The organism is Nocardioides sp. 31GB23 (genome assembly GCF_040012395.1).
Taxonomy (GTDB): domain Bacteria; phylum Actinomycetota; class Actinomycetes; order Propionibacteriales; family Nocardioidaceae; genus Nocardioides; species Nocardioides salarius.
This window is the reverse complement of sequence record NZ_JBDYKJ010000001.1, coordinates 1-55,733: the sequence shown is the minus strand read 5'-3', so window position 1 is coordinate 55,733 and position 55,733 is coordinate 1. Positions and strand designations below refer to the sequence as shown.

Annotated in this window: 54 protein-coding genes and 1 tRNA gene (1 of these 55 running past the window's edge); 30 read left to right on the top strand and 25 right to left on the bottom strand. The window is 74.0% G+C overall.

Translation table 11 applies throughout. The features are described from left to right. Together cphA and ABKW28_RS00270 are read right to left on the bottom strand one after the other, a co-directional pair. On the bottom strand, positions 1-1,448 hold the 5' portion of the coding sequence (gene cphA, locus ABKW28_RS00275; RefSeq protein ID WP_348605541.1) for a cyanophycin synthetase. It extends 1,327 nt beyond the left edge of the window; the window shows 1,448 of its 2,775 coding nt (coding positions 1-1,448); the start codon lies at positions 1,446-1,448; the stop codon falls past the left edge of the window. Next, positions 1,445-2,500: a cyanophycinase gene (locus tag ABKW28_RS00270; protein ID WP_193668877.1), complete on the bottom strand. Its 1,056-nt coding sequence runs from the start codon at positions 2,498-2,500 to the stop codon at positions 1,445-1,447. Before ABKW28_RS00270 ends, cphA begins: the two co-directional genes overlap by 4 nt. Positions 2,501-2,593: 93 nt before the next feature. Between ABKW28_RS00270 and ABKW28_RS00265 the strand changes: the two genes are divergently transcribed. Next, positions 2,594-3,115: a histidine phosphatase family protein gene (locus ABKW28_RS00265; RefSeq protein WP_348605540.1), complete on the top strand. Its 522-nt coding sequence runs from the start codon at positions 2,594-2,596 to the stop codon at positions 3,113-3,115. 18 nt (positions 3,116-3,133) lie between these two features. On the opposite strand, the gene serB is transcribed toward ABKW28_RS00265, so the two are convergent. Continuing rightward, entirely contained in the window at positions 3,134-4,369 is a 1,236-nt protein-coding gene (serB, locus tag ABKW28_RS00260) for a phosphoserine phosphatase SerB (protein ID WP_193668875.1), read from the bottom strand. Positions 4,370-4,476: 107 nt separating this feature from the next. Here serB and ABKW28_RS00255 point away from each other — a divergent pair, with 107 nt between their 5' ends. Beyond that, positions 4,477-6,924, top strand: a complete 2,448-nt coding sequence (locus ABKW28_RS00255) for a zinc ribbon domain-containing protein (protein WP_348605539.1) — start codon at positions 4,477-4,479, stop codon at positions 6,922-6,924. Positions 6,925-6,937: 13 nt separating this feature from the next. Here the strand turns inward: ABKW28_RS00255 and secD are convergent, their stop codons facing one another. Both secD and ABKW28_RS00245 read right to left on the bottom strand, forming a co-directional pair. Next, a complete protein-coding gene (secD, locus tag ABKW28_RS00250; RefSeq protein ID WP_193668873.1) occupies positions 6,938-9,268 on the bottom strand; it encodes a protein translocase subunit SecD in 2,331 nt (776 codons plus the stop codon). 68 nt (positions 9,269-9,336) lie between these two features. Then, a complete protein-coding gene (locus ABKW28_RS00245; protein WP_193668872.1) occupies positions 9,337-10,113 on the bottom strand; it encodes a hypothetical protein in 777 nt (258 codons plus the stop codon). A gap of 36 nt (positions 10,114-10,149) precedes the next feature. On the opposite strand from ABKW28_RS00245, the gene ABKW28_RS00240 reads away from it, so the two are divergent. The 4 genes from ABKW28_RS00240 (at position 10,150) to ABKW28_RS00225 (ending at position 13,427) form a co-directional block, all read left to right on the top strand. Then, positions 10,150-10,944 carry an ABC transporter ATP-binding protein gene (locus ABKW28_RS00240; RefSeq protein WP_193668871.1) on the top strand — a complete coding sequence of 265 codons (795 nt, stop codon included), beginning with the start codon at positions 10,150-10,152 and terminating at the stop codon, positions 10,942-10,944. A gap of 67 nt (positions 10,945-11,011) precedes the next feature. Continuing rightward, positions 11,012-11,473, top strand: a complete 462-nt coding sequence (locus ABKW28_RS00235) for an NfeD family protein (RefSeq protein ID WP_193668870.1) — start codon at positions 11,012-11,014, stop codon at positions 11,471-11,473. A gap of 60 nt (positions 11,474-11,533) precedes the next feature. Next, complete coding sequence (locus ABKW28_RS00230; RefSeq protein WP_348605537.1) at positions 11,534-12,646, top strand: SPFH domain-containing protein; 1,113 nt, start codon at positions 11,534-11,536, stop codon at positions 12,644-12,646. A 10-nt stretch (positions 12,647-12,656) separates the two neighbouring features. Beyond that, complete coding sequence (locus ABKW28_RS00225; protein ID WP_193668868.1) at positions 12,657-13,427, top strand: sulfite exporter TauE/SafE family protein; 771 nt, start codon at positions 12,657-12,659, stop codon at positions 13,425-13,427. Here ABKW28_RS00225 and ABKW28_RS00220 read toward each other — a convergent pair whose 3' ends face one another. The 4 genes from ABKW28_RS00220 to ABKW28_RS00205 are packed head-to-tail and all read right to left on the bottom strand — an operon-like array spanning position 13,428 to position 17,231. Further along, positions 13,428-13,817: a DUF4267 domain-containing protein gene (locus ABKW28_RS00220; protein ID WP_193668867.1), complete on the bottom strand. Its 390-nt coding sequence runs from the start codon at positions 13,815-13,817 to the stop codon at positions 13,428-13,430. It lies immediately after the preceding gene. A gap of 22 nt (positions 13,818-13,839) precedes the next feature. Beyond that, the gene (locus ABKW28_RS00215) at positions 13,840-14,820 is read right to left on the bottom strand and encodes an alpha/beta hydrolase (RefSeq protein ID WP_193668866.1); all 981 of its coding nucleotides are present in this window, start codon (positions 14,818-14,820) and stop codon (positions 13,840-13,842) included. A 12-nt stretch (positions 14,821-14,832) separates the two neighbouring features. After that, positions 14,833-15,684, bottom strand: a complete 852-nt coding sequence (locus tag ABKW28_RS00210) for a glycerophosphodiester phosphodiesterase (protein ID WP_193668865.1) — start codon at positions 15,682-15,684, stop codon at positions 14,833-14,835. Between the two features lie 47 nt (positions 15,685-15,731). Further along, a complete protein-coding gene (locus ABKW28_RS00205; RefSeq protein WP_348605536.1) occupies positions 15,732-17,231 on the bottom strand; it encodes a catalase in 1,500 nt (499 codons plus the stop codon). A gap of 124 nt (positions 17,232-17,355) precedes the next feature. On the opposite strand from ABKW28_RS00205, the gene ABKW28_RS00200 reads away from it, so the two are divergent. The 4 genes from ABKW28_RS00200 to ABKW28_RS00185 all read left to right on the top strand — a co-directional run bounded on the left by ABKW28_RS00200 (position 17,356) and on the right by ABKW28_RS00185 (position 21,060). Further along, on the top strand, positions 17,356-18,507 hold the full coding sequence (locus ABKW28_RS00200) for a PP2C family protein-serine/threonine phosphatase (RefSeq protein ID WP_348605534.1): 1,152 nt from the start codon (positions 17,356-17,358) through the stop codon (positions 18,505-18,507). Between the two features lie 95 nt (positions 18,508-18,602). Further along, a complete protein-coding gene (locus ABKW28_RS00195) occupies positions 18,603-19,268 on the top strand; it encodes a class F sortase (RefSeq protein ID WP_348605533.1) in 666 nt (221 codons plus the stop codon). Positions 19,269-19,345: 77 nt separating this feature from the next. Next, complete coding sequence (locus tag ABKW28_RS00190; RefSeq protein WP_341230656.1) at positions 19,346-20,434, top strand: LLM class flavin-dependent oxidoreductase; 1,089 nt, start codon at positions 19,346-19,348, stop codon at positions 20,432-20,434. After that, positions 20,431-21,060 (top strand): CE1759 family FMN reductase, encoded by a 630-nt coding sequence (locus ABKW28_RS00185; protein ID WP_348605532.1) that lies wholly within the window; start codon positions 20,431-20,433, stop codon positions 21,058-21,060. The genes ABKW28_RS00190 and ABKW28_RS00185 overlap by 4 nt, the downstream gene beginning before the upstream one ends. A 30-nt stretch (positions 21,061-21,090) precedes the next feature. Here ABKW28_RS00185 and ABKW28_RS00180 read toward each other — a convergent pair whose 3' ends face one another. Then, positions 21,091-21,621 carry a YbhB/YbcL family Raf kinase inhibitor-like protein gene (locus ABKW28_RS00180; protein WP_341230654.1) on the bottom strand — a complete coding sequence of 177 codons (531 nt, stop codon included), beginning with the start codon at positions 21,619-21,621 and terminating at the stop codon, positions 21,091-21,093. Positions 21,622-21,707: 86 nt separating this feature from the next. Here ABKW28_RS00180 and cobA point away from each other — a divergent pair, with 86 nt between their 5' ends. Further along, positions 21,708-23,012: a uroporphyrinogen-III C-methyltransferase gene (gene cobA, locus ABKW28_RS00175; protein ID WP_348605531.1), complete on the top strand. Its 1,305-nt coding sequence runs from the start codon at positions 21,708-21,710 to the stop codon at positions 23,010-23,012. Position 23,013: 1 nt separating this feature from the next. Continuing rightward, positions 23,014-23,817, top strand: coding sequence for an RNA methyltransferase (locus tag ABKW28_RS00170; RefSeq protein ID WP_348605528.1), 804 nt, complete (start codon positions 23,014-23,016; stop codon positions 23,815-23,817). A 3-nt stretch (positions 23,818-23,820) separates the two neighbouring features. Here ABKW28_RS00170 and ABKW28_RS00165 read toward each other — a convergent pair whose 3' ends face one another. Further along, on the bottom strand, positions 23,821-24,462 hold the full coding sequence (locus tag ABKW28_RS00165) for a hypothetical protein (RefSeq protein ID WP_348605526.1): 642 nt from the start codon (positions 24,460-24,462) through the stop codon (positions 23,821-23,823). A gap of 29 nt (positions 24,463-24,491) precedes the next feature. On the opposite strand from ABKW28_RS00165, the gene ABKW28_RS00160 reads away from it, so the two are divergent. Continuing rightward, entirely contained in the window at positions 24,492-25,100 is a 609-nt protein-coding gene (locus ABKW28_RS00160; protein ID WP_348605524.1) for a hypothetical protein, read from the top strand. 53 nt (positions 25,101-25,153) lie between these two features. On the opposite strand, the gene def is transcribed toward ABKW28_RS00160, so the two are convergent. After that, a complete protein-coding gene (def, locus tag ABKW28_RS00155; protein WP_193668856.1) occupies positions 25,154-25,741 on the bottom strand; it encodes a peptide deformylase in 588 nt (195 codons plus the stop codon). A 113-nt stretch (positions 25,742-25,854) separates the two neighbouring features. On the opposite strand from def, the gene ABKW28_RS00150 reads away from it, so the two are divergent. Both ABKW28_RS00150 and ABKW28_RS00145 read left to right on the top strand, forming a co-directional pair. Then, entirely contained in the window at positions 25,855-27,231 is a 1,377-nt protein-coding gene (locus ABKW28_RS00150) for an acyl-CoA dehydrogenase family protein (RefSeq protein WP_193668855.1), read from the top strand. Positions 27,232-27,244: 13 nt separating this feature from the next. Continuing rightward, complete coding sequence (locus ABKW28_RS00145; protein ID WP_348605522.1) at positions 27,245-28,474, top strand: acyl-CoA dehydrogenase family protein; 1,230 nt, start codon at positions 27,245-27,247, stop codon at positions 28,472-28,474. Positions 28,475-28,558: 84 nt separating this feature from the next. Here the strand turns inward: ABKW28_RS00145 and ABKW28_RS00140 are convergent, their stop codons facing one another. The 3 genes from ABKW28_RS00140 to ABKW28_RS00130 form a co-directional block, all read right to left on the bottom strand. Beyond that, a complete protein-coding gene (locus ABKW28_RS00140) occupies positions 28,559-29,221 on the bottom strand; it encodes a hypothetical protein (protein WP_348605521.1) in 663 nt (220 codons plus the stop codon). Between the two features lie 122 nt (positions 29,222-29,343). After that, positions 29,344-29,766, bottom strand: coding sequence for a hypothetical protein (locus tag ABKW28_RS00135; protein WP_193668853.1), 423 nt, complete (start codon positions 29,764-29,766; stop codon positions 29,344-29,346). A 77-nt stretch (positions 29,767-29,843) separates the two neighbouring features. After that, the gene (locus tag ABKW28_RS00130) at positions 29,844-30,131 is read right to left on the bottom strand and encodes a YiaA/YiaB family inner membrane protein (RefSeq protein WP_193668852.1); all 288 of its coding nucleotides are present in this window, start codon (positions 30,129-30,131) and stop codon (positions 29,844-29,846) included. A gap of 117 nt (positions 30,132-30,248) precedes the next feature. Here ABKW28_RS00130 and ABKW28_RS00125 point away from each other — a divergent pair, with 117 nt between their 5' ends. After that, on the top strand, positions 30,249-31,592 hold the full coding sequence (locus ABKW28_RS00125; protein WP_348605519.1) for a DUF2252 domain-containing protein: 1,344 nt from the start codon (positions 30,249-30,251) through the stop codon (positions 31,590-31,592). A gap of 7 nt (positions 31,593-31,599) precedes the next feature. Here ABKW28_RS00125 and galK read toward each other — a convergent pair whose 3' ends face one another. Beyond that, positions 31,600-32,799 (bottom strand): galactokinase, encoded by a 1,200-nt coding sequence (gene galK / locus ABKW28_RS00120; RefSeq protein ID WP_348605518.1) that lies wholly within the window; start codon positions 32,797-32,799, stop codon positions 31,600-31,602. Positions 32,800-32,852: 53 nt separating this feature from the next. On the opposite strand from galK, the gene ABKW28_RS00115 reads away from it, so the two are divergent. Together ABKW28_RS00115 and ABKW28_RS00110 are read left to right on the top strand one after the other, a co-directional pair. Further along, entirely contained in the window at positions 32,853-33,248 is a 396-nt protein-coding gene (locus ABKW28_RS00115; RefSeq protein ID WP_348605517.1) for an ankyrin repeat domain-containing protein, read from the top strand. A 31-nt stretch (positions 33,249-33,279) separates the two neighbouring features. Further along, positions 33,280-34,713 (top strand): GuaB1 family IMP dehydrogenase-related protein, encoded by a 1,434-nt coding sequence (locus ABKW28_RS00110; RefSeq protein WP_193668848.1) that lies wholly within the window; start codon positions 33,280-33,282, stop codon positions 34,711-34,713. Positions 34,714-34,729: 16 nt separating this feature from the next. Here ABKW28_RS00110 and ABKW28_RS00105 read toward each other — a convergent pair whose 3' ends face one another. Together ABKW28_RS00105 and ABKW28_RS00100 are read right to left on the bottom strand one after the other, a co-directional pair. Further along, complete coding sequence (locus ABKW28_RS00105) at positions 34,730-35,317, bottom strand: LysR family substrate-binding domain-containing protein (protein WP_348605515.1); 588 nt, start codon at positions 35,315-35,317, stop codon at positions 34,730-34,732. A 62-nt stretch (positions 35,318-35,379) separates the two neighbouring features. Further along, complete coding sequence (locus ABKW28_RS00100; RefSeq protein ID WP_348605513.1) at positions 35,380-36,513, bottom strand: hypothetical protein; 1,134 nt, start codon at positions 36,511-36,513, stop codon at positions 35,380-35,382. Positions 36,514-36,623: 110 nt separating this feature from the next. Here ABKW28_RS00100 and ABKW28_RS00095 point away from each other — a divergent pair, with 110 nt between their 5' ends. After that, the gene (locus tag ABKW28_RS00095; RefSeq protein ID WP_348605511.1) at positions 36,624-37,868 is read left to right on the top strand and encodes a bifunctional PIG-L family deacetylase/class I SAM-dependent methyltransferase; all 1,245 of its coding nucleotides are present in this window, start codon (positions 36,624-36,626) and stop codon (positions 37,866-37,868) included. Continuing rightward, on the top strand, positions 37,865-38,578 hold the full coding sequence (locus ABKW28_RS00090; protein WP_193668844.1) for a glycosyltransferase: 714 nt from the start codon (positions 37,865-37,867) through the stop codon (positions 38,576-38,578). Before ABKW28_RS00095 ends, ABKW28_RS00090 begins: the two co-directional genes overlap by 4 nt. 24 nt (positions 38,579-38,602) lie before the next feature. Here ABKW28_RS00090 and ABKW28_RS00085 read toward each other — a convergent pair whose 3' ends face one another. From ABKW28_RS00085 to ABKW28_RS00070, 4 genes are all read right to left on the bottom strand, one after another. After that, the gene (locus ABKW28_RS00085) at positions 38,603-40,150 is read right to left on the bottom strand and encodes an alpha/beta hydrolase (RefSeq protein WP_348605510.1); all 1,548 of its coding nucleotides are present in this window, start codon (positions 40,148-40,150) and stop codon (positions 38,603-38,605) included. Positions 40,151-40,222: 72 nt separating this feature from the next. Further along, positions 40,223-41,251, bottom strand: a complete 1,029-nt coding sequence (locus ABKW28_RS00080; protein WP_348605507.1) for a hypothetical protein — start codon at positions 41,249-41,251, stop codon at positions 40,223-40,225. Positions 41,252-41,360: 109 nt separating this feature from the next. Further along, positions 41,361-41,738 (bottom strand): hypothetical protein, encoded by a 378-nt coding sequence (locus ABKW28_RS00075; RefSeq protein ID WP_348605506.1) that lies wholly within the window; start codon positions 41,736-41,738, stop codon positions 41,361-41,363. Between the two features lie 89 nt (positions 41,739-41,827). Then, positions 41,828-41,913: transfer RNA gene (locus ABKW28_RS00070), tRNA-Leu, on the bottom strand. 148 nt (positions 41,914-42,061) lie between these two features. Here ABKW28_RS00070 and ABKW28_RS00065 point away from each other — a divergent pair. Beyond that, positions 42,062-43,414 carry a M20/M25/M40 family metallo-hydrolase gene (locus ABKW28_RS00065; RefSeq protein WP_348605505.1) on the top strand — a complete coding sequence of 451 codons (1,353 nt, stop codon included), beginning with the start codon at positions 42,062-42,064 and terminating at the stop codon, positions 43,412-43,414. Between the two features lie 22 nt (positions 43,415-43,436). Here ABKW28_RS00065 and ABKW28_RS00060 read toward each other — a convergent pair whose 3' ends face one another. Continuing rightward, positions 43,437-44,261, bottom strand: coding sequence for an undecaprenyl-diphosphate phosphatase (locus tag ABKW28_RS00060; RefSeq protein WP_348605503.1), 825 nt, complete (start codon positions 44,259-44,261; stop codon positions 43,437-43,439). A gap of 73 nt (positions 44,262-44,334) precedes the next feature. Between ABKW28_RS00060 and ABKW28_RS00055 the strand changes: the two genes are divergently transcribed. Then, positions 44,335-45,282 (top strand): aldo/keto reductase, encoded by a 948-nt coding sequence (locus ABKW28_RS00055; protein WP_348605500.1) that lies wholly within the window; start codon positions 44,335-44,337, stop codon positions 45,280-45,282. 90 nt (positions 45,283-45,372) lie between these two features. Further along, positions 45,373-45,591, top strand: coding sequence for a DUF5703 family protein (locus tag ABKW28_RS00050; RefSeq protein WP_227491662.1), 219 nt, complete (start codon positions 45,373-45,375; stop codon positions 45,589-45,591). A 6-nt stretch (positions 45,592-45,597) separates the two neighbouring features. Here the strand turns inward: ABKW28_RS00050 and ABKW28_RS00045 are convergent, their stop codons facing one another. Beyond that, on the bottom strand, positions 45,598-46,578 hold the full coding sequence (locus ABKW28_RS00045; protein WP_348605498.1) for a magnesium and cobalt transport protein CorA: 981 nt from the start codon (positions 46,576-46,578) through the stop codon (positions 45,598-45,600). 54 nt (positions 46,579-46,632) lie between these two features. Between ABKW28_RS00045 and ABKW28_RS00040 the strand changes: the two genes are divergently transcribed. The 4 genes from ABKW28_RS00040 to mshC are packed head-to-tail and all read left to right on the top strand — an operon-like array spanning position 46,633 to position 50,066. Further along, complete coding sequence (locus tag ABKW28_RS00040) at positions 46,633-47,391, top strand: histidine phosphatase family protein (RefSeq protein ID WP_348605496.1); 759 nt, start codon at positions 46,633-46,635, stop codon at positions 47,389-47,391. Positions 47,392-47,396: 5 nt separating this feature from the next. Further along, complete coding sequence (locus tag ABKW28_RS00035; protein ID WP_193668838.1) at positions 47,397-47,972, top strand: DUF3090 domain-containing protein; 576 nt, start codon at positions 47,397-47,399, stop codon at positions 47,970-47,972. Then, complete coding sequence (locus ABKW28_RS00030; protein WP_348605493.1) at positions 47,962-48,771, top strand: SCO1664 family protein; 810 nt, start codon at positions 47,962-47,964, stop codon at positions 48,769-48,771. The genes ABKW28_RS00035 and ABKW28_RS00030 overlap by 11 nt, the downstream gene beginning before the upstream one ends. Positions 48,772-48,827: 56 nt before the next feature. Next, positions 48,828-50,066: a cysteine--1-D-myo-inosityl 2-amino-2-deoxy-alpha-D-glucopyranoside ligase gene (gene mshC / locus ABKW28_RS00025; protein WP_348605491.1), complete on the top strand. Its 1,239-nt coding sequence runs from the start codon at positions 48,828-48,830 to the stop codon at positions 50,064-50,066. A gap of 19 nt (positions 50,067-50,085) precedes the next feature. Here the strand turns inward: mshC and ABKW28_RS00020 are convergent, their stop codons facing one another. Beyond that, a complete protein-coding gene (locus ABKW28_RS00020) occupies positions 50,086-50,934 on the bottom strand; it encodes a PAC2 family protein (protein ID WP_193668835.1) in 849 nt (282 codons plus the stop codon). Between the two features lie 186 nt (positions 50,935-51,120). Between ABKW28_RS00020 and metH the strand changes: the two genes are divergently transcribed. From metH to ABKW28_RS00005, 3 genes are read left to right on the top strand one after another with little or no spacing between them, the layout of a single operon-like run. Continuing rightward, a complete protein-coding gene (gene metH / locus ABKW28_RS00015; protein WP_348605621.1) occupies positions 51,121-54,858 on the top strand; it encodes a methionine synthase in 3,738 nt (1,245 codons plus the stop codon). Positions 54,859-54,861: 3 nt separating this feature from the next. Next, on the top strand, positions 54,862-55,533 hold the full coding sequence (locus ABKW28_RS00010) for an HAD family phosphatase (protein ID WP_348605489.1): 672 nt from the start codon (positions 54,862-54,864) through the stop codon (positions 55,531-55,533). A 36-nt stretch (positions 55,534-55,569) separates the two neighbouring features. After that, positions 55,570-55,716, top strand: coding sequence for a hypothetical protein (locus ABKW28_RS00005; protein WP_193668834.1), 147 nt, complete (start codon positions 55,570-55,572; stop codon positions 55,714-55,716). The last annotated feature ends 17 nt before the right edge of the window (positions 55,717-55,733 follow it).

Genomic DNA, 55,733 nt, shown 5'->3' with positions numbered 1-55,733 from the left:
AGCATGTCGACGACCGGCTTGGCGATGAACTGCGGCTCGCCGATGGTCGGGTGGGTGTGCATCCGGAAGCCGGGGGCGGCGTTGACCTCGCAGATCGCGCCGCCGGTCTCACGCACCGGCTCGGTGATGTCGGGGCAGATGAAGTCGATGCCGGCGATGTCGAGGCCGACCATCCGCGCGGCCTCCTCGGCGATCTCGACGTTCTCGGGGTGCGCCTCGAAGGTGCGGTCGATGGAGATGCCGCCGGTCGACATGTTGCCGGTCAGCGCCAGGCGCACCGTGGTGCCCTCGGGCGGTACGTCGGACATCGCGAAGCCCTGCTCGCGCACCAGCTCGACGGCCGCGTCGTCGACCTTGATGCGGGTCAGCACCTTCTCGTGGCCCACGCCGCGGCGCGGGTCGGCGTTGGCGGTGTCGACGAGCTGCTCGACGCTCGAGGAGCCGTCGCCGACCACCGAGGCGGGCACCCGCTCGGCGATGGCGGCGACCTTGCCGTCGATGATCAGGCAGCGGTAGTCCTTGCCGACCACGAACGACTCGACGATGACGTAGCCGCGCCGCGACTGCTCGCGGGCGACCTCGAAGGCCTCGCGGACCTCCTTCTCGTCCTGCAGGTCCAGGCAGACGCCACGACCGTGGTTGCCGTCGAGCGGCTTGACCACGACCGGGAAGCCGATCCGCTCGGCGGCGCGCACGCAGCCCTCCACGGTGCGCACCGACTCCTGCTTGGGCACCGGCAGCCCGGCCGCCGAGAGCAGCGAGGTGGTGAGGTCCTTGTCGGAGGCGATGTCGACGGCGATCGAGGAGGTCTGCGAGGTCATCGTGGCCCGGATGCGCTGGGCGTGGACGCCCTGGCCGAGCTGGACCAGCGAGTGCTGGTTGAGCCGGATCCAGGGGATGTCGCGGGAGACGGCCTCGTCGATGATGGCCTGGGTGGAGGGGCCGAACGCGGTGCGCTGCGCGCGGCGGATGAACTCCTCGAGCTCGACGTCCCAATCGAACTCGGGGTCGGCCTCGACCAGGTGGTTGACCAGCCGCACGGCCAGCCGGCCCGCGGCCAGGCCGACCTGCTCGTCGGCGTAGCCGAAGATGACGTTGTAGACGCCCTCGCGACCCTTGACCTGCCGGGTCTTGCCGCGCCGCACGTCGTGGCCCACGACCTGCTGCAGCGCCAGCGCGCAGTGCTCGGCCACGTGGCCCAGCCAGGTGCCCTCGTGGAGGCGCTCGACGAAGCCACCGCGCTTGCCGCGCGAGCAGGAGTGCTCGCGCAGGCCCGGCAGCATCGCGACCAGGTGGTCGGTGAAGCCCGGGAGCGTGCTGGTGGGGAACTTCTCGAGCACGCCGAGGTCGACGACCAGGTGGATCGCCCGGTCGTAGGACCAGATGTTGGCGCCGCGGTAGACGCGCGTCTCGATGATGCTGAGGTCGGGGGTGGGCCGTTCGGTCATCGCATGGCTCCGTTCTCAGGGGTGCCGGCGGACCCCGAGGGGGCCGTGGCGTGGCTGTCGGACTGGTCCTCGAGCGGTGACTGCTCCGCCGAGCGCAGCTTGCGCAGCCGCGCCATCCGGCGCTTGAGCACGGTGGGGGAGGCGTCGGAGGCGGCGATGTCTCGCGCCATCCGGCGCAGGTCCTTGCCCACCGCCTCGAGCTCGGCGGCGTCCTCGGGGTCGACCTCGGTCTCGCCCGGCAGCAGCTCGCGCGCCGTCAGGTCGTACGTCGCACCCGCGGGCAGCACGTGCAGCACGACCCCGCTCGCCAGCAGCGGCGCGGAGCGCTTGGCCTCGTAGGCGTTGGTGATCATCCGGGACCCGTCCATGACGGTCACGGCGCCGCGGCCGCTGACCCGCAGCAGCTCGCGCTCCTCGCCGGTCTCCTCGTCGACCTCGTGGGTGACGGTGGCCGCGGTGTCCTCGTCGACGCCGATGCCGAGCAGCTGGGGGCTCTGCGCCACGATCATCAGCAGCCGGCCGTAGCGGTTGCGCTGCTCGAAGTGCTGGTCGATGACCGAGGAGCCGAGCAGGCCCAGGCCGCCGGCGACCTGGGTCATCCGCTGCTTGGGGGTGGCACCGCCGGAGCCGAAGGCGACCATGTGGCTGGACTGGATGCTGGCGCCCGCCGACGTGCCGGCCACGACCGCCCCGCGGTGGTGGGCGCGCACGATGGCGTCGCCGACGGGGGTGCCGTTGAGGATGCCTGAGAGCTTGAGCTGGTTGCCGCCGGTCATGAACACGCCGGTGGCCTCGTCGAGCTGCTTGACCAGCGTCTCGTCGTGCGCCTCGTCTCGCGAGGCCGGGTCGACGCCGGACACGTCGGTGGCGCCGAGCCTGCGGAACAGGGCGTCGTAGACCGCCATGATCTCCTCGCCGATCGAGGAGGCGGTGGGGATGACGACGATGCGGGCCTCTCGATCACCGCTGGCGGTGACGAAGTCCTGCAGGACGGTGCGGCGGCGCAGCTTGTCCTCCGCGCCGCCGATGATCATCAGGGGACCTCTGGGCATGGCGACACGCTAGGGCATGAGCCACCTCACCCCGCAGGTGACGCGGGCGCGGTGGTGCTGGATCGGCGCCCGCGCGGCTGAGAGAGTGTGCCGGTGAGCAGCGAGACGGCCCCCCGACGCCTGGTCCTGGCCCGGCACGCCCAGGCCGTCGACGCGGCCGCGACCGATGCCGTGCGCGAGCTGAGCGCCCGCGGGCGCCGCGACGCCGAGGCCGCCGGGCGGTGGCTGGCCGAGCTGGGCGTGACTCCCGACCACGCCCTCGTCTCCGCGGCGGTGCGCACCAGCCAGACCTGGGACCAGATGTGCGCCGGCGCCGGCTGGGAGCTGGCCGCCGACCTCGACCGGGGTCTCTACGAGGCCGGCACCGACGCGGCGCTCGACCTGGTGCGGCTGGTGCCCGCGCAGGTGCGCACCCTGGTGGTCGTGGGCCACAACCCCACCGTCGGCTCGCTGGCGCACGTCCTCGACGACGGCGACGGGGACCCCGAGGCGGTGACGGCGCTGCTCGGGGGCTACCCGACCAGCGCGCTCACCGTCTTCGCGGTCAGCACCGCGTGGGCCGACCTCGCCGAGGAGTCGGCGACCGTGCTGGCCCACCACGTCGCCCGCGGCTGAGAGCCACAGCGGCGGACCTCAGAGGGGCGGCGCGGGGGTGGTGATGCCCACCGCGCGGTCGGCGGCCTCGACCTCCTCGCGGCTGATCCCGAGCAGGTAGATGATCGCGTCGAGGTAGGGCACGTTGACCGAGGTGTCGGCGGCGTCGCGGACCATGGGCTTGGCGTTGTAGGCGATGCCCAGCCCGGCGGCGGCGAGCATGTCGAGGTCGTTGGCGCCGTCGCCGATGGCGATGGTGGAGGCGACGTCGACACCGATCTCGTCGGCGAACTCCCGCAGCGCCCGGGCCTTGCCGGCCCGGTCGACGACCTCGCCGACGATGCGCCCGGTCAGGTGGCCGTCGACGATCTCGAGCTCGTTGGCCCGGGCGAAGTGGATGCCGAGCTCGGTGGCGAGCCGGTCGGTGATCTGGGTGAAGCCGCCCGAGACGATCGCGAACCGGTAGCCCAGGCGACGCAGCGTGCGCACCATGGTGCGCGCCCCCGGCGCGAGCTGGATGGCGTCGTAGACCTCGTGCAGCGCGCGGGCCGGCACGCCCTCGAGCAGCGCCACCCGCGAGCGCAGCGACTCCTCGAAGTCGAGCTCGCCGCGCATCGCGCGCTCGGTGACCTCGGCGACCTCGGCCTCGCAGCCGGCGTGGGCGGCGATCATCTCGATCACCTCGCCCTGGATGAGCGTGGAGTCGACGTCCATCACGATCAGCCGCATGCCGCGGCGCAGCAGGTTGGCGGGCTGGACCGCCACGTCGATGCCCTGGCTGGCGGCCTCGAGGGCCAACAGCTCGCGCAGCCGCTCCGGCTCGGCGCCCGAGACGTGCAGGTCGAAGGCGGTCACGGGGTAGCGCGCCATCCGCTCGATGCGGTCGATGTTGGCCCCCGCCTCGGCGATCCGCCCGGCCACCGCGGCCATCGCCGAGGCCGTGAGGGGCGTGCCGAGCACGGTCACGTGGGAGCCGCCCCGGGCCGGGGGCCGCGTGTCGCCCGTGCCGGCCTCGATCTCGACGCTCATGTCGAGCGAGCCCGCGGTCTCCTCCACGGCCCGCTGCAGACCGGCGGCGTCCTGGGGCACGGTGACCAGCACGCCGAGGATCAGGCGGCGCCGCAACCGGATCTGCTCGAGGTCGACGACCTCCACCCCGGCCCGCGCCAGGGTCGCGAAGACCGAGGACGTCACGCCCGGGCGGTCGCGACCGGTCAGGGTGATCAGGAGCGTCTCGGGGCGTACGCCGTCCGGCGGCGGGAGTGGCTGGTTCATCGCAGGCACGAGGCTAGCGCCGCCGGCACGGGAGATGAGCACCCGTACCCAGGCGGTTGAGCCCTTCGACCGTGGCGGCGACGCCCCGGGCGCGGTGTGCTGGACCCATGCCCAGCTATGCGCGCCCCGACCTGTGCCCCGACTGCGGGGCGGTGTTGCCGCCGGAGCCCGACGCGTGCCCGCGCTGCGGGCTGCCGCTGCGTGACCCGCTCGCCGACGAGCTGCTGGCCACGCTGCGCCACGCCGACGAGCTGGTGGTCCGGCTGCGGGCCCGTGCCGACGCACCCACCCGGGCGCCGGCGACCGGGACCGTGCCCCGGACCCGCCGAGGACCGGTGCCTCGACGACTGGTGCCTCGACGTCTGGGCCAGGCCACGGTGCCGCAGCTGCTGCTGGCCCTGGGCGCCGCCTGCCTGCTGGTCGCGGCCGTGGTGTTCCTGGCGGTCGCCTGGTCGTGGCTCGGCGTTGCCGGGCGCACCGCCGTGCTGCTGGTGCTGACGGTGTCGGCCGGCGGCGCCTCGGTGCTGCTGTCGCGTCGAGACCTGGTCGCGGCCGCGGAGGCGCTCTGCGCGGTCACCCTCGGCTTCGTCGTGCTCGACGTGCTGGGCGCCGGCCAGTCGGGCTGGGCGCCCGAGCCCGGCACCAGCGGGTCGGGGCTCGTCCTCGGTGCGGTGGTCGTCGCGGCCGGGCTCGCGCTGTCCACCCTGCACCTGCGCCTCGCCGGGGCACGGCCCGTGGTCGCCCAGCTGGTCATCGCAGCGGCGCTCCTCGGCCTCGCCGGCTCCCTGGCGGCCGTGGTCGAGGAGCGCACCGCCGACGGCGGGGCCGCCAGCGCGTCAGGTGTCTGGGCGGGCTGCGTGGTGGCCGCCGCGGCCCTCGTCGTGCTCGCCGCGCGCACGCGGCTGGGGGTGCTGCGTGTCGCCGCGGGCGTGGTGGGCTGCGTGGCCTGGCTGGTGCTGCTCGCGATCTCCCTGGCCGACAACGGCGCCGACCTGAGCCTGCGCGGCCTCTGGGCGGAGGGCGGGGTCACCTGGTTGCTGGTGGCCGCCGCGCTCGCGCTGCTGCCGCTGCTCGACCCCCTCGTGCGCCGCGGCGCGGTGGCCGTGCTGCCCGAGGTGGTGGCGATGACGCTGGGCAGCCTGGTGCTCGTGCTGCCGGCCCTCGACGAGGGTGCCGACGCCGTGCTGGTCGCGACCGGTGCCCTCGTCGCGGTGTGGGGCCTGGCGGCCGCGGGAACCGCGCGCGTCCTGCCTCGACGACGGGTCGTCCCGGTCGGGGTCGCCCTGGCGTTCGTGCTGCCGGTGCTGGTCGCGGTCGTGTCGCTGCACGCCGTCGCGCTGGAGGCGCTGCTCGACGTCGCCGCGGTGTACGACGCCACGGTGGGCGTGCGCGTCGACGCGCCCGCCACCGCCTGGGACGCCCGCCTGCTGGTGCCGGCCGTGCTCGCCCTGGGCGTCGCGGCGCTGGGCGCGGCGCCGGCGGCCCGGCAGCGGCGCACGGGCGTCACCGTGGGCGCCGCGCTCGCCGTCGCGGCGCTGGCCACGGCCGCCCTGCTCGAGGCGCCCCTGGCGGCGGTGGTGCTGCCGCTCGCGCTCGCCGCGACGGGCCTGGTGGCGCTCGGGAGCCGGCGTGCGGTCTGGTCGGGCCTCGTGGTCGGGGCCGCCGGCGGCGTGGTGGCCCTGCCCAGCGCGGCCCTGGCCGCCGTCGCGGCGGGTCTCGTGGTGCTCGCCTGCGGCTACCGGGCCCTCGCGGGCCGTCCGGGTGGGGCGGAGGCCTGGGCGGCGCTGCCCGTCGCGGGGGCGGCGGCCCTGTGGGCGGTCGGCGAGCTGGCCGGCGTCGACGTGGCCTCCCGGGGCGCGGCGACGGTGCTGGTCGTGGGCGTCCTGGCCCTGGTGGCGCGACGTACCGAGGTCGACCTGGCGACCGTGCTGGTGGTGCCCTGGCCGGCGGTGGCCGGGGTGCTGGCGGCGGGGGACCGGTCGGTCTCCTCGGCGCTGCACCTGACCCTGCTGGGCGCGCTGCTGGTGGCCCGGGCGCTCACCGACGACCGCCGTCGACGGCTCGCCTGGGCCGGTGGCCTGCTGCTCGCGGCCGCCACCTGGGTGCGCCTGGCCGCCATCGGTGTCGAGGCCCCGGAGGCCTACACCGCACCCACCGCGCTCGCGCTGCTCGTCGTCGGGCTGCGTGCCCTGCGCCGCGCCCCCGAGCGGGGCTCGGTGGCCACCCTGCTGCCCGGGCTGGTGCTGGCCGTGCTGCCGAGCCTGCTGTGGGTGCTGGCCCAGGACCCCGTCTCGTGGCGCGCCCTGCTGCTGGGCCTGGGCTGCCTGGTCCTGGTGCTGGGTGGCGCCCGGCTGGGCTGGCAGGCGCCGCTGCTGGTCGGGGCGGTCGCCGGCGGGCTCCTGGTGCTGCGCGAGCTGGCGCCGTACGCCGCAGCGACGCCGCAGTGGGTCCTGCTGGCGGCGGCCGGCGCGCTGCTGCTCGGGGTCGGCACCACCTGGGAGCGCCGCGTGCGCGACCTGCGCCACGCCGGGCACTACCTGGCCCGGCTCAGGTGAGCCGCGGGGAGGCTCAGATGACGGCGCCGCTGTCGTCGGGGGCCCGCTCGACCCTCTTGGAGCGCGGCTCGCGGGGCTCCACGGGCCAGACCCGGTGCATCAGCACCGCCAGCGGGGTCGCGGTGAAGACCGAGGAGTAGGTGCCGACGACCAGGCCGATGAGCAGGGCGAGCGCGAAGTCGGTCAGCGAGTCGCCACCGAGCACGAAGAGCGCGCCCAGGATGAACATCGTGCCCAGGCCGGTGTTGATCGTGCGGGGCACCGTGGCCAGCACGGCCTCGTTGCAGGACTCCGCGAAGGTGACGGCGCCCTCGCGGGTGCCGCGCCACTTCTCACGCACGCGGTCGAAGACGACGACGGTGTCGTTGACGCTGAGGCCGATGACGGTCAGCACGGCGGCGAGGAACACCCCGTCGACCGGGCGGCCGAGCCAGGCGAAGACACCGATCACGATCGAGACGTCGTGGAGCATCGCGATCGCCGCCGACGCGCCGAAGACCCAGCGGAAGCGCAGCGCCAGGTAGAGCATCTGGGCGGCCAGGGCGATGCCCAGCGCGATCAGCGCCTTGTTGCGCAGCTCGTCGCCCAGCGACGGCCCGATCAGCGAGTCGGACTCGAGGTCGGAGCCCGGCACCGCGGCGGCGACGGTGTCGCGGATGACCTGCGCCTGGTCGTTGTCGACGTCGCCGACCTTGACCACCAGGTCGCCGTCACCGGAGGTCTGCACCACGGCGTCGTCGAAGCCGGCGTCGTCGAGGTCGGCGCGCACGGTCTCGACGTCGCCGGCGTCGGCGGCCTGCGAGGTGGTGAAGTCGAGGACGCGGCCGCCGGTGAACTCCACGCCGAGGTTGAGCCCGTTGAGCCCGATGCCGGCCAGCGCGGCGACCACGACGGCCGCGGACGTGGCCAGCCAGATCCGCGAGCGGCCCATGATGTCGGGGTTGCGCTCGAGCAGGACGTCGTGGACCTTGCCGGTCTTCGCGAAGCCGGTCAGCGCCGGGCGGCGGCGCACGGCCTTGCGCGAGGTGGCGAACTCGACCAGCACCCGGCTGATGACCATCGCCGAGAACATCGAGGCCACGACGCCGATCGTCAGCGTGACGCCGAAGCCGCGCACGGGGCCGGTGGCGAGGAAGAAGAGCAGGCCACCGGCCAGCAGGGTGGTGACGTTGGAGTCGAGGATGGCCGACCAGGCCTTCGAGAAGCCGGTGGAGATCGCCTTCGCCGGGGGCGCGTTCTCCTCGGAGCTCTCCTCCTTGGCCCGCTCGAAGACGAGCACGTTGGCGTCGATCGCCATGCCGATGGCCAGCACGAAGCCCGCGAGGCCCGGCAGCGTCAGGGTCGCGCCGAGCGCGACCAGCACGGCGTACGAGATGAGGGCGTAGCAGCCCAGTGCCACCACGGCCAGGAAGCCGGAGAGGCGGTAGGCGAAGGTGATGAAGAGGCCGGTGAGCAGCAGGCCGATGAGGCCGGCCTGGAAGGAGGCGTCGATGGCCTCGTCGCCGAGCGTGGGGCCGACGACCTGCTGGGAGATGATCTCGACGGGCAGCGGCAGCGCGCCGCCCTCGATCAGCAGCGCCAGGTTCTGCGCGGAGGACTCGGTGAAGCTGCCGCTGATCTGGGTGCGCCCGCCGAGCTGGCCGACGTCGCAGGTGGAGTCCTGGACCTGCGGGGAGCTGATCACCTCGCTGTCGAGGACGATCGCGATGCGGCGCTGGGGGTCGCCCTGCTGGAAGCAGGCGGCGTCGCCGGTCAGGGAGGCCCAGGCGTCCTGGCCCTTGCTGGCGAACTCGACGTCGACGACCCACTGGACGCCCTGCTCCTGGATGCCGGCGGTGGCGCTGGAGACGTCGTCGCCCTCGAGCTGGGCCGGGCCGAGCACCAGTGGGGAGCCGTCCTCGTCGGTGGTGGCGAAGCGGCCCTGCTTGTCGGTGTCGGGCTGCTGCGAGCCCTCCTCGGGCTCCTCGCCGGTGTTGCCGACGATGCTGGGGTCGGTGCCGAGCACCGGGTGGAAGGTCAGGCGCGCGGTGCGGCCGATGACCTCCGCCGCCTCGCGGGGGTCCTCGACGCCGGGCAGCTCGATCAGGATCCGGTTCTCGCCCGAGCGCACCAGCGTGGGCTCGGTGACGCCCAGGGCGTCGACGCGACCGCGCAGCACCTCCACCGCACGGTCGGTGTTCTCGGCGTTGGCCTCGACGGTGTCGGTCGAGCTCGCCTCCAGGGTGATCTGGGTGCCTCCGGAGAGGTCCAGGCCCAGCTTGGGCGAGGAGCCCAGGGTGAGCAGGGCGGCACCGACCAGGACCAGGACGGCGACGAGGAAACGCCACCACGAGCTCTTGCGCATGCGCACATGGTCCGTCATCGGTCCTTTACGTCACACACCGGGCTCCGCGCACCACCCCGCGGGGCCGGTCAGGCCGGCGGCCACACCTCTGGCGAGCAGGCCGCCACCAGCGCCCGGCGCCCGGCCCGGGCGAGCGGACGCAGCGCCTGCGCACGCGCCTGGGCCTCGGCGGCGGTGATGGCGCCGCCGTCGTCCTCGAGCGCCAGGTCGGCGATCTCGAGGGCCTGCAGCCCCCGGGCGGCGAGCTCCACGCAGCGTGCCGGCACTCCCGGGGGAGCGTCGAGGCCGTCGCGGTGGCGCAGGTCCATCAGCCGGTCGGCCACCTCGGGGCGCCAGCGCGCCACCTCGAGGGCGGCCAGGAGGTCGGCGGTCTGCGGCAGGGCGGCGCGCAGGGCCCGGTCGGCCTCGCCCACGTCGGGCAGCTGGCGGCGCCCGGCCGGCTCGGCGACCCACGTGGTCGCGGCACCCACGACCCAGGGCACCAGGCCCACGGATGCCGGAGCACCCGGCAGGGCGCGCATGGCGGCGCCGGTGACCACCACCGCCTCGCCCGCCTCCAGCGCGGCGGCGTTGAAGGCGGGCGGACCGCCCAGCCCGACGGGGTCGCCCTCCACGCCGAAGGCGGCGCCGATCGTGTCGGCGCCCTCGACCCGCAGCCGCGCCAGACCGCCCACCAGGGTCTCGGTGCCGTCCCCGCCGAGGCCCATCGCGCCCAGCCCGGCCACGGCGTGCGTGGCCTGGTCGTCGATGACCGCGTCGACCACCAGGTCGGCGGCGACGTGCCCGCGCAGCCACGACGTGCCCCACCAGGCGAGGCGGGCGGCGGCGGGCAGGGGTGAGGTCACGGCGGGTGAGGGTACGCCGGTGGTTAGGGTGACGCCATGGCAGCAGTCCTCGAGTTCGCCGACGTCTCCGTCCGCCGGGGCCAGGCCACCCTGCTCGACCGGGTCAGCTGGACCGTCGAGGAGGACGAGCGCTGGGTCGTGCTCGGCCCCAACGGGGCGGGCAAGACCACGCTGCTGCAGCTGGCCTCCGCCCAGATCCACCCCTCCGACGGGGTGGCGGGCGTGCTCGAGGAGGTGCTGGGCACCGTCGACGTCTTCGAGCTGCGCCCCCGCATCGGCCTGACCAGCGCCGCGCTCGCCGAGCGGATCCCCCGCGGTGAGAAGGTGCGCGACCTCGTCGTCTCCGCGTCGTACGCCGTCGTGGGCCGCTGGCGCGAGGCCTACGACGAGCTCGACCACGAGCGGGCCGAGTCGCTGCTGCGCGAGCTGGGTGCGCTGCACCTGGCCGACCGGACCTTCGGCACCCTCTCGGAGGGGGAGCGCAAGCGGGTGCAGATCTGCCGCTCCCTGATGAGCGACCCCGAGCTGCTGCTGCTCGACGAGCCGGCCGCCGGTCTCGACCTGGGCGGTCGCGAGGACCTGGTCGCGACGCTGTCGATGCTGGCCTACGACCCCGACTCGCCGGCCACGGTGCTGGTCTCCCACCACGTCGAGGAGATCCCGCCCGGCTTCACCCACGCGCTGCTGCTGCGCGAGGGTCGCGTGGTCGAGGCCGGGCTGCTCGACCAGGTGCTCACCGAGGCGGCGCTCTCGGCGACCTTCGGGATGCCGCTGCACGTCACCCACGAGGACGAGCGCTGGACCGCCCGGCGCCGCACCCGCGCCCACTGATCCCCCGCTCGTCCCCAGCTGCCGCGTCAGGTAAAGACCCGCCCCGGCGTCTGGGTAGGGTGAGGTCATGGAGTGGTGGAGCGACAACAGCTGGGTCGCCTGGCTCGGCCTCGCGGCCGCCCTGGGCGTCGTCGAGATGTTCAGCCTCGACCTGATCTTCATGATGCTCGCCGTCGGGGCGCTGACCGGCGCCGTGGCCGGCGCCTTCGACCTGCCGCTGGCCCTGCAGCTGCTCGCCGCCGCCGCGGCCTCCCTGGCGACGCTGACGCTGCTGCGCCCCCGCCTGATCACCCGGCTGCACGGCGGGCCCGAGCTCACCCTGGGCCACGACCGCCTCCTGGGCACCCAGGGCCAGGTCACCGTGCGCATCAGCGCCACCGACGTCGGCCGGGTCCGCCTGGCGGGCGAGGAGTGGAGCGCCGCGCCGTACGACACCATGACCACCATCGAGCCGGGCGAGACCGTCGAGGTGCTGCAGATCCGCGGCGCCACGGCCTACGTGCACCCCGTCCCGCGCCTCGAGTCCTGACCCACCCGCCAGAACCACCCGCTCGACCACCCCGCACGTCCCAACACCCGAGGAGAACTCATGGGTCTCGCCATCCTCATCGTGGCCGCGGTGCTGTTCCTGTTCGTCGCCGTCGTGCTGGCCAAGACGATCCGGATCGTGCCGCAGGCGCGCGCCGCGATCGTCGAGCGCTTCGGCAAGTACAAGACCACCCTCTCGCCCGGCCTCAACATCGTGGTCCCGTTCATCGACAAGGTGCGCTACGTCATCGACATGCGCGAGCAGGTCGTGAGCTTCCCGCCGCAGCCGGTGATCACCGAGGACAACCTGGTGGTCTCGATCGACACCGTCATCTACTTCCAGGTCACCGACTCGGTGGCCGCGACCTACGAGATCGCCAACTACATCCAGGCCGTCGAGCAGCTGACGATGACCACGCTGCGCAACATCGTCGGTGGCATGGACCTCGAGGAGACGCTGACCAGCCGCGACGAGATCAACACGCGGCTGCGCGGGGTGCTCGACGAGGCCACCGGCAAGTGGGGCATCCGGGTCAACCGGGTCGAGCTCAAGGGCATCGACCCACCGCCCTCCATCAAGGACTCGATGGAGAAGCAGATGCGCGCCGACCGCGACAAGCGCGCGCTGATCCTCACCGCCGAGGGCGAGCGCCAGTCGGCGATCCTGACCGCCGAGGGCCAGAAGCAGTCGGCGATCCTGACCGCCGAGGGTGACCGGGAGTCGCAGATCCTGCGCGCCCAGGCCGACCGGGAGTCGCAGATCCTGCGCGCCCAGGGTGAGGGCCAGGCCATCCAGACCGTCTTCCAGGCCATCCACGACGGCCGTCCCGACCAGTCGCTGCTGGCCTACCAGTACCTGCAGATGATGCCCAAGATCGCCGAGGGCGACGCCAACAAGGTCTGGATCGTGCCCAGCGAGATCGGCAAGGCCCTCGAGGGGCTCGGCTCGACGATGAACGACCTCAAGGGCATCCCCCAGGAGGTCGAGGGCCCGCTCAAGCGCGTCGACATGGGCCCCAGCGAGCCCAAGGTCCCCGAGACCGCCGGCAGCAGCGGCTCGAGCAACGCCGCGGTGCAGGCCGCCATCGAGGAGGCCGCGCGCGCCGCCAACCCGGGCCGGGCCCGCAGCGAGTCCGCGCAGAGCGACCCCGCGCCGGGCGGCGGCTCGGAGTGACCGGCCGCTGGTGAGCCTGCTCGAGACGGCCGCGATCCTGCTCGCCGGGGTCGCGGCCGGTTCCATCAACGCCGTCGTGGGCTCCGGCACGCTGATCACGTTCCCGACCCTGCTCGCCTTCGGTGTGCCACCGGTGACGGCGAACGTCTCCAACAACGTGGGCCTGGTCCCGGGGTCGTTGTCCGCGGCCTGGGGATACCGCCGAGAGCTCGCGGGCCAGCGCGCCCGGGTGCTGCGCCTGGGACTGGCCTCGCTGCTGGGCGGCCTGCTCGGCGCGGTGCTGCTGCTGGTGCTGCCCGAGGGCGCCTTCGCCACCATCGTCCCGGTGCTGGTGCTGCTCGGCGTGGTGCTGGTGGTCGTGCAACCGGCCATCTCGCGCCGGGTGGCGGCCCGCCGGGCCGCGCTCGGACCCGGCGCCGCCGCGCGCGACGGCGCCGCCTGGGTGTGGCCGGCCGTGCTGGCCACCGGCGTGTACGGCGGCTACTTCGGCGCCGCGCAGGGCGTGCTGCTGATGGGGGTGCTCGGGATCGGCGTCGAGGAGGGCCTGCAGCGCCTCAACGCCGTCAAGAACGTGCTGGCCGGCATCGTCAACGGGGTCGCGGCCGTGGTGTTCGTGGCCGTGGCCGACGTCGACTGGCGCATCGTCGCGGTGATCGCGGTCGGCGCGGTCGTCGGCGGCCAGCTGGGTGCCCACCTGGGGCGGCGGCTGCCGCCGCTGCTGCTGCGCGCGGTGATCGTCGCGGTCGGCACCACCGCCTTCGTGGTGCTGGTGCTCGGCTGACTAGTCGGGCGCCGGGCCGCTCGCGCGGCCACGGGGCCCGGTGCGCAGGCCCATCAGCCCCGAGAGGACGGCGCCGGAGGCGACGCCGCTCATCACGCGGGCGTCGAGGACCTCGAGGCCCTGCTCGCGCGGGGCCAGGTGGCCGGCCACGGCGTCGGCCAGGTCGACCCCCACGCCCAGCAGCACCAGGCCGGTGCGTCCGCGCCCGGACGCCGCCAGCGTGGCCACGCCGAGGGCGACCTCGCGCGAGCCGAAGAGCCGGGCCACGAACCCCGCCTGCGGGTTGGCGGCCACGTCGACGCCGAACATCCGGGTGACGAGGTCGGGCCGGGCGAGGGCGGCGGCGCCGATGGCGATCCGGCCGAGGGAGAGTCCGGTGACGGGGTTCATGCCCGGACCCTAGCGGCGATCCTCAGCCCGGGTGCGGCGTCTCGCCCACGTAGGCGCGGTGCCAGCGCTCGAGCTCGGCGTAGGCCCGCTGGCGCGCCTCGGGTCGGGAGAGCACGACGTCGTGCCGCGCCCCGGGCACCGCCACGTAGGTCACGTGCGCCCCCAGCGCCGTGGCCCAGCGGCGGATCTGCGGCACCTCCAGCACGATGTCGGCGGTGTGCACGTCGTCGCCCATCTCGGTGGGCACCGTCGAGCGGTCCGAGGAGAGCACCAGCACCGGCGCCGCCACGTCGAGCCCGCGCTGCAGCCGCGCGTGGCCGGTGCGCACCGCGCGCAACCACCCGACGTACACGGCGAAGGACTCGAGGGGCTTCCAGGTCAGGTCGAAGTCCCACTCGCCGCCGTGGTCGCGGTGCAGGCTGCGGCCGTAGAGCCCCGAGACGTCGCGGCGGATCTCGCGCATCGGCTGGCGCGCGCCGAGCTGCTTGATCACCGCGGTGCCCAGGGTGCGCAGCAGCACGCTGCCCTGAAGGTCGAGCCACGGCGAGTTGAGCACCACCCCGGCCAGCTGGGAGGGGCGGCGCCGGTCGAGCCACAGGGGCGTGACCAGGCCGCCGGTGGAGTGGGCGGCCACCACGACCTGCTCGTGGCCGTCGCGCTCGGTGATGCGCTGCCAGGCGACGTCGAGCTCGGCGTCGTAGTCGGCCAGGTCGGTGACGTACGTCGGGGTCTGCCCGGGCCGGATGGAGCGGCCGTACTTGCGCAGGTCGAGGGCGTAGAAGTCGTAGCCGCGCTCGAGCCACCACTGGGCGAACTCGGTCTGGAAGAAGTAGTCGGCGAAGCCGTGCACGTAGAGCACCGCACGTCGCGAGGGCCGGGGGGTGCGGTGGCTGACCAGGGTGGCGACGAGGGGGCCCTCGTGGTCCTCGCCGAGCTCGATGGTCTCGGCGAGCCAGGGCTCGCCCAGCACGTCGGTGACGGCCTCGACGGGGTCGTGCGGCATGGCTGAAGCCTCTCAGTCCGGCTGGCGCCGGGTGCGCGGGGCCCGTGGGGGCCGGGGGGTGCGCCCGCTGCGGTGGCGGGGGTAGCCGTCGCGGGCGGTCAGGGCCAGCGCCGGCTCGTTGCTGGTGACCAGCCAGGCCCGGCCCGGTCGCATCCAGTAGCGCAGCGAGTCCTCGGTGTCGACGGTCCACACCAGCAGCGGCAGGCCGCGGCGCCGGGCGAAGGCCGCGACGCCGAAGCGGGCCAGGGTGTGCTTGGCGACCACCAGGTTGGCCCGGGACTCGGTGTAGCGCAGTCGGGGGAGCAGCTCGGAGGCGCGGATCCGCGCCTGGCGGTGCCAGGGGAGCCCCCGCACGCTGCGCCCCAGCGACAGGCCCACCAGCAGGTCGTGGCCCTCGGCGTCCGACCAGTCGCGGACCGCCCGCACGGCCTTGTCCTCCAGGGTGGTGACGATGACCTGGTCGGCGCCCAGCACCTGCACCGCCCGCCGGGCGGCCTGCACCTCCCACGTGGCGGCGGGCTCGGCGTACAGGCTGGCGGGCGAGGTGAACTTCAGGTCGATGTGGGCCCGGGTGACCCCGGCCAGGGCGTCCAGCACCTCCTCGTAGCGCAGGAAGTGCGGCGCCCGCGACGAGAACTCCTCGAAGCTCAGCGCGGCCAGGGGCACCCGCCGCTCCTCCACCCACATCCAGTCGTCGTGGTAGAGCACCAGGACGCCGTCGGCGCAGCGCTGCACGTCGAACTCCACGAAGTCGACGTCGAGGTCCAGCGCGTTCTCGAGGGCGACCCGGGTGTTCTCGAGCGCCCGGTCGCCACCGGCGCCGCAACGGTGGGCACTGACCAGCACCGGCTCCTTGGCACGCACGGGGCGCCACTCTACGGACAGTGGCGCCCCGTGCGTCGCGGACGGGCTCAGACCGTCTCGAGCGCCTCGGTGGGGTGCGGCGCGGGGTCGCCGTGCTGGCCGGCCCGCACGGCGTCCTCGATGCGCTTGCCGATCTGCTCGTCGACGTTGCGCCAGTACTCGAAGGCACGCTCGAGCACCGGCTCGCTGACGCCGCCCGCCAGGTGGCCGGCGACGTTGGAGACGAACCGCTCGCGGGCCGCGTCGTCCCAGACCTCGTTGACCATCGTGCGCGCCTGGCCGAAGTCGTCGTCCTCGGGGCGCAGCGTGTACGCCTCGCGGACCATGGCGCCGTCGGTCTCCCAGCCGTCCTCGGCCGGCCCGGTCAGGTCGGAGAAGGGGTCGTCGTAGGAGTTCGGGGCGTACTTCGACCGATCGCCGGTGTGGTCGTAGGCCATCGGCCCGTCGAACTGGTAGGTGTAGGCGCCCTCGACACGGTGCCGGTTGACCGGCAGCTGCTGGTAGTTCGGCCCGATCCGGTAGCGGTGGGTGTCGGCGTAGGCGAAGACCCGGCCGAGCAGCATCTTGTCGGGCGAGAAGCCGATGCCCGGCACGATCGCGGAGGGCTCGAAGGCGGCCTGCTCGATCTGCGCGAAGTGGTTCTCGGGGTTGGTGTGCAGGGTCATCCTGCCGACCTCGATGAGCGGGTAGTCGCCGTGCGGCCACACCTTGGTCAGGTCGAAGGGGTTGAACCGGTAGGTCTTGGCGTCCTCGTAGGGCATCACCTGCACCTTGAGGGTCCAGCTGGGGTGCTCGCCGGCCTCGATGGTGTCGAAGAGGTCGCGGCGGTGGAAGTCGGAGTCCTCGCCGGCGATCCGGTTGGCGTCCTCCTGGGTCAGGCACTCCACGCCCTGGTCGGAGATGAAGTGGAACTTCACCCACGACTTCTCCCCGGCCTCGTTGTAGAGCATGTAGGTGTGGCTGCCGTAGCCGTTCATGTGCCGCCACGTCTTCGGGATGCCGCGGTCGCCCATCAACCAGGTCACCTGGTGGGCCGACTCGGGGTTCAGCGTCCAGAAGTCCCACTGCATGTCGTTGTCGCGCAGGCCGTTGGCGCCGCGCCGCTTCTGGCTGCGGATGAAGTGCGGGAACTTCATCGTGTCGCGCACGAAGAAGACCGGCGTGTTGTTGCCGACCAGGTCCCAGTTGCCCTCGGAGGTGTAGAACTTCAGCGAGAAGCCGCGCGGGTCGCGCCAGGTGTCGGGGGAGCCCATCTCGCCGGCGACGGTCGAGAAGCGGGCGAGCATGTCGGTCCGCGCACCCGGCTGCAGCACGGCGGCCTTGGTGTACTGCGAGATGTCGCCGGTGATCTCGAGGGTGCCGAACGCGCCGGAGCCCTTCGCGTGCACGTTGCGCTCGGGCACCCGCTCACGGTTGAAGTGGGCCATCTGCTCGATGAAGTGGTGGTCGTGCAGCAGGATCGGGCCGTCGGGGCCGACGGTGAGGCTGTTGCGGTCGCTCGGGGCGGGGGCGCCGTTGCCGGCGGTGGAGCCGTGGTGCTGGGTCATCGAGGTCCCTCCTGGGGGTCGTGGATCACCCACCACCCTGCCGCTCTTTCTTGATCCGGTCAAGAAAACTCTCCTTCGGGTGTGTCCGGGTCGCGGAGGGCCGGCACGGCCTAGTCTTCGGCCGGTGACCTCGAGGCCGGCGCAGATGTGGACGCAGGTCGTGCGCTACGTGCAGGACCGGGTCGACGGATGGCGCTCGGGGAGCCCGGCCAGCCAGCGCTACGTGGCCGTGGTGCTGCTCGTGCTGCTCACCCTGACCCTGGTGGTCTCGTCCTTCGCCTACTGGCTGGCGCCGGTGGGGCCGGTGTTCGTGTGGCTCCTCGTCGGGATGCTGCTGCTGCGCTTCCGTCCGCTGGTCCTGGTCACCACCTGGGGAGTCGTGGGCACCGTCGCGGTCGCGGTGGCCGACGCCGTCGGCCCCCAGGAGCTCGACGCCGCCCGGGTCACCGCCACCATCACCCTGGTGGTCGCCGCTGCCCTGGTCCTGCTGCAGTCGAGCCGGCAGCGCAGCGGCCTGCCGACCCTGCTCGGCGAGTCCGTCCTCTCCGACCTGCGCGACCGGCTCCAGCGCCAGGGCGTCGTGCCGCCCCTCCCGGCGGGCTGGAGCAGCGAGAGCGCGATGCTGGCCGCCGACTCGGTGGGCTACGCCGGCGACTTCCTGGTCGCCCGCCTCGACGAGGAGGCCCGGTGCCTGGAGATGATCCTGGTCGACGTGGTGGGCAAGGGCGTGGCCGCCGGCACCGCCGCGCTCCAGTTCGCGGGCGCGCTCGGCGGCCTGCTGGGCGCGGTGCCGCCACGCCGGCTGGTGGCCGCGGCCAACGACTTCCTGCTGCGCCAGGAGTCCGACGAGGCGTTCGCCACCGCCGTGCACGTGCGCCTCGACCTGTGCAGCGGCGACTACGAGGTGCTCAGCGCCGGGCACCCGCCGGTGCTCAGGCTCGACCGCGCCGACGGCGGCTGGCGCGTCGACACCGCCCGGGGCACCGCGCTCGGTGTCACCGTGCAGGCCGAGGCGGAGCCGAGCCGCGGCCGGCTGGAGCCCGGGGACGCCCTGATGTTCTACACCGACGGTGTCGTCGAGCGCCCCGGCCAGGACATCGACGCGGGCATCGAGTGGCTGCGCAGCACCGCCACCGAGCTGACGGGGCCGACCGGGCCCGCCGGACCCACCGGCCTGGCTGGACTGCCGCGGCGCGTGCTGCGCCGTGTCGCCCGCGGCGACGACGACCGCGCCGTCCTGGTGCTGCACCGCCTGCCCACCCCCGACCCGGCCTGAACTTCGCGCTGACCCGGCCCGAACTTCGCGCTGACCCGGCCCGGACCGGCAGGGGTGGGTGTGGGCCGGGGGTGGCGTCGGGCAGGGTGGAGGACGTGCCGCCCCTCTCGATGGACCACCACCGACGACGGGTCCTCGGCGTCGCAGCAGCCGCCGCGTTGGGCCTCCTGGTGGTGCTGGTGGCCCTCGTCGCGACCCGGCCGGGTGACGAGGTGCCGCGGCCCCCGACCTCCGCGCGGGCCGACGCGACGGCCTCCGAGGACGCGGTGGCGGCCGGGGTCGACACCACGCAGGAGGCGACGTACGCCGAGACCCGTCGCGCCGACCCGGACCGCCTGCGGATCCCCGCCCTCGGCGTGGACGCCCCGGTGCTGGCCGTGCAGGCGCCGGGCCGGGTGCTCGTGCCACCCCGGGACCCCCAGCGGCTGGGCTGGTGGTCGCAGGGCGCCCGCCCGGGCGCGACCACCGGCAGCGCCCTGGTCGTGGGCCACACCGTGCACGGCGGCGGGGGAGCCCTCGACGACCTCGAGACCCTCGAGGCGGGCGACCGGATGACGGTGCGTGCGGACGGCGCCGACCTGGACTACGAGGTGCGCAGCGTGCGGGTCTACGACAAGGGCCGGATCGCCCGCGACGCGGGCCGCCTCTTCAGCCAGGAGGTCGCCGGACGGCTCGTCGTGCTGACCTGCGAGGACTGGGACGGACGCGCCTACCGCAGCAACGTGGTCGTGGTCGCAGAGCCGGTCGAGGCCGGTGCCTGAGCCGGGGGAACATCCGGCTCGACCCCGTCGTTGACCGGACAGTTCGCATTTCAACCATCTTCGGAGGCGTCAGCACCATGCAGCTCGGGATCTTCAGCGTCGGGGACGTGACCACCGACCCCACCACCGGCCGCACCCCCACCGAGCACGAGCGGATCCGCGCCCAGGTCGCCATCGCGCTCAAGGCCGAGGAGATCGGCCTCGACGTCGTCGCGGTCGGCCAGCACCACAACCCGCCCTTCGTGGCGTCGGCGCCGACGACCACGCTGGCCTGGATCGGCGCCCAGACCCGACGCATCCTGCTCTCGACCGCCACGACGCTGATCACCACCACCGACCCGGTGCGCATCGCGGAGGACTACGCCACGCTGCAGCACCTCACCGGGGGTCGCGTCGACCTGATGATGGGCCGCGGCAACACCGGCCCGGTCTACCCGTGGTTCGGCAAGGACATCCGGGAGGGCATCAACCTGGCGGTCGAGAACTACGCGCTGCTGCACCGGCTCTGGCGCGAGGACGTCGTGGACTGGCAGGGACGCTTCCGCACGCCGCTGCAGGGCTTCACCGCGACCCCGCGACCGCTCGACGGCGTGGCGCCGTTCGTGTGGCACGGCTCGATCCGCAGCCCCGAGATCGCCGAGCAGGCGGCCTACTACGGCGACGGGTTCTTCCACAACCACATCTTCTGGCCGCCCGCGCACGCCGCCCAGATGGTGCGCCTCTACCGCGAGCGGTTCGAGCACTACGGGCACGGCCGTGCCGACCAGGCCTACGTCGGCCTGGGCGGGCAGTTCTTCATGCGCAAGGACAGCCAGGCCGCGGTGCGGGAGTTCCGGCCCTACTTCGACAACGCGCCGGTCTACGGGCACGGCCCGTCCCTGGAGGACTTCACCTCGCAGACGCCGCTGACCGTCGGGTCGCCGCAGCAGGTGCTCGAGCGGACCCTCGGCTTCCGCGAGCACGTGGGCGACTACCAGCGCCAGCTGTTCCTCGTCGACCACGCGGGACTGCCGCTGAAGACCGTCCTCGAGCAGCTCGACCTGCTCGGCGAGATCCTGCCCGACCTGCGGGCCGGCTTCGCCGAGGGTCGCCCCGCGCACGTGCCCGACGCCCCGACCCACGCCGCGCTCGTCGCGGCCCGTGCCGACCAGGAGGTGACCGCATGACGAGGCTGGTGGTGCTCAGCGCCGGCCTGGGCGTGCCGTCGTCGACGACGCTGCTCGCCGACCGCCTCGCCGCCGCCGTCGTACGCCGCCTCGGCGGCGGGGCCGAGGGCGGGGTCGAGGTCGAGCGCGTGGAGCTGCGCCGGCTCGCGCACCCGCTGGCCGACCGGCTGACCACCGGGTTCGCGGGGGAGGAGCTCGCGGCGGCGCTGGAGTCGGTGCGCGACGCCGACGCGCTGGTCGCGGTCACCCCGGTCTACGCGGCCTCCTACAGCGGGCTCTTCAAGACCTTCGTGGACGTGCTCGACCGGGACGCGCTGGACGGGACGCCCGTCGTGGTCGCGGCGACCGGAGGGACGCCTCGGCACTCGATGGTGCTCGACCACGCGTTGCGCCCGCTCTTCGCGCACCTGCGCGCGGTCGTGGCGCCGACCGGTGTCTTCGCCGCGACCGACGACTTCGGCGACGCGGGCCTGGACGACCGGGTGGAGCGCGCCGCCGGCGAGCTGGTCGCGCTGCTGGGCGGCCCGGCAGCCACCCGGCCCCGGCCCACCGTGGACGAGCGGCTCGCCGACCCCACGCCCTTCGAGGAGCTGTTGCGCCGGGCGGGCGCGGGGCCGACGGGCTGAGGCCCGGCTGAGTGCAGGCTCAGTGCGGGCTCAGTGCTGGTAGGTGCCGTGCAGGACCGCCCGACCGGCGGTCTTGAAGGCGAGGTTGAACGAGACCACCGCGGGGGTGGCGTCGGAGTCGACGCCCAGCGTCTCCTCGGTCACGGCGTGCACGACGAAGAAGTAGCGGTGCGGCATGTCGCCCGGCGGCGGGGCGGCACCGGCGAAGGCCTTCGAGCCGGTGTCGTTGCGGCACATGAACGCCTGCCCGGGCAGGTCCGCCCCCTCGGAGCCGATGCCGGCGGGCAGCTCGGTGGTCTCGGCGGGCAGGTCGACCAGCACCCAGTGCCAGAAGCCGCTGGGGGTCGGCGCGTCGGGGTCGAAGCAGGTCACGGTGAAGCTCTTGGTGCCGTCCGGGGCGCCGCTCCACGACAGCTGCGGCGAGGTGTTCCCGCCGTCGCCGACCTGGGCGTCGGCGAGCGGCTCACCCTGGCTGACGTCGGTGCTGGTCACGTCGAAGGACGGCACCGGGGGCAGGAGGTCGTAGGGATCGGGGGCAACGGGACGCTCGAGGTTGCTCATGTAGCCGAACGTAGCCCGGCGCCCGCGCAGTGACCACCACCCGGTCAGTGCACCCCCGGGCCGGGGCCGCGGGTCAGCATGGGGACATGGCTGAACTCCCCGACGACCCCACCGCCGACGCGACCCGTCGCGCCGCCACCGAGGCCCCGCCGTACCCGGTGGGGCTGCGGCTGGCCGGTCGCAGGGTGCTGGTCGTCGGCGGGGGACAGGTTGCCCAGCGCCGGGTGCCGGCCCTGATCGCCGCCGGTGCCGACGTGGTGGTGGTGGCTCCCCAGGTCACCCCCGCGATCGAGGGCCTCGGCGCGGAGCTGAGGTGGGAGCAGCGACGCTTCGAGCCCCGCGACGTCGACGGGTCCTGGTACGTCGTCGCGGCCACCGACGACGCCGAGGTCAACGCCGCGGTGCTGGCCGAGGCCGAGGCGCAGCGGGTCTTCTGCACCCGCGCCGACGACGCCCGCGAGGCCAGCGCCTGGACGCCCGCGGTCGGCCGCCACGACGGCGTCACGGTGGCGGTGCTGGCCAACCGTGAGCCCCGGCGCTCCGCGGCCGTGCGCGACGAGGTGATGACGGCGCTGCGCGACGGCCGGCTGACCGTGCGCGACGCGCACCAGCGCACCGCCGGTGTCGTGCTGGTCGGTGGCGGGCCCGGGGCCCCGGAGCTGGCCACCGTGGCGGCCCGGCACGCCCTGGCCGGCGCCGACGTGGTCGTGGCCGACCGGCTGGCCCCCCGTGAGCTGCTCGACGAGCTGCCCGCCCACGTCGAGCTGGTCGACGTCGCGAAGCTGCCGCGCGGGCGCCAGGCCACCCAGGAGTCCATCAACCAGGTCATCGTCGACCGTGCGCTCGAGGGCAAGCGGGTGGTGCGCTTCAAGGGCGGCGACAACTTCGTCTTCGGCCGCGGCTTCGAGGAGATCCTGGCCTGCCGCGCCGCGGGCGTGCCGGTCAGCGTCGTGCCGGGGCTGACGTCGGCGATCTCGGTGCCCGCCGGGGTGGGCATCCCGGTCACGCACCGCGGGGTCGCCCACGAGTTCACCGTCGTGACCGGTCACGTCCCGCCGGGCCACCCGCAGTCGCTGGTCGACTGGGGGGCGCTCGCGCGGATGCGCGGCACCATCGTGCTGCTGATGGCGGTGCAGAACGCCCCGCTGATCGCCGAGTCGCTGATGGCCGGCGGCCGGCGCGCCTCCACCCCGGTGGCGGTGGTCGTCGAGGGCACCATGCCCGAGGAGCACACGGTGCTGAGCACCCTCGGCGAGCTGGCGCACGACATCGTGCAGGAGGGGGTGCGGGCGCCTGCGATCATCGTCGTCGGCGACGTGGTCGCCGTGGCCCGACCGGGCCACTACGCCGAACCGGTGACGGTGCGGCCGGGCGACTTCGTGGAGGAGTGACGTGGCCGAGCTGGTCGAGATCAGCGACCCCGACGACCCGCGGCTGCGCGACTACCGCGACCTGCGCGACGTACAGCTGCGCAAGGACCTGGAGGCCGAGCACGGCCTCTTCCTGGCCGAGGGCGAGAAGGTGGTGCGCCGGGCCGTGGAGTCGGGCTACGACGCCCGCTCGTTCCTGATGGCACCGCGCTGGCTCGACGGGCTCGCCGACGTGCTCGAGCGCTCGGAGGCCCCCTGCTTCGTGCTGAGCGAGGACCTGGCCGAGCAGGTGACCGGCTTCCACGTGCACCGCGGGGCGCTGGCCTCGCTCGAGCGCCGCCCGCTCGCGCCGGTCGAGGACGTCCTGGCTGGGGCGCGCTCGGTGCTGGTGCTCGAGGACATCGTCGACCACACGAACGTCGGCGCGATCCTGCGCAGCGGCGCCGCCCTCGGCTTCGACGCCGCCCTGCTGGCGCCGCGCTGCGCCGACCCGCTCTACCGGCGTGCCATCAAGGTCTCGATGGGGGCCGTCTTCACGCTGCCCTGGACCCGCCTGCCCGAGTGGTACGACGCGCTGCCGGCCCTGTCGGCGCGCGGGTTCACCACGGTGGCGCTCACCCTCGCCGACGACGCGGTGCCGGTCGAGGACGCCGTCGCCGGGCTCGACCGGGTCGCCCTGGTGCTGGGCTCGGAGGGCCACGGGCTCTCGGAGCGCTGGCAGGACAGCGCCGACCGGCGCGCGATCATCCCGATGCACGAGGGCATCGACTCCCTCAACGTCGCGGCCGCCTCGGCGGTGGCCTGCTACGTCACCGCGCGCCGCTGAGGCTCACCGGCAGTCGGCCGGCCGGAACGAGATCTCCTGCTCCACCGGCAGCTCGCCCACGCCCTTCGTCCCGTCCGACTCCCTCCACGTCGCCCGGATCCCGCCGAGCCGAGCGGTCCGGTCGCCGTCGAGCACGGACCGGTCGAGACGCAGGTGGAACATCAGCAGCCCGGTCTGCCCCTCGGCCAGGCTCAGGGAGCTCGCGCGGGAACGCGCGGCCCAGGAGATCTGCCTGGCGTCCCGGACCAGGTCGCCGGGTGGCCACGCGAGCTCGCCCCCGAAGGCGATGGTGCCCCCGTAGTTGACCGGCGGGAGGTTGATGGTGGAGCCGACCTGGGCGAGGCCGTCGGCGTCGACGACGGAGAAGTCGATGGAGGAGACGTCGCGGGCAGCCTCGTAGGTGACGTCGAACCAGGCGAGGTCCGGGTAGGGCCGGTCGTAGCAGGTGGTCCCGCTCGACGCCGCCTCGAGCTGGACGGCCTCCTGCTCCTCGGCAGGGTCCGCCGTCGCGGTGACGGTCGCGGTGACGGTCGCCGTGGGCGAGGAGGTGGGGGAGCCGCCACCGTCGCCGGTGCAGCCGGTCAGGAGGGAGGCGAGCACGAGCGCGGAGCCGAGGCCGCCAGCTGCCCGAGAGGATGTCAGCATCCGGGGAGACTAGTGGCTACCGTCGGCCCATGGACCAGCAGCCGGCCGACTCGCCGTACCACCGCACCCTGCCCATCGGAGAGCGGCTCTCGGGCAAGCCGCTCGTCGAGGACCGGCTCTCCTGCTTCGAGGACGTCACCCTGCGCCCCCTGGAGCCGATGCTGGTGCCGGAGGCGCCGCGCGCCGGTACCCTCGAGCGCAGCGAGTGCGGGCACTGCCGACCCTCCGAGCACACCATCTGGCACGACGACCTGTGGCAGGTGCGGTCGGGGTTCACACCCTTCGGCCTGCCCTTCGTGGGCGGGGTCGCGCCTCGCGAGCACGTGGTCCTCGACGACGCGCCCCTCGACCTCCTGGCCACGCTCGGGCCGCTGCTCCAGCGCGTCAGCAACGCCGTCAAGGCCGTGCCCGGCGTCGCGCGCACCCACCTCGCCCGCTGGGGCGACGGCTCCGAGCACTTCCACCTGTGGGCGCTGGCCCGCCCCGCCGGGATGATGCAGGGCCGCGGCGCGATGCTGGCCTTCTGGGACGACGTGCTCCCGCCGCTGCCCGACGACCTGCGCGAGCAGCACCTCGAGATCGTCGCCGGGGCGCTGGCCGCCGGTGGCGGGACCGCCTTCCCCGCCCGGGGTGCCTAGGGCCGGTGCCGGAGTCCCCGACTGACCGGGGACTCCGGCAGGCGCCCGCGACCTCAGTCGGCCGGCCAGCCCTCGGGGTACTCCTCGACCAGCTTGTCGTGCTCCTTGGCGAGCTTCTTGCGCTGCTTGGTGGGCAGGCGGTCGCCGAAGACGGTGCCCCGGGTGTGGTCGGTCTCGTGCTGCAGGCAGCGGGCCAGCAGGCCGTCGCCGGTGAAGGTGACCGGCTGGCCGTCGAGGCCGGTGCCGGTGACGGTGGCGGTGTCGGGCCGGGCGCAGGGCACGAACGCGCCGGGGTAGGACAGGCAGCCCTCGTCGGAGTCGTCGAGCTGGCGCTCCTTGCCCTCGGGCAGCTCGAGCTCGGGGTTGCACACGACGCCGACGGTGCGCTCGCCCGACTCGTCGGGGCAGTCGAAGACGAAGACCGCCCGGTCGACGCCGATCTGGCAGGCGGCCAGCCCGACGCCGTCGGCGGCGTACATGGTCGCGACCATGTCGGCGACCAGCGTGCGCAGCTCGTCGTCGTACGCCGTCACCGGCTCCTGCGGACGGTGCATCACCGGGGTGCCCCACCGGGTGACCGGGCGGACCGTGCCGCCCTCGGGGAGGGGACCGTACGGCGCGTGCTCAGGCTGCTCGGGCATGCCCGCGATCCTAGGAGGGCAGCACCCCGGCGGCCCAACCCGGCCGGCGGCTGTGACCCGGACCACCCGGATCGTCTGTAGCGCAATGTGTAACTCACAGTTACATTAGCGTCATGGACCTCACCAAGAGCCTCCCGGCGCGGTTGCGCCCCGGGGGAAGGCACGGCTTGGCCGGCACCGAGGTGCGCGACCCGATCGGCTACGCCGTGGCCGCCCTCGGCAAGCTCGCCCAGAGCGACCTCCTCGACCGCGTCGGGCTGCGCAAGCAGGCCGAGCAGGCGGTCTACACCGCGACGCGCACCGGCTTCCAGGCCGCCACCCGCGCCAACCGCGCCTTCACCCGGGCCGGCAGCCGCCAGCAGCCCGGGGTCCGGGTGCCCAGCACCGCGCCGAAGGGCGTCTTCGACCTGACGCCCGGCGAGGACGAGCAGATGCTCGTCGACGTGGTCACCGAGTTCGCCGACGAGGTGGTGCGCCCCGCCGCGACCGAGGCCGACGAGACCTGCGCCGCGCCCGAGCCGGTGCTCAAGGCCAGCCTCGAGATCGGACTGCCGATCCTGGGCGTGCCCGAGGCGCTCGGCGGCATCTCCGAGGAGCGCTCGGCCGTGGCCGGCACCCTGGTGGCCGAGGCGCTCGCCCGCGGCGACATGGGCCTGGCCGTGGCCACCCTCGCGCCCGGCGCGGTCGCCACCGCCCTGGGCCTGTGGGGCACCGAGGCCCAGCAGCAGACCTACCTGCCCGCCTTCACCGGCGACGAGGTGCCCGCCGCCGCGCTGGCCCTCAGCGAGCCCACCGTGCTCTTCGACGCCCTGGCGCCGAGCACCACCGCCCGCCGCACCCCCGACGGGTTCGTCCTCGACGGCCTCAAGAGCGCCGTCGTGCGCGCCGCCGACGCCGAGCTGTTCGTCGTCGGCGCCGACCTGGAGGGCAGCCCGGTGCTGTTCCTGGTGGAGTCCTCCACCCCGGGCCTGAGCGTGGAGTCCGACCCCGGCATGGGCGTGCGGGCCGCCTCGATGGCCCGCCTGCGTCTCGAGGGCGTCACGCTGCCCGCCGACGCGGTCCTCGGCGAGACCGACGGGTCGACGTACGCCGAGTGCGTGCGGCTCTCGCGGCTGGCCTGGTGCGCCCTGGCCGTGGGCACCGGCCAGGCCGTGCTCGACTACGTCACGCCCTACGTCAAGGAGCGCGAGGCGTTCGGCGAGCCGGTGGCCCACCGCCAGTCGGTGGCGTTCATGGTCGCCGACATCGCGATCGAGCTGCAGGCCATGCGCCTGCTCACCTACAAGGCCGCCGGCCGCGCCGCCGCCGGCAAGGACGTCGCCCGCGAGGTGGCGCTGGCGCGCCGCCTGTGCGCCGAGAAGGGCATGCGCATCGGTCTCGACGGCGTGCAGCTGCTCGGCGGCCACGGGTTCGTCAAGGAGCACCCGGTCGAGCGGTGGTACCGCGACCTGCGGGCCGTCGGCGTGATGGAAGGAGCCGTCCTCGTCTGAGGGCAACCACACCATGATCAATCTGGACGACCCCAAGAAGTTCCGCCCGCTGCGCGACCAGGCCCACCAGGTCGCCATGAACATGCTGCGCCCGATCTCGCGCAAGTACGACAAGGCCGAGCACGCCTACCCCACCGAGCTCGACATGCTCGCCGCGATGATCGACGGGCTCTCCGAGTCGGGCGCCGCGGAGGGTGCCGGCGCCGCCGGCGTACGCCGCGACGAGACGCCCGCTGAGAAGGGTGCTGAGAAGGGTGCCGGCTCGAAGAACGGCGCCAACCTGGCCTCGGTGATGTCAATCGCCGAGATGTGCTGGGGCGACGTGGGCCTGCTGCTCTCGATGCCGCGCCAGGGCCTGGGCAACTCCGCCATCGCCTCGGTCGCCGACGACGAGCAGGCCGAGCGCTTCGACGGCGTGTGGGCGGGGATGGCGATCACCGAGCCGGGCACCGGCTCGGACTCGGCCAACATCTCGACCACCGCGGTCCTCGACGGCGACGAGTACGTCATCAACGGCGAGAAGATCTACGTCACCAGCGGTGACCGTGCCGACGCCATCGTCGTGTGGGCCACCCTCGACCGCGACCTGGGCCGCGCGGCCATCAAGTCGTTCGTGGTGCCCAAGGGCACCCCCGGCATGCGTGTCGACCGCCTCGAGCACAAGCTGGGCATCAAGGCCTCCGACACCGCCACGATCATCTTCGAGGACTGCCGGGTGCCGAAGGAGAACCTCCTCGGCACCCCGGAGGTCGACGTCAAGCAGGGCTTCGCCGGGGCGATGGCCACCTTCGACAACACCCGGCCGCTGGTGGCCGCCATGGCCATCGGCTGCGCCAAGGCCTCCCTCGACCTGACCCGCGACCTGCTGGAGCAGGCCGGGGTCGTCATCGACTACGACCGGCCCGCGGTGGTGCAGTCGGCGGCGGCGGCGAAGTTCCTGCAGATGGAGGCCGACTGGGAGGCCGCGCGGCTGCTGACGCTGCAGGCCGCCTGGATGGCCGACAACCGCGAGCCCAACTCGCTCGAGGCGTCGATGGCCAAGGCGAAGGCAGGCCGCGTCGGCTCCGACATCACGCTCTCGTGCGTCGAGCTGGCCGGCACCCTGGGCTACAGCGAGACCGAGCTGCTCGAGAAGTGGTCGCGCGACTCCAAGATCCTCGACATCTTCGAGGGCACCCAGCAGATCCAGCAGCTGATCGTGGCCCGCCGGGTCCTGGGGCTCACCAGCGCGCAGCTGAAGTAGCGCGCCGCACCCTCACGACGTACGACGGCCCGGGACCCACGCTGGTGGGTCCCGGGCCGTCGTCGTGCGGCGTGGCCGCTGGGCTCAGCCGTCGCTGCCCTGCTGCAGGGTCTCGGACTCGGACGCGACCTGCTTGGCGGTCGAGGCGTCGAACAGCGGCTCGGTGCGGTCGTCACCCAGCTGGCCGAGCTGCTCGGGGCCCTCGGGCACCGGCGGAGCCGCCGAGGCCGGCGTCGGCTCGGACTTGAGCGGCACCTGGTCGGCGGTCTTCTTCGCCGGTGCCTTCTTTGCCGGTGCCTTCTTGGCGGCGGCCTTCTTCGCGGGCGCCTTCTTGGCCGGGGCCTTCTTCGCCGGGGTCTTCTTCGCCGGCTTCTTGGCTGCTGCGACGTCGGCCGGGGTCGCCTCGACCTGCACGTCGGCAGCACCGGCGTCGATGTCGGTGACCGGGTCCTCGGCGGGGGCGGCCGGGGCCGGAGCAGCGGCCGGAGCAGCGGCCGGAGCAGCGGCCGGAGCCGGAGGAGCCGGAGGAGCCGACGGGGCCGCGTGGGCACCGCGCCCGCTGACCTTCTGCACCAGGCCACGAGCGGTGCCCTCGACGGCCAGGCGTCCCAGGCTGACGCCCGAGCGGACCTGGGTCACGGCCTTGTCCGCCGCCGCAGCGGGCAGCTTGGCGACGCCGGTGACCAGGTCGGTGGCCACGTCGGCGACAGGACCGACCACGGGGATCTTGGAGAGCGGGGTGGGCACGACGGTGTCCTCCTGGAGCTGGTCGGGGGTACGGGGTGCCGGCGACCGGACGGCCGCGGCGGGACGCCACGAGTCAACCATCCGAGGAGGCCGGCGGCCCCGCACGCAGGGGTGAGCAGGGATCAGGAGTCGGCCGGGCGCACCGGCTCGGGTGCCGGGGCGGGCCGGCGCGGCGGGAGGCGGTCGCCCGGCGCCGAGCGCGGCGCACGGCTGGACCCGTCGCTCGCAGCAGCTGCGGCGAGGTCCGGCTTCGGCGCCACCCTGGCGGCCACGTCGGCCGGCGTCACGTCGGGCGCACGCTCGGGCGACCGGTCCGGCACCTCCCGGTCCTGGGCAGGGGTGCGCGCGCGTTCGCCCGGCGGGTTCCCCCGGGTGCCCGGCGCCATGGACAGCCCGCGCTCCACCACCGGCCGCAACCGCTCCAGCGCCCGGCCGCCGACCCGGAGGCCGACCCGCCCGCCGACGCGCAGGGTGCCCACGACGCGGCGTCCGACCCCTCCGACGGCGGTGCTGGCACTGGTGCTCGGCTGCTTGCTGGAGCTCATGGGCGTCCTCTCGGTGGGGATCGATCGGTTGCCCTGGCAGTCAAGCACGCGCCGGGGCCGGAGCCCAGGGGCCGGCGTCAGGACACGGAGCGGAACGGGTCGTGGTCGGCGAGGATCTTGTCGACGCGGGCCTGGTCGAGCCGGTTGACCACCGAGGAGGTCTCCTGGGCGTCGCGCACGCACTTGGCCAGCGTGAAGGCGGAGGTGGTCAGGTAGAGGGTGCCGAGGGCGAGGAAGGCGCGGACCCACGGGTCGACGGGCAGGTACAGCACGGCCACGACCATGCTGAGCAGGGCCAGGCCGAAGGAGATGCCGGCCTGGGCGTAGAAGGCGTTCGTGGTCCTGTTCTGGGTGGGTGTGCTCATGGCTCCACCCTGGTTCCGGGTGAGGGGTCGGCGGATGCGTCGGCGTACCCGACCCCTCTGAGCCCCGGTGCTCAACGGGTGGTCAGGACCGGCCCCGCCGGCTGGCACAGTGGCGCCATGGACGACCAGGACCGCACCGAGACGATCATCGAGGTGCTGGGGGAGGCCTTCGCCGACCTGATGGAGGCCGACCCCGCCGCCTTCCGCGGCAAGTACCGCAAGATGGCGGCCGACCCGCACTCGTTCTACCGCGGCACCGCGTGCCTGTTCTACGCCGACGTGACCGGGCGCACCGGTGGCTCGGCCGGGTCGCAGGTGTGGAGCGAGGACTTCGCCGACGAGCGCAGCGGCCGGATCTGGATCCACGGCGACCTGCACGTCGAGAACTTCGGCACCTACCTCAACTCCGACGGCCGCTTCGTCTTCGACGTCAACGACTTCGACGAGGCCTACCTGGGCCGCTTCACCTGGGACCTGCAGCGCTTCGCGGCGTCCCTGGCGCTGGTCGGCTGGCAGAAGGCGCTGCCCGAGCAGGAGGTGCGCGACCTGGTCGAGCGCTACCTGCGCGCCTACCTCGACCAGGTCGACCGCTACGCCGACGGCGCCGGCGACGGCGACTACGCGCTCTACCTGCACAACACCTCCGGGCCGGTGCACGAGGTGCTGCTGCAGGCCCGCGAGCAGCGGCGCACCGACCTGCTGGCGGCCAACACCACCCGCGGCGACCAGGGCCACCGCACGTTCCGCGACGACGCCAGCGTGCGGCGCCTCGACGACGACGAGCGGGAGCGGGTCGTGCAGGCCTACCGCGACTACCTCGAGACGATCCCCGACGAGCGGCGCTCGCCGCGCGACGTCTTCTACGAGCTGCACGACGTCGTGGGCAAGTCGGGATTCGGCATCGGCAGCGCGGGGCTGCCGGCCTACAACCTGCTCATCGAGGGCCAGAGCCAGGCGCTCGACAACGACGTCGTGCTGTCGATGAAGCAGGCCAACGTGCCGGCGGTGAGCCGCTTCGTCGACACCGCGGAGGTCGACGACTACTTCGACCACGAGGGCCACCGCACCGCGGTCAGCCAGCGCGCCCTGCAGGTGCACACCGACCCCCTGCTGGGCCACGCCGCCATCGACGGCGTGGGCTACGTGGTCTCGGAGGTCTCGCCCTACGAGCTCGACCTCGAGTGGTCGGGCATCACCGAGCCCGACGAGATGGGCGAGGTCGTCGAGCTGCTGGGGCGCGCGACCGCGAAGGTGCACTGCGCCTCCGACGAGGACAGCGACCAGGACCTCGTCGACTTCCAGGTCGAGGAGGCGGTCGTGGCCAGCGTCGGGGAGCGGCGCGACGAGCTGGTCTCGTGGGTCACCGACTTCGCCACGACGTACGCCGACCGTGTGCGCGCCGACCACGCGCTGTTCGTCGAGGCCTTCCGCGAGGGGCGGATCGGGATCTCCTCGACCTGAGCGGCCCTCAGCCCAGCCGCTGGGCGGTCGCGCCGACGGCGGGCTCGACGCGCAGGTGCGCCGGGGGAGTGGCGCCGTCGCGCACGAAGCGCAGGTCGATCGCCCGCGCGACCGCGTCCACCCGGTCCTCGGGCACCAGGGCCACGCTCGACCCGCCGAAGCCGCCACCGGTCATCCGGGCGCCCACCGCGCCGGCCTCGACCGCCGTCTCGACGGCCGCGTCCAGCTCGGGGCAGGAGATCTCGAAGTCGTCGCGCATCGAGACGTGCGAGGCCAGGAAGAGCCGGCCCAGGGCGGGCAGGTCGCCGGCGGTGAACGCCTCGACGCAGTGCCGCACCCGCTCGATCTCGCCGACCACGTGGCGGGCCCGGCGCCGCAGGCGCTCGTCGTCGAGCGACTCGGCCTGCTGCGGCTCCACGTCGCGCAGGGAGCGCGCCCCGAGCAGTCGGGCGGCCTCCTCGCAGTCGGCGCGGCGCTGGCCGTAGCCGCCGTCGACCAGCTCGTGGGAGACCCGGGTGTCGGTGACGAGGAGCGTCAGGCCGGCGTCCCCGAGCCCCAGGTCGACCGGGCGGGACGACCCGTCGGCGAAGTCCAGCAGCAGGGCGCGCCCCGCCTCGGCGCCGACCGCCACCCCCTGGTCCATGCCCCCGGTGGGGGCCCCGACCACCTCGGTCTCGGCGCGCACGGTCGCGGCCACGAGGCGCGCGCGCCAGGCGTCGTCGAGGTCGTGGCCCAGCAGCGCGACCACGGCGGCGCCCACCGCGCACTCCAGGGCCGCCGAGCTCGACAGCCCCGCCCCCACCGGCACGGTCGAGTCGATGAGCACGTCGAGCCCGGGCACCTGCAGCGGCTCGGCGTCCGGGGGAGCGCCGGCCCCCAGGGCCCACAGCACCCCGGCGGCGTACGCCGCCCAGCCGGTGGCACCGCCCGGGGCACAGTCCTCGACCGTGCCCTCCCAGCCCTGCTCCTGCTGGCGGCTGCGGATCCGCACCACGCCGTCGTCCCGGCGGCGCACCGCCGCCCAGGTGGCGTGCGGCAGCGCGACGGGCAGCACCAGCCCGGAGTTGTAGTCGGTGTGCTCGCCCATCAGGTTGACCCGGCCCGGCGCGCGACCGACCACCTCGGCCGGGGCGTCGTACGCCGTCTCGAAGGCGCCGGTCAGGCGCGTCACCACGTCAGCGGGGTCACCGGGAGCAGTCCACGTCATGCGTCCAGCCTAGGGACTGCGGTCCCCACCCCGGCGGCTGCCACCATGGGCCCATGAGCGAGCAGACCCCGGCGGACCCGACCGACCTCTCCGAGCTGGCCGACCTCACCGAGCTGGCGCACCAGATGCTCGACCTCGCCCGGCTGGGCCACGTCGAGAGGCTGCTGGCCTACGTCGACGCCGGGGTCCCGGTCGACCTGACCGACGCGCAGGGCAACACCCTGCTGATGCTCGGGGCCTACCACGGGCACGCGGGCGTGGTGGCCGGGCTGGCCGAGCGCGGCGCCGACGTCGACGCGCTCAACGACCGGGGGCAGTCCCCGCTGGCCGGGGCGGTCTTCAAGGACGAGCAGGAGGTCGTGGCCGCCCTGCTCGCCGCCGGCGCCGACCCGGAGGCCGGCACCCCGACCGCGCGCGAGACCGCGGCCATGTTCGGTCGCACGCTCTGAGCGGTCGGCCCCGGGTCGTAGGGTCGCGGGCGTGCGCTTCCTCAACGACGCGGCCCCGCCGCACGAGCTGACCTACGACGACGTCTTCATGGTGCCGGGGCACTCCTCGGTCGCCAGCCGCTACGACGTCGACCTCGCGACCAGCGACGGCTCCGGGGCCACCATCCCGGTGGTGGTCGCCAACATGACCGCCATCGCGGGGCGCCGGATGGCCGAGACGGTCGCGCGCCGCGGGGGCATGGTGGTGGTGCCGCAGGACATCCCCGTGCCGGTGGTGCGCGACGTGGTCTCCTTCGTCAAGAGCCGGCACCTCGTCTTCGACACCCCCATCGAGCTCGCGCCGCACCAGACCGTCGCGGAGGCCCTGTCGCTCATGCCCAAGCGCGCGCACCGCGCGGCGGTCGTGGTCGACGACGGCCGGCCGGTCGGGGTGGTCTCGGTGCAGGACTGCACCGACGTCGACCGCTTCGCCCAGGTGCACCAGGTGATGACCCGCACGCCGGTCACCATCACCGCCGACACCGACCCGCGCGCGGCCTTCGACGCCATCGACGCCGCCCGGGCGCCGCTGGCCGTCGCCGTCGCCCCCGACGGCACCCTGGTGGGCGTGCTGACCCGGGCCGGGGCGCTGCGCGCCACGCTCTACACCCCGGCGGTCGACGACCGGGGCGGGCTGCGGGTCGCGGCCGCCGTCGGCGTCAACGGCGAGGTCGGCGAGAAGGCCGCCCAGCTCCTCGACGCCGGGGTCGACACCCTCGTGGTCGACACCGCCCACGGCCACCAGGACCGGATGCTCGAGGCGCTGCGCGCCGTGCGCGCCCTCGACCCGCAGGTGCCGGTCGTGGCCGGCAACGTCGTCGACGCCGGGGGCACCCGCGCGCTGCTGGCCGCCGGGGCCGACGTCGTCAAGGTCGGCGTGGGACCGGGCGCGATGTGCACCACCCGCATGATGACCGGGGTCGGCCGCCCGCAGTTCTCGGCGGTGCTGGAGTGCGCGGCCGCGGCCCGCGAGGCCGGGGGCCACGTGTGGGCCGACGGCGGGGTGCGGCACCCGCGCGACGTCGCGCTGGCCCTGGCGGCCGGGGCCTCGAGCGTGATGATCGGCTCCTGGTTCGCCGGCACCCACGAGTCCCCGGGCGACCTGGTCGAGGACGCCGGCCGCTCCTACAAGGTCTCCTTCGGCATGGCCTCCGCGCGCGCCGTGGCCAACCGCACCTCCGCCGAGTCCGCCTACGACCGGGCCCGCAAGGGCCTCTACGAGGAGGGCATCTCCTCGTCGCGGATGTACCTCGACCCCCAGCGCCCCGGCGTCGAGGACCTCGTCGACGAGATCTGCTCGGGCGTGCGCTCGGCCTGCACGTACGCCGGCGCGGCGTCGCTGGAGGAGCTGCACGAGCGGGCGGTCGTGGGGGTGCAGTCGGCGGCCGGCTACACCGAGGGCCGCCCGCTGGCCACGTCCTGGTAACCGGCCCCGGCGCGGCTCAGCCGCGCGAGGAGTTCGCGGTGCGCCCGCGCACGATCCCGATGAAGGTCTGCACCCGCGGGTCCTCGTTGTCGGTGCGCCACACGAGGCCCACGGTGGTGCCCTCCAGGTCGTGCACGGGCCGGTAGGTCACGTCCTTGCGCTGGTGCAGCCGCGCCACCGACATCGGCACCAGCAGCACGCCGGTGCCGGCGGCGACGGTCTCGACCGCCTCGCGCACGCTCATCGCCGGCCAGTCCAGCTGGGGCGCACGGGGGGTCCAGCCCGACGCGTGCGGCGCGACCAGCTGCTCGTCGGCGAGGTCGTCGGTGCCGACCTCCTCGACGACGGTGGCGACGTGCTCGTGGCCCATCACGGCCACCACCCGCTCCTCGTAGAGGGTGATGCAGTGCAGCCCGTCGCGGTCGACGGGCAGGCGCGCCAGCACCATGTCGACCTCGCCGTCGCGCACCACCCGCTCCTGGTCCTCCTGCTCGACGGGCACCAGCTCGAGGGGGTCGCGGGAGCGGTCGCGCCAGGTGCGCGCCCACTTGTCGGGGGTGGCCCCGGTGACGAAGCCGAGGCGGAACGGGGTGGGCGTAGGCACCCCGAGAGCCTAGCCGTCAACCTCCTCCCCCCTCCTAGGGGTGAAACCACGCCGATGGCGTTTCACGCTGCCGTGCAACGGTTATGGGGTAGTTGTCGCGGGCTCGGCGCCCGTACGGAGCTCTTACGCAGCAGCTCCCGACGGTGCCGGGCCGGCGGCGCACATCCCCCGCGTGAGGAGAGCACTGCATGGACCCCTGGGTGTCCCTCGACCCACCCATGCCCGCAGGAGCACGAGCCCGGGCCGGTGAGCCCGGAGGGGCTCGCGAGCTGGTCACCGGCGCCCTGGCCGACGGCACCAAGCGCGGCGACGTGGCCGGCCACCTCGAGCTGGCCGCCGCGCTCGGCGCGGTGGTGCCGCGTCCCGCCTCGGGGTCCACCGCCACGTTGTGGGAGAGCCTGGCCACGCTGGGCGCCCACGACCTCCAGCTGGCCCGCGCCGTCGAGCCGCACCTCGACGCCCTGGCGATCCTCGACGAGGCCGGGGTCGCGGTCGCGGCCGGACCGGGCGCCACCTGGGGCGTCTTCGCCGCCGAGGGCCCGGGCGTGCGCCTCGTCGCGCGTCCCGACGGCGAGCGCTGGCTGCTGGAGGGCACCAAGCCCTGGTGCTCGCTCGCCTCCCACCTCAGCCACGCGCTGGTCACCGCCTGGGTCGACGACCGCACCCGCGGGCTCTTCGCGCTCGACCTGCGCGACCCGGCGGTGCGCACGTGTGAGCACGCCGAGCGCTGGGTGCCCCGCGGCCTGCCCGACGTGGTGAGCACCCCGATCGAGGTCGAGGGCGCCGCGGTGACGCCGGTCGGCGCCCCCGGCTGGTACCTCGAGCGGGACGGCTTCGCCTGGGGCGGCATCGGGGTGGCCGCCGTCTGGTACGGCGGCGCGGTCGGGCTGGCCCGGCGCCTGGCACAGCCCGTCGGTCGCGAGCTCGACCAGGTCGCCCACCTGCACCTCGGGGCGGTCGACCAGCACCTGACCGCGTCCCGGGCCGTGCTGGCCGAGGCCGCCGCGCTCGTCGACTCCGGCGGCGTCACCGGCTCGGCCGCCGCAGCCCTGGCCACGCGGGTCCGCTCGGTGGTCGTCGCCTCCGCCGAGGGGGTGCTCGCGGCCTGTGAGCACGCCCTGGGGCCGGGCCCGCAGGTCGGTGACGCGTCGTACGCCGCCGCGCTCGCCGACCTGCGCCTCTACCTGCGCCAGCACCACGCCGAGCGCGACCTCGCCGCGGGGGGGGGGGGGGGGGGGGGGGGGGGGGGGGGGGGGGGGGCCCGCCGCTGGAGCTCTCCGCCCGCGACGGCCGCAGCCTGGAGCACGTGGTCGTGGTGGCCGCCCACCCCGACGACGAGTCCCTCGGCGCCGGCGGGCTGCTGTCGCGGCTGCTCCGGCTGCCCGACGAGGAGCGCCCGCGGATCGAGATGGTGCTGCTCACCGCGGGGGAGGCGAGCCACCCCTCCTCGCCCACGCACGGGCGCGAGCAGCTCGCGGCCCGGCGCCTCGAGGAGTCGCGCGCGGCCCTGGACGCCCTGGGCGGTGCCGCCGAGGGTGTCCCGGTGCACTGGTGGGGCTCCGCCGACGGGCACGTCGAGGCCGACGAGGCCCGGTGGACCGACCGGCTCAGCGCCCTCGTCGGCGACGGCAGCCGCGCCCTGCTGGTCGGCCCGTGGCGCCACGACGGGCACCCCGACCACGACGCCGCGGGGCGGATCTGCGCCGCGGCCGCCCGGCGCACCGGCGCCCGGCTGCTGGAGTACCCGATCTGGTTCTGGCACCGGGCCGAGCCCCACGAGGCGCCCTGGGTCGACCTGCGCCGGCTGCCGCTCGACCCGGGCACCTGCACCCACAAGCGGCACGCCGTGCACGCCCACGCCTCCCAGGTGCGACCGCTCTCGGAGGAGCCCGGCGACGAGACGCTGCTGCAGCCCGAGGTGCTGGCGCACTTCCTCGGCGAGCAGGAGGTCTTCGTCGAGGCGCCGGCACGCGACGAGACCCTCGACGAGCTGCACCGCTCCGTGGCGGAGCCCTGGGGCGCCGACACCCGGTGGTACGAGGAGCGCAAGCGGGCGCTGGCCCTGGCGATGCTGCCGGCCCGCCACCACGGACGGGTCCTCGAGCTCGGGTGCTCGACGGGGGTGCTGACCCGCGCCCTGGCCGAGCGCTGCGACGACGTCCTGGCGGTCGACTCCAGCCGGGCGGCCGTGGAGGCGGCCCGGCGGCGCACCGAGGACCTCGCCAACGTCGAGGTGCAGCAGCGGCTGCTCCCCGAGGACTGGCCCGACGGGCGCTACGACGTGATCGTGCTCAGCGAGGTCGGGTACTTCCTCAGCCCCGTCGACCTCGACGAGCTGGTGCGCCAGAGCGCCAACGGCCTCGACCGCGACGGCCTGGTGCTGCTGGCCCACTGGCGCCACCCCGTGCAGGGGTGGCCGCTCGACGGCGCCGCGGTGCACCGTGCCTTCGAGGCGCTGCCGGGCTGGTCGCGCATCGCCGAGTACCGCGACCGCGACGTCGAGCTGCTGCTGCTGGGCCCGGAGCACCGTCTGCCGGATCCCACCGAGTGAGCGGCATCGACGCGCTCGTGGTGGTCGTCCCGGTCCACGACGAGCAGGAGGTGCTGGGCGCCTGCCTCGAGGCCATCGAGACCGCTGCGGCCCGCGTGCGCGCCCGGGAGGCCGCCGCCCCGCGGGTGCAGGTCGTCGTGGTGCTCGACGCCTGCACCGATGCCAGCGCCGAGGTCGCTGCCGCCCACGGCGTGCGCACCGTGCACTGCGGGGCGCGCAGCGTCGGGGCAGCGCGGGCCCTGGGCGTCGACACCGGGACCGCGGGGTGCGCGCCCGACAGGTGGGAGCGCACCTGGGTGGCCACGACCGACGCCGACAGCCGGGTGCCGGCGTCGTGGCTCGACGACCACCTGGCCGCCGCCGAGCACGGCCACGACCTGCTCGTCGGGCCGGTGCAGCCCGACGCGGCCGGCCTCGACGCTCCCGTGCTCGCGGCGTGGCACGAGCGGCACCGCGGCGGGCGGCTGCACGTGCACGGCGCCAACCTCGGGGTGCGGCTCTCGGCCTACCGGGCGGTGGGTGGCTTCGCCGACCTGGGCACCGGCGAGGACGTCGAGCTGGTGCGCGCGCTCCTCGAGGCCGGGACGCCCGCGGTGCGGCAGGGGCGTCCGGTCATCACCTCGGCCCGCGAGCACGGCCGGGCGCCCGACGGCTTCGCGGGCTACCTGCGCGCGCTGCGCATCGCCGTGGCCGAGGGCGCGTCGGCCTAGCTGGTCGAGGTCAGCAGGTCGAGGTCAGCAGCCCACGTCGGTGACGTCCCCGTCGCGCAGGACCCGGCGCTGGGTCGAGCCGGCGGCGTCGAGGCGGTAGGCCGAGCAGTAGTAGAAGCTCAGGTGCTCGTCGCGGCGCAGCCGCACCGGTGACCAGGCCCCGCCGCCCGTCGGCTCGAGGTAGTCGATGCGTTGGCGCAGCAGCGCCCGCGGCCCGCCGCGGTGCTTGAGGTAGCGGTCGAGCCAGCGCTGCACGGTGACGCTGGTCAGGGCCTGGCCCCAGCGGCTGGCCGGCAGCACCAGCGGGATGTCGGTGTACTCCAGGTGGGTGGAGGCGCGGGGGACCAGCATCATCGAGTCGACCCCGGCGGCGTCCCAGGCGTCCCACCCGGTCGCCCTCTCGCGGCGCGGGTCGGGCCCGTCGGGACTGGGCTGCGGCTGGATGGAGCTGCCGCCCGAGAGCTGCCACGGCGTGACGGCGAAGCCGTACTCGGACTGCACGCCGAGGGCGGGCACCACCGGGCGCAGGTCGACGTCGTCAGCGGTGGGGGTGCCGAGCTTGTCGAGGGCCACGACGGTGGCGACCCGCTTGTCGACGGCCTGCACCTGCGAGACCGCCGCGGCGCCGAGGGAGTGGCCGATCACCGCGATCCGGTGGCGCCGGCCCGGGGTCACGGGGTGACGCTCGCGGCGCCGGTCGAGCAGGTGGTGGAACGGGTTGGCGGCGTCGACGGCGGCCCCGGTGCTGCCCGGGTTGGCCCACGGTCGCGCCGGCGTCGCGAGCAGGAAGGACAAGGCGTCGCGGGTGCCGACCTCGAAGTTGGCCTGCTGCTGGAACGGCACCCCCGGGCAGCCGGTCATCTCGTCGCTCACCTCGGCGGGCGGCGGCTGCGTGGTCGGGTCGCAGAACGGGAACGCCGAGCCGTCGGGGTGCGGGAAGGTCTCGCTGCCGCCCTGGCCCTGCACGTCGTAGGTCAGCACGACGTAGCCACGCTCGGCCAGGTCCTGGGCCAGCCACTCGTACATGCCCTCGGAGCCCTGCACCGAGCCCGGGGTGATCACCACGCCCGGGAACGGTCCACGCAGCCGCCGGCCGGAGTAGGGGTCGCGGGCGCCCTCGGCCGGTGCCCACACGGTGCCGCGCAGCAGCGCGCCGTAGCGGTTGGTGAAGGCCACCCGCTGCGACCGGCCCCGGGTGCCCGACCACGAGGCACGCAGCGGGTTGCCGACGTCCCAGCCGGGCACCAGGTTGCCGGCCGTCAGGGCCGGACGGGTCGGCTCGGCGGCCTGGGCCAGCAGCTGGGCCACCGACAGCGCGGAGCTGTGCGCGACCAGCGCGGGCAGGTAGGCGGGGTTGCGCAGCTGGCCGCCCTCGCCGTGGATGCGCCCGTAGGCGTCGGCGACGTTCTCGGTGTCGCGCTGCACGTACGCCGCCGAGCCGGGCTCCGGGCCCGGCTCGGGCTCCGCGGAGGCCGCCGCGCCGGACGAGGTGGGGCCCAGCAGCAGGGCGGGCGCCGCCAGCAGCGCGATCGAGGTGGTCAGGCGGTGGGGCAGACGGTGGGGCAGGCGCACCGGGGGTCCTCCGTGGTGGTGAGCGGCACAGGTCGGTGCCCCCTCAACGAGCCACCGCGCCCGGCGACACGCTCAGGTGCCTGCGACCACGACCGTGACGCCGAGGGCGTAGAGCACGATCATCGCGGCGCTCTCGAAGCCGATGCGGCCCGGGCCGCGCTCCTCGCGCCGGATCAGGCCCATCAGCAGCACGGCCGTCATCAGCGCCCCCAGCGCGGTCCAGAAGACCACCGTGCTGGAGACGGCGTGGTAGATCGAGCCCTCGCCGTAGGCGACGTCGGAGAAGGCGGCGAAGAGGGTGTCGAAGGCGTTGCCGCCGATGATGCCCGACACCGCCAGGGTCAGCGAGCCGTTGCGCACGGCCGCGACGGTGGTGACCAGTTCGGGCAGCGAGGTGACCACCGCGGTGAACAGGGTGCCGACCAGCGCGGCCTCGAGCATCGTCTGGGAGACGATGACCGAGGCGCTCCTCTCCAGCACGTAGCCGGCGGTCCCGATGGTGGCCGCGAGCAGGAGGAAGGCCCCGACCTGTCCAGCCAGGGACTCGCGCTGGTTGGCCTCCTCCGGCTCGTCGACACGGGTCTCGTGGGTGCGCGCGGGGGTCCACATGGGCTGGGCCTGGGTCTGGCGCACCAGCCGCAGGCCGTAGACGTAGGAGGCGAGCAGCAGCGGCGTGACCACGTGCACGTGGCCGACGGTCCACTGCGGCATCGCGAAGGCGACCAGCAGCCACGACATCTGGGCCATCAGCAGCGCGCCCTGGATCATGTTGCCGATCGAGGCGGCCGCGTGCTCGAGGTTGGCCCGGCGGTAGGCGATGTCGGCCACCGCCAGGAAGAGCGTCTGCACGGCGATCCCGCCGACGGCGTTCGACATCGCCAGCTCGGCGTCCCCGGAGACCGCGGCCGAGACGGAGAGCACGCTGCCGCTGAGGGAGGTGGTCAGGCCCATCAGCACCGCGCCGGCCACCGCCTCGCCCAGGCCCGTGCGGTCGGCGATCCGGTCGACCAGGCCGGCGAGCCGCACGCCGGCCATCCCGATCACGCCCGCGCAGACCGCGAAGAGGACCCAGGCGACGTCGAGGGTCATCGACTCGAGCACGGGCGCCTCCCGGACGGCGGTGGTCGTCGGACGGTGGTGTCCCGACCGTACCGAGCACCTCCGGCGCCCGAGACCACCCCACCAGCGCGACCCGTGGGGCGGCCCGGTGTCAGGGCAGGTGGACGGTGCCGCCCCCGTCGCGGGTGCGCGCCAGCAGGTCGGCCCGCGAGAGCGACCACAGGCCGCAGTCGCACCAGGCGGGCACCTCGTCGACGACCAGCGGACCGGGCTCGAGCAGGTCGGTGAACCTGCGCCGGTGGCCCGCTCCGTCGTGGGCGGTGTCGACGTAGTCCTTCGACCCGTGCGCGTGCGGGCCCGTGGTGGCCCGGTAGACCAGTCCCCTGGGGGTGTCGTAGACAGCGGCGAGGTGGTGGGCGTGGCGGCACTGCACGTTGAGGACCCGGTGGTCGCTGGTCCTGGTGAGGACGTTCGTCAGGTCGGCCATCGCACGCTCGGCGACCGCCCGGCTGTCGGGGTGTGGGCTCATCCGACCACGGTGCGGGCCGGCGTGCCCGGCGCCCAGGGTCCATGGGCCCGAAATGAAGAAAAGACCCCGTGGAGCCGGGGCCTTTCCAGTGTCCGAGGGGGGACTTGAACCCCCACGCCCTAATACGGGCACTAGCACCTCAAGCTAGCGCGTCTGCCTATTCCGCCACCCGGACGAGTGCGGTGGAACAGTAACAAAGCAGGGGCCGAAACCTCGCATCGGCCCCTGCCCACCAGCGTACGCCGCGGCAACGGCGGGCCGCACCCCTCGCGCCCCACCCGTCACGGGGTGGACAGCCACCGTGGCGGTGCCATGCTGGTGTCATGTCGACCCCCGCCGAGGACCCCCGTCAGGAGCACAGCGCGCACGCCGGCACGGAGCGCGGCTACGACCCCGCCGCGGAGGTCGTGGAGATCTGTCGCGACCTGATCCGGATGGACACCTCCAACTACGGCGACCAGGAGGGGCCGGGGGAGCGCAAGGCCGCCGAGCACGTGGCCGCGCTGCTCGACGAGGTGGGGATCTCCTCGCAGCTCTTCGAGTCCGAGCCCGGGCGCACCAGCGTCGTGGCGCGCTGGGGCGGCACCGAGGGCGACGCGCTGCTGCTGCACGGCCACCTCGACGTCGTCCCCGCCGCGGCCGAGGACTGGCAGGTGCACCCCTTCTCGGGCGAGGTCCAGGACGGCTACGTCTGGGGCCGTGGGGCGGTCGACATGAAGGACTTCGACGCGATGCTCCTCAGCGTCGTGCGGGCCCGGCAGCGGGCCGGCAGGATCCCGACGCGGCCGATCGTGCTGTGCTTCACCGCCGACGAGGAGGCCGGTGGCCACAAGGGCGCCGAGGTGCTGGTGCGTGACCACCCCGAGCTGTTCGAGGGCGTCACCGAGGCCGTCGGCGAGGTGGGCGGCTTCTCGGTCACCGTGCGCGGGCGCCGGATGTACCTGGTCGAGGCCGCAGAGAAGGGCATGGCCTGGATGCGGCTGACCGCCCGCGGGCGCGCCGGGCACGGCTCGATGCTCAACACCGACAACGCCGTCTCGCGGCTCACCGCCGCCGTGGCGCGCGTCGGCGCCCACGACTGGCCGGTGCGGCTGACCCCGACCATGGAGGTCCTGCTGGCCTCCGTCGGCGACCTGGCCGGGGTGCAGGCCACCCCCGAGAACGCCCCGGCGCTGATCGAGGAGTTCGGCGGCGCGGCGCGGATGCTGGGAGCGGTCATCTCCAACACCACCAACCCCACGATGCTGCAGGCCGGCTACAAGGTGAACGTGATCCCCACCGAGGCCACCGCCCACGTCGACGGCCGCTTCCTGCCCGGCTTCGAGGACGAGTTCTTCGCCACCCTGGCCGAGCTCGTCGGCGAGGGCGTCGAGATCGAGCACCTCTCCCACCAGCAGCCCTGGGAGACGCCGTACGACGGAGACCTGGTGCGCGCGATGAACCGCTCGATCCTCAGCGAGGACCCCGACGGCATCGTGGCGCCGTACCTGATGAGCGGCGGCACCGACGCGAAGCACTTCCGCAGGCTCGGGATGCGCAGCTACGGCTTCGCCCCGCTGCGCCTGCCCGCCGACCTCGACTTCACCGCCCTCTTCCACGGGGTAGACGAGCGGGTGCCGGTCGACGCGCTGGAGTTCGGCGCGCGGGTCTTCGACACGTTCCTCGACGACGTCTGAGCCCCCGGGCCCGGGCCGCGGGTCAGGCGGTGAGCACCCCGGTGCCCAGGAGCACCAGCACCGTGCCGCCGAGCAGGACGCGGTAGATGACGAACGGCGTGTAGGAGTTGGTGCTGACGTAGCGCAGCAGCCACGCGATGGCGGCGTAGCCGACGATGAACGAGACGACGGTGCCCACCAGCGTGGGGCCCCAGCCGTAGGCGTTGTCGCCGCCGGGGATCTCGGAGAGCTGGAACAGCCCGGCGCCCACCACCGCGGGGATGGCCAGCAGGAACGCGAACCGGGTCGCGGCGGCGCGCTCGAAGCCCAGGAAGCGCCCCATCGAGATGGTCGCACCCGAGCGCGAGACGCCCGGCACGAGCGCCGCGGCCTGGGCCAGGCCCATCAGCAGCGCGTCGCGCAGGCCCATCTTCTTGATCGCCCGGTCGTTGCGCCCGTACCGGTCGGCGATGCCGAGCACGACGCCCAGCACGACCAGGGTGCTGCCGATGATCCACAGGCTGCGGAAGTCCTGCTCGATGATGTCCTTGAGCGCGATCCCGAGCACCACGATCGGCAGCGAGCCGATGATGATGTACCAGCCCATCCGGGCGTCGACGTGGCCGCGCCACTCGGGCTGGAACAGCGAGCGCAGCCAGGTGGAGGCGATGCGCCAGATGTCGTGGCGGAAGTAGATGAGCACCGCCAGCTCGGTGCCGATCTGCACCACCGCGGTGAACGCCGCGCCCGGGTCGCCCCAGCCGAAGAGCTCGGGGAAGATCCGCAGGTGGGCGCTGCTGGAGATCGGGAGGAACTCGGTGAGCCCTTGGATGAGGCCGAGCACGACAGCCTTGAGGAGGTCCAGCACGCGGGCCAGCCTAGGAGACGCCGCTGGGCGAGCCGACGCCGACTCACACGGGCGGCGCCGCTAGGTTGTGGCCATGCAGCAACGCTCACTGGGCGCGACCGGGCTCCGCGTCTCCCGCCTCGGCCTGGGGACGATGACATGGGGCCGTGACACCGACGAGCACGAGGCGCGCGACCAGCTGGTCTCGTTCGTCGAGGCCGGCGGCACCCTCGTCGACACCGCCGCGGCGTACGCCGACGGGCACTCCGAGGAGCTGCTCGGCTCGTTGATCGGCGACGTCGTCGACCGCGACGACGTGGTGCTGGCCACCAAGGCCGGCCTGGGGCTGCGCAAGGGCAAGCTGCGCGTCGACACCTCGCGCGGGCGGCTGCTGAGCACCCTCGACGCCTCGCTGCGCCGCCTGGGGGTCGACCACGTCGACCTGTGGCAGGTGCACACCTGGCACGACGGCGTGCCGCTGGAGGAGACGCTCTCGGCGCTCGACCTGGCCGTGAGCAGCGGCCGGGCGTCGTACGTCGGGATCTCCAACTACACCGGCTGGCAGACCGCGCAGGCCGCCACCTGGCAGCGCGCCGTGCCCGGGCGCACCGTGCTCGCCTCCACCCAGGTGGAGTACTCCCTGCTCAACCGGGGCATCGAGCACGAGGTGCTGCCCGCCGCCGAGGCCACCGGCCTGGGCGTGCTCGCCTGGTCACCGCTGGGTCGTGGGGTGCTGACCGGGAAGTACCGCACCGGCACCCCGGCCGACTCGCGTGCCGCGACCTCGCAGTTCTCCTCCTTCGTGGGCGCCTACCTCGAGGAGCGCTCGGCCGGCGTCGTCGAGGCGGTCGCCCGCGCCGCCGAGGGCCTCGACCTCAGCCCCCTGCAGGTGGCGCTGGCCTGGGTCCGCGACCGGCCCGGGGTCACCGCCCCCATCGTCGGCGCACGCACCGCCGCCCAGCTGGCCAGCGCGCTTGAGACCGAGGACGTCGAGCTGCCCGGCGAGATCACCGCGGCCCTCGACGACGTCTCGGCCGACTGACGCCGACTGACACCGACTGACACTGCGTGCAGCCTTGAGCCGGTCCGCAAGACTGTCTGCCGCAGCACCCGATCCTCTCGAGGAGGCACCATGACCCGCACCCCGTTGCGCCCCGTGCGCCGCGGAGTGGAGTGGGAGTTCGACCGCGTGTCGTTCTCCCGCGAGTTCAGCCGCAACGTCGTGACCAAGCTGCTCGTCGACCGTGCCGAGCACGGAGGCTGGGAGCTCGACCGCGTGCAGATCACCGCCGATGGCACCCGTCGCGTGGTGCTGCGCCGCAAGATCATCCGCGCGGTGCGCACCGCCTGACCCGGCTCACCACCAGCCGGAGCGCCGGAACTGCCACCACAGCAGCCCGGAGGCCGCCACCATCAGCAGCAGCGCGAAGGGGTAGCCCAGCGCCCAGCCCAGCTCGGGCATGTGCTCGAAGTTCATCCCGTAGACCCCGGCGATCAGGGTCGGCACGACCACCAGCGCCGCGCCGGCGGAGATCTTGCGCATGTCGTCGTTCTGCTGCAGCTGGATCCGCGCGACGTGCACGTCGAAGGCGGTCGAGAGCAGGGCGTCGAGGTTGTCGACGAGCTCGGCGGTGCGGTTGAGGTGGTCGAGGACGTCGCGGAAGAACGGCCCGGCCTCGGGGTCGACGCCGTGCACCGCGCCGTCGCTGAAGCGGTGCAGCGGCTCGCGCAGCGGCTGCACGGCGCGGCGCACCTCGGCGATCTCGCGCTTGAGGGTGTAGATGCGCACCGAGTCGTTGGTGCGGGCGGGCGAGAGCACCGACTCCTCGACCTCGTCGACGTCGACCTGCAGCTCGTCGACCACCGCGACGTAGGCGTCGACGACCCGGTCGCACACGGCGTAGACGACCGAGGACGGCCCGTGGGTCAGCACCTGCTCGCTGGACTCGAGGAAGGAGCGGGCCGGGCTGAGCTCCAGGCCGTGGCCGTGGCGCACCGTGACGACGAAGTCGGGCCCGACGAAGAGGTTGACCTCGCCGGTCTCGACGGCGTCCTCCTCGTCGACGTACCAGAGCGTCTTGAGCACCAGGAAGAGCCCGTGCTCGTAGCGCTCGAGCTTGGGTCGCTGGTGGGCCTTGACGGCGTCCTCGACGGCCAGAGGGTGCAGGTCGAAGGCCTCGGCCACGGCACTGAGCTCCTCGGGACCGGGCTCGTGCAGGCCCACCCACACGAAGCCGCCCCGCTCGCTGGCGCGGGCGCGCAGCGCCGCGTAGTCGGCGTCCTGGCAGTCCACCGGGGTCCGGACGCCGTCGTGGTAGACGGCCGCGTCGACGATCACGGGGCCACGCTAGTGCCCCGGCCGGCTCGGGTGTCCCCGGCTACAGTCCGGGGCATGGCCACGATGGTGCTGATCCGGCACGGACGCACGACCGCCAATGCCACCGGCGTCCTCGCCGGACGCACCCCCGGCGTCGAGCTCGACGAGACCGGTCGCGCGCAGGCGCAGCGGGCGGGGGAGCGGCTCGCGGGCGTGCCGCTCGCGGCGGTGGTGACCAGCCCGATGCTGCGCTGCTGCCAGACCGCGGAGTCGGTGCTGGCCCAGCAGGGCGCGGCCCCGGTCCTCGAGACCGACGACGGCGTCACCGAGTGCGACTACGGCGACTGGCAGGGCGGCGCGCTGAAGGACCTGGCGGGCGAGCCCCTGTGGCGCACCGTGCAGACCCAGCCCTCCGCCGTGACCTTCCCCGGAGGGGAGTCGATGGCGGGCATGCAGGCGCGCGCCGTGGCCGCCGTACGCCGCCTCGACGCGCGGGTCGAGGCCGAGCACGGCCCGGGCGCGGTCTGGGCCGTGGTCAGCCACGGCGACATCATCAAGTCGGTGCTCGCCGACGCGCTGGGCCTGCACCTCGACCTCTTCCAGCGCATCGGCGTCGACCCGGCCTCGATCTCGATGGTGCGCTACACCGAGCAGCGGCCCTACGTGCTGGCCAGCAACACCCACGCCGGCGACCTGGCGTGGCTGGTGCCGCCGCCCGCGGCCGACGAGCAGGCGAGCACGGGCGACGCCCCCGTCGGCGGCGGCTCGGGGCCCGAGGAGCCCGTCCCCGCACGACCGGGTGGGTCGGCCGGCTCCGCGGCGCCCCTAGGCTGAGGGCCATGCCAGTCGTCCACGCATTCGACCCGCCGGAGCGCTTCGTCACCGGCACCGTCGGCGAGCCCGGGTCCCGCACGTTCTTCCTCCAGGCCCGCAGCGGCAGCCGTGTCGTCAGCGTGGCCCTGGAGAAGCAGCAGGTCGCCGCGCTGGCCGAGCGGGTCGACGAGCTGCTCGACGAGGTGATGGGCTCCGAGACCTCCACCGCCGTGATCCCGGCCGTCGCGCCCCTGGGGCTTCAGGACACCGACCCGCTCGAGCAGCCCATCGACGAGGAGTTCCGCGCGGGCACGATGACGCTGTCGTGGGACCCCGACGACGAGCGCATCGTGATCGAGGTCTTCCCCTACAGCGAGGCCGCGGTGGTCTCCCCGGAGCAGGTCGACCAGGACTTCGAGGAGCCCGAGCCCGACGAGGTGCTCCTGGTGCGCCTGGAGGCCGGGGCCGCGCGGGCCTTCGTGCAGCGCACCGAGCAGGTCCTCGAGGCAGGGCGGCCCAGCTGTCCGTTCTGCGGCAACCCGATCGACCCCGACGGCCACCTGTGCGTGCGGGCCAACGGGTTCCGCCGCCGTGAGCCCTGAGCAGCAGGTCGACCTGGTCGAGCACGAGCTCGAGCTGCGCGGGCGCATCCTGCCCGCGTCGAACGCCACCTTCCTGGGCACCATCGGCGAGCTCCAGGTGGTCTACAAGCCGATCGCCGGCGAGCGCCCCCTGTGGGACTTCCCCGGCGCCGTGCTGGCCCACCGCGAGGTGGCGGCCCACGTCGTGGCGCAGGTCTTCGCCGGCCCCGACCGGCCGGTGCTGGTGCCGCGCACCTGGCTGCGCGAGGGCCCGCACGGTCCCGGGATGGTCCAGGAGTGGCAGGAGCCCGACCCGGAGGTCGAGGCCGTGACCCTGGTGCCCTCGGGGGCGACGCCCGAGGGCTACCTGCACGTCTTCGACGGCTACGACGCCGAGGACCGGCTGGTCTCCCTGGTGCACGAGGACACCGCGGCGCTGCGCTCGATGGCGGTGCTCGACGTGCTGCTCAACAACGCCGACCGCAAGGGCGGGCACGTGCTGGCGATGGGCGACGGGCGCCGCTACGGCGTCGACCACGGCATCGCCTTCCACACGGAGCCCAAGCTGCGCACGGTGCTCTGGGGCTGGCTGGGCGCACCGTTGACCGACGCCGACCGGGCCGCCGTCGAGCGGGTGCGCGACGGGGCCCGCGGGTCGGCGTGCGGGGGAGCGGGGGAGCCGCTGGCCGACCTGCTGGTGCCCCTGCTCGGCGACGACGAGATCGAGGCGCTGGCCCGGCGCTGCGAGCGGCTGCTGGCCCGAGGCACCATGCCGGCCCCCGACGCCGACGGTCCGGCCATCCCCTGGCCGCCGTTCTGAGCCCGGCGACGGTGGTCGATCCTCGTCCTGGGCCGGGCACCCTCTAGGCTCGCCCCATGCGTGCCTGGACTGCCCCGGAGATGCCCGCCCTTCCCGTGAGCGGCCCGGCTGTCTCGCTGCACGACACCCCCAGCGGCTCGCGCCGCCTGGTGGTGCCCGAGGGCACCGCCCGCCTCTACGCCTGCGGCATCACGCCCTACGACGCCACCCACATGGGCCACGCGGCGACGTACGTCGGCGTCGACCTGCTCAACCGGGCGTGGCGCAACGCCGGCCACGACGTCGCCTTCGTGCAGAACGTCACCGACGTCGACGACCCGCTGCTGGAGCGGGCCACCAAGGTCGGTGTCGACTGGGTGGCGCTGGCCGAGCGCGAGACCGAGCTCTTCCGCCAGGACATGCAGGCGCTGCGGGTGCTCCCGCCGCGCGACTACATCGGCGCCGTCGAGTCGATCCCGCTGGTCATCGACCTGATCGAGCGGCTCCAGGCCGCCGGGTCGGTCTACCGGGTCGAGGACGACTGGTACTTCTCGGTGCACGCCGACCCCGCCTTCGGCGAGGAGTCGGGGATGGACCGCGAGACGATGCTGCGGATCTTCCCCGAGCGCGGCGGCGACCCCGACCGCCCCGGCAAGAAGGATCCCCTCGACTGCCTGGTCTGGCGCGGCGAGCGGGCCGGCGAGCCGTCGTGGCCCAGCCCCTTCGGCCCCGGGCGCCCCGGCTGGCACGTCGAGTGCACCGCCATCGCGGTGGAGCACCTCGGCAACGACTTCGACGTGCAGGCCGGCGGCAGCGACCTGGTCTTCCCGCACCACGAGATGTGCGCCGGCCACGCCCAGGTGGCCGAGCCCGGCGCCCGCTTCGCGCAGGTCTACATCCACGCCGGCATGGTGGCCTACGACGGCGAGAAGATGTCGAAGTCGAAGGGCAACCTCGTCTTCGTCTCGGCACTGCGCCACGCCGACGTCGACCCGATGGCCATCCGGCTGACCCTGCTGCGCCACCACTACCGCTCCGACTGGGAGTGGACCGACGCCGACCTGCTGGACAGCGTCGACATGCTCGCCACCTGGCGCCGCGCTCTGTCGCTGGGCGCCGGCGCGCCGGCGGCCCCTGTCGTGGAGGCCGTGCTGGCCGCCTGCGCCGACGACCTCGACGCCGCCACCGCGGTGGGCGTGGTCGACGACTGGGCGCGCGCCACGCTGGGCACCGACGGGCTCGCCGACACCTCCGACGCCCAGGCCGCCCTGGGCGTGCACCGCGTCCTCGACGCGGCGCTCGGCCTGTCGCTCTGACCCGAGCGGCAGCCGCCGGTCAGTCGTCGCTCTGGCGCCGCTTGAGGTAGCGCTCGAACTCGCGGGCGATGGCCTCGCCCGAGGCCTCCGGCAGGTCGGTGGTGTCGCGGGTCTCCTCGAGGGCGCGCACGTAGTCGGCGACGTCCTCGTCGTCCTCGGCCAGCTCGTCGACGCCTCGCTCCCAGGCGCGCGCCTCCTCGGGCAGCTCGCCGAGGGGGATCGAGATCTCCAGCAGGTCCTCGATCTGGCCGATCAGCGCCAGGGTGGCCTTCGGGCAGGGCGGCTGGGCGACGTAGTGCGGCACCGCCGCCCAGTAGGAGACCGCGGGCATGTCGACGCGCACGCAGGCGTCCTGGAAGACGCCGACGATGCCGGTCGGGCCCTCGTACGTCGACTGCTCGAGCTTGAGCCGGTCGACCAGCTCGGGCTCGGTGGCGGTGCCGGTGACCGGGATCGGGCGGGTGTGCGGGGTGTCGGCCAGCAGCGCCCCCAGGGTCACCACCAGCTCGCCGCCCAGCTCGTCGACCGCGGCGAGCAGCTCGGCGCAGAACTGGCGCCAGCGGATGTTGGGCTCGATGCCGCGGACCAGGATGATGTCGCGACCCAGGTCGGGCGGGGAGGCGACCGCGATCTGGGTGGTGGGCCAGGTGATGCGCCGGTGCCCGAGCTCGTCGCTGCCCACGACCGGCCGGTTGACCTGGAAGTCGTAGAAGTCCTCGGGGTCCACCGCGCCGACCACCCGGGCACCCCAGGCGAGCATGAGGTGGTCGACGACCGACGACGCGACGTCGGCCGCGTCGTTCCAGCCCTCGAAGGCCGCGATCACGATGGGGTCGACCAGGTCCGGGGCGTCCTCGATCTCGATCACCGACCCAGCGTAGTCACCCCCCAGCTCACCTCCCCGGGGATTTCGCCCGCCGCGCGCGCCGGTGTCACCATCTGAACACCCTGTCCAGCCTTCGGACACCCTCCTAGGCTGGCGGGACCCGCTCGGGGCGCCGCCGGTGCCCCACGAGAGGAGAGCCGCGTGAGCCAGCCCAGCACCGAGACCCCCATGGAGCGCGTCGGCGCGGGGGAGTGGCGCCGTGACGCCACCGACGAGCTGCGATCGGCCCTGGCCCAGCGGATCCTGGTCATCGACGGCGCGATGGGCACCGCCATCCAGCGCGACCGTCCCGACGAGGCCGGCTACCGCGGCGAGCGGTTCGCCGACTGGCCCAGCGACCTGGTCGGCAACAACGACCTGCTGACCCTGACCCAGCCCGCGATCATCGAGTCGATCCACCGCGAGTACCTCGAGTCGGGCGCCGACCTGATCGAGACCAACACGTTCAACGCCAACGCGGTCTCGTTGGCCGACTACGGGCTCGAGGCCCTGGCCTACGAGCTCAACCTCGAGTCGGCGCGGCTGGCCCGCCGCGCGGCCGACGTGGTCGCCACCGACGAGCGTCCGCGCTACGTCGCCGGGGCCCTGGGCCCCACGACGCGCACCGCCTCGATCTCCCCGGACGTCAACGACCCCGGCGCCCGCAACATCGACTTCGACGCCCTCGTGGCGGCGTACCGCACGGCCACGCTGGGTCTGCTCGACGGCGGCAGCGACCTGCTGATCGTCGAGACCATCTTCGACACCCTCAACGCCAAGGCGGCGATCTTCGCCGTCGAGACCGTCTTCGAGGAGCTCGGCCGGCGCTGGCCGCTGGTCATCTCGGGCACCATCACCGACGCCTCCGGGCGCACCCTGTCGGGCCAGACCACCGAGGCGTTCTGGAACTCGGTGCGCCACGCCCGGCCGCTCGCGATCGGGCTGAACTGCGCCCTGGGCGCCCGCGAGATGCGGCCCTACGTCGCCGAGCTGGCCCGGGTCGCCGACACCTTCGTCTCGGTCTACCCCAACGCGGGGCTGCCCAACGCGTTCGGCGAGTACGACGAGGCGGCCGCCGAGACCGCCGCGGTGGTCGGGGAGTTCGCCGAGGCCGGCTTCGTCAACATCGTCGGCGGGTGCTGCGGCACGACGCCGGCGCACATCGCGGCGATCGCCGAGGCGGTCGCCCCGCACCAGCCCCGCACGCCCGCGACCGTGCCCTCGGCGATGCGGCTCTCGGGCCTCGAGCCGTTCACGATCGACGGCGACAGCCTCTTCGTCAACGTCGGCGAGCGCACCAACATCACCGGCTCGGCGCGCTTCCGCAAGCTCATCAAGGACGGCGACTACGACACCGCCCTGAGCGTCGCGGCCCAGCAGGTCGAGAACGGCGCCCAGGTCATCGACGTCAACATGGACGAGGGCATGATCGACGGCGTCGCGGCGATGGACCGCTTCACCAAGCTCATCGCCAGCGAGCCCGACATCAGCCGGGTGCCGGTGATGGTCGACTCCTCGAAGTTCGAGGTCATCGAGGCCGGGCTCAAGAACGTGCAGGGCAAGCCGATCGTGAACTCGATCTCGCTCAAGGAGGGCAAGGAGGCGTTCGTCGCCCACGCCCGCCTGTGCCGCAAGTACGGCGCCGCCGCGGTCGTGATGGCCTTCGACGAGGACGGCCAGGCCGACAACCTCCTGCGCCGCCAGGCGATCTGCGAGCGCGCCTACCGCATCCTGGTCGACGAGGTCGGCTTCCCGGCCGAGGACATCATCTTCGACCCCAACGTCTTCGCGGTCGCGACCGGCATCGAGGAGCACGCCTCCTACGGCCAGGACTTCATCGAGGCCACCCGCTGGATCAAGCAGAACCTGCCCGGCGCCAGGGTCTCGGGCGGCATCTCCAACGTCAGCTTCTCCTTCCGCGGCAACAACCCGGTCCGCGAGGCCATCCACGCGGTCTTCCTCCTCCACGCCATCGAGGCCGGCCTCGACATGGGCATCGTCAACGCCGGCGCGCTGGTGGTCTACGACCAGGTCGAGCCCGAGCTGCGCGAGCGGATCGAGGACGTCGTGCTCAACCGGCGCCCCGACGCGGCCGAGCGGCTGCTCGAGATCGCCGAGGAGCACAACCGGGTCGGTGAGGCCAAGGAGGCCGCCACCGAGGAGTGGCGTGCGCTGCCGGTCTCCGAGCGCATCACGCACGCGCTGGTCAAGGGCATCGACACCTACGCCGAGGCCGACGCCGAGGAGCTGCGCCTCGAGATCGACGCGAGGGGCGGCCGGCCGATCGAGGTCATCGAGGGCCCGCTGATGGACGGCATGGACGTGGTCGGTGACCTCTTCGGCGCCGGCAAGATGTTCCTGCCCCAGGTGGTGAAGTCGGCGCGGGTGATGAAGAAGGCCGTGGCCCACCTCATCCCGTTCATCGAGCAGGAGAAGCTCGACAAGCCCGAGTACGCCACCGCCAAGGACACCAACGGCACGATCGTGATGGCCACCGTCAAGGGCGACGTGCACGACATCGGCAAGAACATCGTCGGCGTGGTGCTGCAGTGCAACAACTTCGAGGTCATCGACCTCGGGGTGATGGTGCCGGCGCAGAAGATCCTCGACACCGCCCGCGAGGTCGGCGCCGACATCATCGGGCTCTCCGGCCTGATCACCCCCTCGCTCGACGAGATGGTCACGATGGCCACCGAGATGCAGCGCCAGGGCCTCGAGATCCCGCTGCTCATCGGGGGCGCCACCACCTCGCGCGCCCACACCGCGGTCAAGGTCGACCCGCGCTACGACGGGCCGGTGGTCTGGGTCAAGGACGCCTCCCGCTCGGTGCCGACCGCGGCCGCGCTGCTGCACGCCGAGCGGCGTACGACGCTGCTGGCCGACGTCAAGGCCGACTACGACTCGCTGCGCGAGCGCCACTCGCACAAGACCGACCGGCCCAAGCTGTCCTACGCCGACGCGGTGGCCAACGCCACTCCGATCGACTGGGACGACTACTCCCCGCCGGTCCCGCACCGGCCCGGCGTCCACGTCCTCGACGACTACGACCTGGCCGAGCTGCGCGACTACATCGACTGGCAGCCGTTCTTCAACGCCTGGGAGATGAAGGGGCGCTTCCCCGACATCCTCAACAACCCCGCCACCGGCGAGGCCGCGCGCCGGCTCTACGACGACGCCCAGGAGATGCTCGACCGGGTCGTCGCCGAGAAGTGGATCGGCGCCCGCGGCGTCTACGGCTTCTTCCCCGCCGCCGGCGAGGGCGACGACACCATCCTCTACACCGACGACGAGCGCTCCGCCGAGCGCACCCGGCTGCACCACCTGCGCCAGCAGGGCCAGCACCGCGACGGGGTGCCGAACAAGTCGCTCGCCGACTTCGTGGCACCGGGCGAGACCGGCCTGGCCGACCACGTGGGCGGCTTCGCGGTGACCGCCGGCATCGGGCTCCCCGAGCGGGTGCAGGCCTTCAAGGACGCCAACGACGACTACAACGCGATCCTGCTCGAGTCGCTGGCCGACCGGTTGGCCGAGGCGTTCGCCGAGCGGCTGCACCAGCGGGTGCGCACCGACTTCTGGGGCCACCAGCCCGAGGAGCAGCTGAGCAACGAGGACCTCATCGCCGAGCGCTACGAGGGCATCCGCCCCGCGCCCGGCTACCCGGCCTGCCCCGACCACACCGAGAAGCTGACCCTGTGGGAGCTGCTCGACGTCGAGGCCAGCACCGGCATCTCGCTGACCGAGTCGATGGCGATGTGGCCGGGCGCCTCGGTGTCGGGCTGGTACTTCAGCCACCCGCAGTCGCAGTACTTCGTGGTCGGCCGGATCGCGCGCGACCAGGTCGAGTCGTACGCCGAGCGCAAGGGCTGGAGCCTCGCCGAGGCCGAGCGCTGGCTCTCGCCGAACCTCGGCTACGACCCCGAGGACTGACCCGTGGCCGACGACGCGAGCCCGGGGCTGCCCGCAGCCCTGCTGTGGGACATGGACGGCACCCTGGTCGACACCGAGCCCTACTGGATCGAGACCGAGTTCGCCCTCGCCGAGCGGTACGGCGGCACCTGGTCGCGGGCGCAGGCCCTCGACCTGGTCGGCAACGACCTGCTGACCTCGGGGCGCTACATCCGCGAGCACATGGGCATCGACCTGACGCCCGAGCGGATCGTCGAGGAGCTCCTCGACGGGGTGGTGGCCCGCGTCGAGCGGGCCGTGCCCTGGGTGCCGGGAGCGCGGGAGCTGCTGCTCGAGGCAAGTGGGGCGGGGATCGCCTGCGCGCTGGTCACGATGTCCTACGAGCGGTTCGTGGCACCGATCCTTGTGCACCTGCCGCCCGAGACGTTCCGGGTCATCGTCACCGGCGACAAGGTCGAGCTCGGCAAGCCGCACCCCGAGCCCTACCTGACAGCGGCCGCCGCCCTCGGCGTCGCACCGCGGGACTGCGTGGCCATCGAGGACTCCAACACCGGCGCCAAGTCGGCCGAGGCCGCCGGTTGCACGGTGCTGGTGGTCGAGAACCACGTGCCGGTGCTGCCCGGGCCGCGGCGCGTGCTGCGACCCACGCTCGAGGGTCTGTCCCCGCGGGACCTCGGCGACCTGCTGATGCGCTGAGCCGCGCCGTCCCGGGGGTACTAGTACCACCGGACGATGGTGACCGGGACCACGCAGGGCGCAGCATGGAACCACTCGGAACGACGGGAGCAGGGCACCTGCCTCGCCGTACCGGCCGTGCTCGACAACGCCACCACGCCTTCCCTGGGCGAGCGGCGCCCGGCCCAGATGGCCGGGTGGTGACGGTGCCGAGCGCGGCC

Excerpts from the sequence above, each read along its gene's own strand:
- mshC (WP_348605491.1), top strand. The coding sequence starts at position 48,828 with ATGCGTGCCTGGACTGCCCCGGAGATGCCCGCCCTTCCCGTGAGCGGC.
- ABKW28_RS00235 (WP_193668870.1), top strand. The coding sequence starts at position 11,012 with ATGGAGTGGTGGAGCGACAACAGCTGGGTCGCCTGGCTCGGCCTCGCG.
- ABKW28_RS00240 (WP_193668871.1), top strand. The coding sequence starts at position 10,150 with ATGGCAGCAGTCCTCGAGTTCGCCGACGTCTCCGTCCGCCGGGGCCAG.
- cobA (WP_348605531.1), top strand. The coding sequence starts at position 21,708 with ATGGCTGAACTCCCCGACGACCCCACCGCCGACGCGACCCGTCGCGCC.
- ABKW28_RS00180 (WP_341230654.1), bottom strand. The coding sequence starts at position 21,621 with ATGAGCAACCTCGAGCGTCCCGTTGCCCCCGATCCCTACGACCTCCTG.
- ABKW28_RS00125 (WP_348605519.1), top strand. The coding sequence starts at position 30,249 with ATGGACGACCAGGACCGCACCGAGACGATCATCGAGGTGCTGGGGGAG.
- ABKW28_RS00165 (WP_348605526.1), bottom strand. The coding sequence starts at position 24,462 with ATGCTGACATCCTCTCGGGCAGCTGGCGGCCTCGGCTCCGCGCTCGTG.
- ABKW28_RS00145 (WP_348605522.1), top strand. The coding sequence starts at position 27,245 with ATGATCAATCTGGACGACCCCAAGAAGTTCCGCCCGCTGCGCGACCAG.
- ABKW28_RS00205 (WP_348605536.1), bottom strand. The coding sequence starts at position 17,231 with ATGACCCAGCACCACGGCTCCACCGCCGGCAACGGCGCCCCCGCCCCG.
- serB (WP_193668875.1), bottom strand. The coding sequence starts at position 4,369 with ATGAACCAGCCACTCCCGCCGCCGGACGGCGTACGCCCCGAGACGCTC.
- ABKW28_RS00160 (WP_348605524.1), top strand. The coding sequence starts at position 24,492 with ATGGACCAGCAGCCGGCCGACTCGCCGTACCACCGCACCCTGCCCATC.
- ABKW28_RS00035 (WP_193668838.1), top strand. The coding sequence starts at position 47,397 with ATGCCAGTCGTCCACGCATTCGACCCGCCGGAGCGCTTCGTCACCGGC.
- ABKW28_RS00065 (WP_348605505.1), top strand. The coding sequence starts at position 42,062 with ATGTCGACCCCCGCCGAGGACCCCCGTCAGGAGCACAGCGCGCACGCC.
- ABKW28_RS00185 (WP_348605532.1), top strand. The coding sequence starts at position 20,431 with ATGACGAGGCTGGTGGTGCTCAGCGCCGGCCTGGGCGTGCCGTCGTCG.
- ABKW28_RS00055 (WP_348605500.1), top strand. The coding sequence starts at position 44,335 with ATGCAGCAACGCTCACTGGGCGCGACCGGGCTCCGCGTCTCCCGCCTC.
- ABKW28_RS00270 (WP_193668877.1), bottom strand. The coding sequence starts at position 2,500 with ATGCCCAGAGGTCCCCTGATGATCATCGGCGGCGCGGAGGACAAGCTG.
- ABKW28_RS00130 (WP_193668852.1), bottom strand. The coding sequence starts at position 30,131 with ATGAGCACACCCACCCAGAACAGGACCACGAACGCCTTCTACGCCCAG.
- ABKW28_RS00075 (WP_348605506.1), bottom strand. The coding sequence starts at position 41,738 with ATGAGCCCACACCCCGACAGCCGGGCGGTCGCCGAGCGTGCGATGGCC.
- ABKW28_RS00220 (WP_193668867.1), bottom strand. The coding sequence starts at position 13,817 with ATGAACCCCGTCACCGGACTCTCCCTCGGCCGGATCGCCATCGGCGCC.
- galK (WP_348605518.1), bottom strand. The coding sequence starts at position 32,799 with ATGACGTGGACTGCTCCCGGTGACCCCGCTGACGTGGTGACGCGCCTG.
- ABKW28_RS00150 (WP_193668855.1), top strand. The coding sequence starts at position 25,855 with ATGGACCTCACCAAGAGCCTCCCGGCGCGGTTGCGCCCCGGGGGAAGG.
- ABKW28_RS00115 (WP_348605517.1), top strand. The coding sequence starts at position 32,853 with ATGAGCGAGCAGACCCCGGCGGACCCGACCGACCTCTCCGAGCTGGCC.
- ABKW28_RS00040 (WP_348605496.1), top strand. The coding sequence starts at position 46,633 with ATGGCCACGATGGTGCTGATCCGGCACGGACGCACGACCGCCAATGCC.
- ABKW28_RS00190 (WP_341230656.1), top strand. The coding sequence starts at position 19,346 with ATGCAGCTCGGGATCTTCAGCGTCGGGGACGTGACCACCGACCCCACC.
- metH (WP_348605621.1), top strand. The coding sequence starts at position 51,121 with ATGGAGCGCGTCGGCGCGGGGGAGTGGCGCCGTGACGCCACCGACGAG.
- ABKW28_RS00135 (WP_193668853.1), bottom strand. The coding sequence starts at position 29,766 with ATGAGCTCCAGCAAGCAGCCGAGCACCAGTGCCAGCACCGCCGTCGGA.
- def (WP_193668856.1), bottom strand. The coding sequence starts at position 25,741 with ATGCCCGAGCAGCCTGAGCACGCGCCGTACGGTCCCCTCCCCGAGGGC.
- ABKW28_RS00230 (WP_348605537.1), top strand. The coding sequence starts at position 11,534 with ATGGGTCTCGCCATCCTCATCGTGGCCGCGGTGCTGTTCCTGTTCGTC.
- ABKW28_RS00005 (WP_193668834.1), top strand. The coding sequence starts at position 55,570 with ATGGTGACCGGGACCACGCAGGGCGCAGCATGGAACCACTCGGAACGA.
- ABKW28_RS00215 (WP_193668866.1), bottom strand. The coding sequence starts at position 14,820 with ATGCCGCACGACCCCGTCGAGGCCGTCACCGACGTGCTGGGCGAGCCC.
- ABKW28_RS00255 (WP_348605539.1), top strand. The coding sequence starts at position 4,477 with ATGCCCAGCTATGCGCGCCCCGACCTGTGCCCCGACTGCGGGGCGGTG.
- secD (WP_193668873.1), bottom strand. The coding sequence starts at position 9,268 with ATGCGCAAGAGCTCGTGGTGGCGTTTCCTCGTCGCCGTCCTGGTCCTG.
- ABKW28_RS00050 (WP_227491662.1), top strand. The coding sequence starts at position 45,373 with ATGACCCGCACCCCGTTGCGCCCCGTGCGCCGCGGAGTGGAGTGGGAG.